The organism is Mycobacterium sp. P4_H6 (genome assembly GCF_056400845.1).
Genome location: NZ_JBFUKN010000037.1, coordinates 1 through 56,614, shown reverse-complemented (window position 1 = coordinate 56,614; position 56,614 = coordinate 1). Strand labels below are relative to the sequence as shown.

Here is a 56,614-nt window from a genome sequence, read left to right as displayed (position 1 = left end):
AAGTACCGCTTCCCCACCGCTGCCGACGATGTGCGCGCGGGCTGGGATTATCTGCGCACCGAACGCGGCTACCACCCAGAGAGCATGGTCATCGCCGGGGATTCCGCGGGAGGCCACCTCACGGTCGACATGCTGCTGCAGCCCGGCGTCCCGCATCCCGCCGCGATGGCCCTGTTCTCCCCGCTGGTCGATCTCACCTTCGGGCTGGCCCGCGCCCGCGAAGCGCTGCGCGACGATCCGGCGATCCGCGCCTCGGACGCCGCCCGCCTGATCGGGTTGTATTGCGCCGGAACCGATCCGCGTCACCACCGACTCACCCTCGACGTCGCAGGCGGCCGGCGCATGCCGCCCACCCTGATCCAGGCCGGCGGCGCGGAGATGCTGCAGGCCGACGCCCGCACCCTGGACGCGGACATCCGTGCCGCCGGCGGCACCAGCGAGTTGCAGGTCTGGCCGGATCAGGTGCACGTCTTCCAGGCACTGCCCCGGCTCACCCCCGAGGCCGTGCCGGCCATGCGCAAGGTCACTGCCTTCGTCAATGAGTCCCTGCACATCAACGAGATCGGCCGGGTTGCCGGATGAACCTCTTCGGAATCCTCGGTGGTGCCAAACGCAGCCGCAATGCCGACGCCGTCGTGACCGGCGCCGGCAGCGGTATCGGCGCCGCCTTCGCCCAGGAACTCGCCGCGCGCGGCGGCCGGGTGGTCTGCAGCGATCTCAACGAGAACGCCGCGCAGGCCACCGCCGCGGAGATCACCGCCGCGGGCGGCGAGGCGACGGCCCTGCGTTGCGATGTCTCCAAGATCGAGGATGTGCAGGCCCTGGCCGACGCCGCGCAGGCCTGGTTCGCCGGTGCTCCCACCCTGGTGATCAACAACGCCGGGGTCGGCGCCGGCGGCACCCCGATCGGCGAGGTCAGCCTGGACGACTGGAATTGGGTGCTCGGCGTGAACCTGTGGGGACCGATCCACGGTTGCCACGTGTTCACCCCCATCCTGCGTGCCGCCGAGACCGATCAGCCGCGCGGCATCATCAACGTCGCTTCGGCCGCGGCATTCGGCGCCGCACCCGGTATGGCCGCCTACAACGTGAGCAAGGCCGGCACGCTGTCGCTTTCGGAGACGTTGGCCGCAGAGCTGGCCGGCACCGGCATCAACGTCACCGCGCTGTGCCCCACCTTCGTCAAGACCAACATCCTCGATACCGACCGCATCACCGCCGGATCCAGCCAGCTGGCCGACACCCTGATGCGCTGGACCGGGTTCTCCCCGCAGAAGGTCGCGCGGATGTGCCTGGACACCAACGATCGCGGCGGCCTGTACTGCATGCCACAGCCTGACGCCCGGATCGGCTGGGGCATCAAACGTTTCACACCGACGGTCTACACCCGTGCCGTCGGTCTCACCACTCGCATCACCGCACCGTAGGAGGTCTGGACAATGGCTGTCGACATGGACGTCATGCTCGCGAAGATCAAGGATCGGCAATGGGCACTGGCCGATATCGACTGGGACGCTCCGGGAGCTGAAACCATCAGCGACGAGTTCCGGCCCAAGCTCAAGGCTTTCATGGCCGATCTGTGCTGGATCGAGAACGTCGGCGCGCGCGGGTTCGCCGCCCTGGCCAAGAAGGCCCCCACCCCGACACTGGCCGAGATCTACCGCTACTTCCACGCCGAGGAGCAGCGGCACGCCAATGCCGAACTGGCGCTGATGAAGCGGTGGGGCATGCTCGAAGACGGCGAGATGCCCGAGCCCAACGTCAACATCCGGCTTGCCATCGACTGGTTGGACACCTACGCCGACGACATGTCGCTGTCGGTGCTGGGCACCGTCATCCCGATGCTGGAGGTAGCGCTGGACGGCGCGCTGCTGAAGTTCCTGCTCGACGAGGTCGACGACCCGGTCTGCCATCAGGTCTTCGAGAAGATCAACAGCGACGAATCGCGGCATATTGCCGTCGATTTCGAGGTGCTCAACATGATCGGGCACTCGAAGGCACGCAAGCTCGCGATCGACTTCGTGGGCAGCGTCGCCTCGCCCGGCCTGATCATCGGGATGATCATCTACGTCCCGTTGCTCAACCGGATGCGCAACAACATCGTCGATATGGGCCTGGAGCCCGAGCGCCTCTACAAGGCGATGATGCGGTTCAAGGACATCGGTGGACGTGCCGAGAACACCTGGCGGGTACCGACCTACCAGATCCTCAAGCTGCATGCCCGCATGGTGGTCAATGACCGCAACCCCTATCACTGGATCGCGAATCCGATGGTGACCGCGTCGGACTATCTGCCGAAGGCGATTCTCAAGCCGATCCCGTCCTGGTTCAAGGAACTCACCTACAAGCCGGCGGCCTGACATGGCAGCGCACATTCACGACACCATCATCGTCGGCGCCGGTTTCAGCGGAATCGGCACCGCGATCAAGCTCGCCGAATCCGGCGTCGAGGACTTCGTCATCGTCGAACGCGGCGACCGGGTCGGCGGCACCTGGCGCGACAACACCTATCCCGGTGCGGCGTGCGATATCCCGTCGCTGCTCTACTCCTACTCGTTCGCCAAGAACCCGGACTGGTCGCGGGCCTACTCGCCGGCGAGCGAGATCTGCGCACACATCGAGGAGATGGTCGACGACTTCGACCTGCGCCGCCGGATCCGGTTCGGCGTCGAGGTCAACGGTCTGTCCTTCGACGAGGCGGCCGGCATCTGGAACGTCAAGACCACCGGCCGCACACCGCTGCGGGCCCGCACCGTGGTGCTGGCCTCCGGTCCGCTGACCGACCACAAGTTCCCCGACATCCGCGGGTTGGACACCTACCAGGGGCACAAGATCCACAGTGCCCGTTGGGATCACGAATACGACTTCACCGGCAAGCGGGTGGCCGTCATCGGCACCGGCGCCAGCGCCGTGCAGATCGTGCCCGAACTGGTCAAGCAGGCCGAGTTCGTGAAGGTCTTCCAGCGCACCCCGGGCTGGGTGGTGCCGCGGGTGGACATCGCCACCCCGGAGGCGGCCAAGACCCTGTTCGCCAAGCTCCCCGCCGCTCAGGGACTGGCCCGGCAGGTGCTGTACTGGGGCCACGAGGTCACCGCCACCGCGCTGGTCTGGGACACCCCATTGACCGGACTGGTGTCGCGGCTCGGAAAGGCCCATCTGCGCCGGCAGGTCAAGGATCCGTGGTTGCGCCGCCAGCTCACCCCCGATTTCACGCCGGGCTGCAAGCGCATGCTGATCTCCAGCGACTACTACCCCGCCCTGCAGAAGGACAACTGCAAGCTCATCGACTGGCCCATCGCCACCATCAGCCCGGTCGGTATCCGCACCAGCGACGGTATCGAGCACCACCTGGACGCCATCGTGTTCGCCACCGGCTATGACGTGCACCTGTCCGGTCCGCCATTCCCGGTCACCGGCCTGGACGGCCGGGTGCTGGCCGATGAATKGTCCGGGGGCGCCCAGGCCTACAAGAGCATCCAGGCTCACGGCTACCCGAACCTGTTCCTGATGACCGGCCCCAACTCCGGGCCCGGCCACAACTCGCTGCTGGTCTACTCCGAGGGGCAGATCGACTACGCGGTGAACGCGATCGGCACGATCCTGCGCGATGACCTGCGATATCTCGATGTACGTGCCGACGTCCAGCAACGCCACAATGCCGCGTTGCAGCGCCGGCTGCGCAAGACCACCTGGATGAGCGGGTGCAGCAGCTGGTACCTGACCGCGGACGGATTCAACGCGTCGATGTACCCCGGGTTCGCCACCCAGTATCTTCGACAGATGCGGGAGTTCCGGTTCGGTGACTACACGGCGGTGGCGCACGACGCACGTGTGACGGCGCTGTCGTCGGCCTGATGGCGACGAACTGATGGCTGAGATCTAGATGGGAACGCCCAAGCAGCCCCGGCAGTCGGCCGGCGCGATCTCGACGATCCTGACCGGACTGCGCCGGGCGCCCCGCCAGATCCGGCGCAGTTCCCGGGACGTCGTCGAGAACGCGGTCACCCAGCTCTTCGATGCGGCGGTGCAACCGCACGGTGCCGCCGCCTCCGGCGAGTACCGGATCGACGAGCTGGCGCAGCTGGCCGGCACCACCACCCGCAACATCCGGGTCTACCGCGATCGCGGTCTGCTGCATCCCCCGCTGCGGGTGGGCCGCATCGCCCTGTTCAACGACACCCACCTGACCCGGTTGCGGCTGATCACCTCACTGCTGGATCGCGGCTACAACATCGCCCACGTGCACGAGATGCTCTCGGCGTGGGAGCAGGGCAAGGGGGTGGGCGACCTACTCGGACTGGAATCCRCGATCGCGGGCAGCTGGGCCACCGAGAAGCCCGAACGGATGAGCGTCGCCGACGCCAAGCGGCTCATCGATGACGATCCGGGGTTCGAGCGCATGCTCGGCCTCGGTGTCATCAAGCTCGAAGATGACGAAGCGATCGTGGTGCGCCCCAAGCTGATCGAGGCGTTCAACGAGATCCGCCAGTACGGGGTGGCCACCGACAAGCTCATCGGTCTGCACGAGCAGATCGCGCCGTTGGTCGACCAGATCAGCGGACTGCTGGTGCAGGCGGGGATCGAGGAGGCGCTGCACCGCATCAACCCCGGTGCGGCGCTGCCACCCGATACCGAGATCGCCGAACTGCTCACGATGCTGGTGCGCTTCCGCACCCAGGCCGTCTCGGCGGTCTCATCGACGCTGGCGTTCTCCATCGAGACGACCATCGAGTCGGCGGTCGGTCAGATCCTCGGCGAACTCATCGACAAGGAAACCGAACCCGACGCCTGACTGACCGGCGTCACTCCCACTCGATGGTGCCGGGCGGCTTACTGGTCACGTCCAGCACGACCCGGTTGACCTCGGGCACCTCATTGGTGATGCGTGTCGAGATCCGTTCCAGGACCTCATAGGGCACCCGCGTCCAGTCGGCTGTCATGGCGTCCTCACTGGACACCGGACGCAGCACGATCGGGTGACCATAGGTACGTCCGTCGCCCTGCACGCCCACCGAGCGCACATCGGCCAGCAACACCACCGGGCACTGCCAGATCTGCTGATCCAGCCCCGCCGACGTGAGTTCCTCACGCGCGATCGAATCGGCGCGGCGCAGCGTGTCCAGCCGCGACGCAGTCACCTCGCCGACGATGCGGATGCCCAGTCCGGGCCCCGGGAAGGGTTGGCGGCCAACGATTTCCTCGGGCAGGCCGAGCTCGCGGCCGACGGCGCGCACCTCGTCCTTGAACAGCAGGCGCAGCGGCTCGACGAGCTTGAACTTGAGGTCGTCGGGCAGGCCGCCGACATTGTGGTGGCTCTTGATGTTCGCGGTGCCCGCACCGCCACCGGACTCCACGACGTCCGGGTACAGGGTGCCCTGCACCAGGAAGTCGACCTCGGGGCCGCCACCCTCCACGACATCGCGGACCGCACCCTCGAAGGCACGGATGAATTCCCGCCCGATGATCTTGCGTTTGCCCTCGGGGTTGGTGACGCCGGACAGCGCCTCCAGGAAGCGGTCGGCCACATCGACGGTGATCAGCTTGGCGCCGGTGGCCGCGACGAAGTCGCGCTGCACCTGGGCACGTTCGCCGGCGCGCAGCAGGCCGTGATCGACGAACACACAGGTCAGCCGGTCGCCGATGGCGCGTTGCACCAGCGCCGCGGCGACCGCGGAGTCCACTCCTCCGGACAGCCCGCAGATCGCCTGGCCGTCGCCGATCTGCTCGCGCACCTGCGCGATCAACTGCTCGGCGATGTTGGCGGGCGTCCAGGCCGGCCCGATGCCGGCGAACTCGTGCAGGAAGCGGCTCAGCACCTGCTGGCCGTGCGGGGAGTGCAGGACCTCGGGGTGGTACTGCACCCCGGCGAGGCGACGGGCCCGGTTCTCGAAGGCCGCCACCGGCGCACCGGAGCTGACGGCGACCACGTCGAAGCCCGCGGGGGCTTCGGTGACCGCGTCGCCGTGGCTCATCCACACCGGCTGGTTGTCGGGAAGATCCGAATGCAGCTGTCCACCAGTGACATTCATTTCGGTGCGGCCGTACTCGCTGGTGCCGGTACGGGCGACGGTGCCGCCCAGCGCCTGCGCCATGGCCTGGAACCCGTAGCAGATACCGAACACCGGGACGTCCAGGTCGAACAGCGCCGGATCCAGCCGCGGTGCCCCGTCGGCGTACACGCTGGCCGGGCCGCCGGAGAGCACGATGGCCTGGGGATCGCGGGCCTTGATCTCCTCGACCGTCGCGGTGTGCGGGATCACCTCGGAGAACACCCGCGCCTCGCGGACGCGGCGCGCGATCAGCTGGGCGTACTGCGCGCCGAAATCGATGACGAGAACGGGGCGGGTAGGGGCTGCTTCCACCCGGACAGTCTAGTCGTCAGGTGCCGAACAGCCGGTCCCCGGCGTCGCCGAGGCCGGGGACGATATAGCCGTGCTCGTCGAGCTGGCGGTCGATGGCCGCGGTGTACACCGGGATGTCGGGGTGCGCCTCGTGTAGGGCGGCCAGCCCTTCCGGGCAGCTCAGCAGGCAGACGAACTTGATGGAGCGGGGTTGGTGCTCCTTGAGCCGGTCGATGGCGGCGACCGCGGTGTGGCCGGTGGCCAGCATCGGGTCGACCACCACCACATCGCGTTCGTGCAGATCATTGGGGACCTTGAAGTAGTACTCGACCGCGATATGGGTCTTCGGGTCGCGGTAGAGCCCGATGTGTCCGACCCGCGCGCTGGGCACCAGGCTCAGCATGCCGTCGAGGATGCCGCCGCCGGCCCGCAGGATGGACACGAAAACCAGCTTCTTGCCGTCGATCACCTTGGCGGTCATGGTTTCCAGCGGCGTCTCGATCTGCTCTTCGTGCAGTGGGATGTCGCGCAGCACCTCGTAGGCCATCAACGCCGACACCTCACTGACCAGACGCCGGAAACTGTTGGTGGACACGTCTTTGCGGCGCAATGTGTTCAGCTTGTGGGTGACCAGCGGGTGCTCGATCAGGTGCACCGCAGACGGTGGGGTCATCGAAAGTCCTTTCCTCAGAAGACGGTGCCGTCGCTGATGACGGTGAGCGGTGGCAGTCCGCCGCGCAACCGCTGGGCGAGCGCCCGGCCGGCCGCCCAGCTGCCGCCTTCGAGGACGCAGGCCAGTGGCAGCTGCTCATCGGTGACCCCGAGTCGCTCCCGCACCAGGACGGCGAGCTCGTCGAGCAGGGCGACGGTGAGCGCGCGCCACTCCACCACCAGCTCGTCGGCGGGTGTCCAGCCGCGTCGGGTCCAGCCGGGATCGCGCAGGCGCAGCACACCGGTGTCCAGGAACAGCCCGCCGTTGCGGTATTCGGGCAGGCCGGTCAGCGCGTCGAGGCCGGTCACCTGCACGCCGGACCAGCCAAAGGGCTCCAGCAGCGAATAGGTCAGCCACTGCGAGAGCTTGTGGAAGGGCACCCAGCCCGCGGTGGCACCGGCGCCGGGCACCGCGTCGTGACGCCAGCAGTCACCGAGCGGCTCACCGTCGATGCCGTTGTCGGCCAGCCAGATTCGCGACATGCTCGACAGCAGTGCGGACAGGATGTCGTGGGCGGCCACCGTCGGTGCGGACGGATCGGTGACCAGCAGATCGAACAATCCGCCCGGGCGGCCCGGGGTGCCGAAGACCGTCGGCTGATCGGCCAGGGCGGCGCCGAGCCGGCGCAGCAGGTCGACCCGGCCCTCGAAGCCGACCAGTGGATTGTCCGGCCCCAGCTGGAATGCCGCCCCCAATGCGCCGGCATCCAGCCCGGTCAGGCCGGCGGCGTCGGCCTGCAGCGGATGCCCCGGATCCGAGGAGAAGGTGCCCGCCGTGAAGGCATGCCAGCTGGCCACCCCCAGCCCCTCGGAGCGGGTGAATGCCAGGCCGGTATCGGCTTCGCGGTAGCTCCAGTCGGGGCCGGCGCCGGCGTCGAGCAGCACGCTGACCACCGTCAGGTCGATCATCGCGCGGGCACGGCCCGCACCGTCGAGGTCTCCGAGCAGGCCGTCGAGTGCGGATTTGCGGTCCACGCCGCCGGCCTCGAAATGCCGCCACCGGCTGTGGAACGGGATGACCAGATCGGGAAACCGGGCCGCGGTCAGGGCCGCGACCTCGGCGGCCGCGGCCGCCATGGCGCCATCGTGGACGGTGAACCAGTCCGAGTCGCCGGCACGCGCCCGGGTCAGCAGGTGTTGCGAACGGGCCCGGATCTCGGCTGTGCTCCGCAGTGTCGCCGCGGGGGTCACACCAATCCCCGGCCCACCGTGTTCTTCAGGGCCTCGGCATCGGGGACCGGCCCCGGCGTGAAGTACCCCGCGGCCATCTTGGCGTCGATCTCCACCCGGGCGTCCGCGGGAATGAGGTCATCGGGGATGTTGACCCGCTCGCCCACCGTGATACCCGATCCGGTGATGGCGTCGTACTTCATGTTGCTCATCGACACCAACCGGTGGATACGCGTGATACCCAGCCAGTGCAGCACATCGGGCATCAATTCCTGGAAGCGCATATCCTGCACGCCGGCAACGCATTCGGTGCGCGCGAAGTACTGGTCGGCGGTGTCACCGCCGATTTGGCGCTTGCGGGCGTTGTACACCAGGAACTTGGTGACCTCGCCGAGCGCGCGGCCTTCCTTGCGGGAGTAGGCCACCAAACCCACACCGCCGCGCTGGGTTCCGGCGATGCATTCCTCGATCGCGTGGGTCAGATAGGGCCGGCAGGTGCAGATGTCGGAGCCGAACACATCCGAGCCGTTGCACTCGTCGTGCACGCGGGCGGTCAACTCCACGTCCGGATCGGCGAGATCGCTTGGGTTGCCGAAGATATAGACGGTCTGACCGCCGATCGGCGGCAGGAACACCTCCAGATCGCCGCGGGTGACGAGTTCGGGGTACATGCCGCCGGTCTCCTCGAACAGAGCCCGGCGCAGGGCCGACTCGGTGCAGCCGAACCGTGCGGCGACGCCGGGCAGGTGCCAGACCGGTTCGACGGCCACCTTGGTCACCACCGCGGCGCCGCCCGCTGTCAACACCTGGCCGTCCGGCCGCAGCCGGCCCTGCTGCATCGCCACCATGACTTCCGGCAGCATGACGTGCGCCTTGGTGATGGCGATGGTGGGCCGGATGTCCTGGCCGGCCTCGAGTTCGGCGGCGAAGACGTCGGCGACGGCGGCACCCCACGGGTCGAGGCTGACGATGGCCGCCGGATCCCGCCACTGCGGGTACGGTCCGATCACATCGGTCGGGGCGGTGTTGGTCAGATCGGCGCGGTGCTGCGGGGACAGGGCGCCGGCTGCCACTGCCAGCGCCCGGTAGACGCCGTAGGAGCCGCTGTGGGTGCCGATGACGTTGCGATGCGCCCGCGTGCCGGTGGTCCCCACCACCGGGGCCCGCTCCGCCGGAGTCGGCGCACCCCACCGGATGGCAGGCGCCGTGGCTCCCGCGCTGTGCGATGTCAGCCGGATATGACGTGCGCCGGTGCGATCCGTGCCAGTTCCCACGTCGACTCCTCTCGGGACGAACGCGCAACAACTCAGGCGACAGCTTTGTCACCTGCATCGTATCAGCGCCGCCGGTGCCCCACCGGGCATACGAATGTCGCAGTCTCAGAACATTATTCGTCCACAGGTGTCGAAACTGGCGACCCGGGGTATACGCGCGCTGCAGCCTGCCCGCAGGCTCGAAAGGAGCACAGCGTGACGAACACACAGCCCAAACCGACCACCACCGATGCCGGTATCCCGGTCTACAGCGACGAGCATTCCCTGACCATCGGCCCCGACGGCCCCATCCTGCTGCAGGATCACTACCTGATCGAGCAGATGGCCAACTTCAACCGGGAGCGGATCCCGGAGCGGCAACCGCACGCCAAGGGCGGCGGCGCGTTCGGTCATTTCGAGGTGACCCACGATGTCAGCGCCTACACCAAGGCCGCCTTCCTGCAGCCCGGAGCCAAAACCGAGACGCTCACCCGGTTCTCGACCGTGGCCGGTGAGCGCGGCAGTCCAGACACCTGGCGCGATCCGCGGGGGTTCGCCACCAAGTTCTATACCGCCGACGGCAACTTCGACATGGTCGGCAACAACACCCCGGTGTTCTTCATCCGCGACCCGATGAAATTCCAGCATTTCATCCGGTCCCAGAAACGCCGGTCCGCGAACAACCTGCGCGATCACGATATGCAGTGGGATTTCTGGACGCTGTCCCCGGAGTCCGCTCACCAGGTGACCTGGCTGATGGGTGATCGGGGAATACCGCGCACCTGGCGCCACATGAACGGCTACTCCAGCCATACCTACAGCTGGATCAACGCCGCCGGCGAGATCTTCTGGGTGAAGTACCACTTCAAGTCCGACCAGGGCATCGAATTCCTCACCCAGGACGAGGGCGATGAGATTGCGGGCACCGACGGTGACGCGCACCAGCGCGACCTGTTCGACAGCATCGAGCGCGGCGAGTTCCCGAGCTGGACGTTGAAGATGCAGATCATGCCGTTCGAGGACGCCAAGAATTACCGGTTCAACCCGTTCGACCTGACGAAGGTGTGGCCGCACGGCGACTACCCGCTCATCGATGTCGGCAGGCTGACCCTCGACCGCAACGTCACCGACTATCACACCGAGATGGAGCAGGCCGCGTTCGAACCGAACAATGCGGTCCCGGGTACCGGGTTGAGCCCGGACAAAATGCTGCTGGCACGGGACTTCTCCTACTCCGACGCGCACCGCGCCCGGCTCGGGGTGAACTACCGCCAGATCCCGGTGAACACCCCGAAGACCGAGGTGAACAGCTACTCGAAGGACGGGGCGATGCGGGTCAACAACGTCTCGGATCCGGTGTACGCACCGAACTCCTACGGCGGGCCGAAGGCCGACCCGGCGCGCACCGGTGAGCCGCTGTGGCACGCCGACGGGGACATGGTGCGGTCGGCGTATTCGCTGCACGCCGAGGACGACGACTGGGGTCAGGCGGGCACGTTGGTACGCGAGGTGCTCGATGACGCGGCGCGCGACCGGCTGGTCACCAACATCGCCGGCCACCTCTCCAAGGGGGTGTCCGATGCCGTGCTGCAGCGGGCCTTCGAGTACTGGCGCAATGTGGACAAGGAGCTCGGCGACAGGATTGAAGCCGAGGTCACCTAGCGACGCGACGGTGCGTCCGGATCGCGATTTCTGCCGTTTTCGCGATCTGGGCGCACCGTCGGCGCGCTACCGAGTTCAGCCCGCCTGCGGCGAGCGGGACAGCCCCGAATTGACCGGTTCGATGGGCAGCCTGCGCAGTGCGGCGGGCGCTTCGGCGGGCACCACCGGGCGTACCGGCGCGATCGGGTCCAGCCGGCGGTAGGGCTCGCCCTGGGCCGGACGCAGGTCCGCCTCACCCTTGTTCGGCCACAGCGCCGCGGCCCGCTCCGCCTGCGCCGTGATCGACAGCGACGGGTTCACCCCGAGGTTGGCCGAAATCGCAGCTCCGTCAGCCACATACAGCGTCGGGTAGCGGTACACCCGCTGGTAGGCGTCGATGACGCCGGTCTGCACGCTGTCCCCGATGGCCGCGCCACCCAGGAAGTGCGCGGTGAGCGGGATGTTGAACAGTTCGCCCCAGGTGCCGCCGGCCACGCCGTCGATCTTCTCGGCGATGCGGCGGGTGACCTCGTTGCCCGCCGGGATCCAGGACGGGTTGGGCAGGCCGTGGCCCTGCTTGCTGTCCAGCATCCGGTAGCCGAACCAGGTCTTGCGGGTGAAGGTGGTGATCGAGTTGTCCAGGTGCTGCATGACGAGCGCGATCATCGTCCGCTCACTCCACCGGCGCGGGTTGAGCAGTCGTAGCGTTCCGCGCCGGTCGGCCTTGGCGGTCTGGACCAGTTGCTTCCAGCGCGGCACGTCGGTGCCTTCGGGCCCGGTGCCGTCGGTCATCAGGGTCTGCAGCAGACCCATCGCGTTGGATCCCTTGCCGTAGCGGCACGGTTCGACGTGGGTGTCGCTGGTCGGGTGGATCGACGAGGTGATCGCGACGCCCTGGGTGAGGTTGAGGTCATCCCCGACGGTGAGCCGTCCCGCGCCGACGATGGACTCGGAGTTGGTGCGGGTCAACACGCCGAGGCGGTCGGACAGACCGGGCAGCTTGCCCTTGTCCCGCATCCGGAACAGCAGCTTCTGGGTCCCGTAGGTGCCGGCGGCCAGGATCAGGTGGTTGGCCGTGAAGGTCTTCTTGCGGCGGCGCAGTTTCCCGCCGGTGCGCACCGTGTGCACTTCCCACACACCGTCGGGACGCTGCGCGAACTCCCGGACCGAGGTGAGCGGATGCACGTGTGCACCAGCTGATTCCGCAAGACCGAGGTAGTTCTTCAACAGGGTGTTCTTGGCGCCGTGCCGGCAGCCCGTCATGCACTCGCCGCATTCGATGCAGCCGGTGCGCGCCGGGCCCGCCCCGCCGAAGTACGGATCGGGGACGGTCTTGCCGGGCGTCTTCTGGCCGTCTTCGCCGAAGAACACGCCGACCGGCGTGGGCACGAAGGTGTGCCCCACGCCCATGTCGTCGGCGACCTCTTTCATGATCCGGTCGGCATCGGTGAACGTGGGGTTGGTGACGACACCGAGCATGCGCTTGGCCTGGTCGTAGTGCGGCATGAGCTCTTCGCGCCAGTCGGTGATGTCCTTCCACTGCGCGTCGGCGAAGAACGGCTCCGGCGGCACATAGAGGGTGTTGGCGTAGTTCAGCGAGCCGCCGCCGACCCCGGCGCCGGCCAGGATCATGCAATTGCGCAGCAGATGGATGCGCTGGATGCCGTACATCCCGAACTGCGGGGCCCAGAGGAACTTGCGCAGGTTCCAGGAGGTCTTCGCGAAGTCCTCGTCGGCAAACCTTCGGCCGGCCTCCAGCACCCCTACGCGGTAGCCCTTTTCGGTGAGCCGCAGGGCGCTGACGCTGCCGCCGAATCCCGAGCCGATGATCAAGACGTCATAGTCAGGCTGCATCAGAACAGTATGGCCCTACCGGCAGGTAACTTTCTAGACAGGAGGGCCTAACTTGTAAAGATCAGCTGATCACGACCCGACGGTCAGGCCGACCTTCTGGAATTCCTTGAGGTCGCAGTAGCCGGCCTTGGCCATCGAACGGCGCAGGCCACCCACCAGGTTCAGCGAGCCGAACGGGTCGTCCGACGGGCCGTTGAGCACCTGCTCCAGCGCCGGGCGTTCCCCGAGCGCCACCTGCAGCAGGGCGCCGCGCGGCAACGACGGGTGCGCCGCAGCCGAGGGCCAGAACCAGCCATCGCCCTGGGCCTCGGCGGCCACCGACAGCGGGGGGCCGAGCACCACGGCGTCGGCGCCGCAGGCGATCGCCTTGGCCAGGTCGCCGGAGGTCTGGATGTCGCCGTCGGCGAGCACGTGTACGTACCGGCCGCCGGTTTCGTCGAGGTATTCGCGCCGGGCCGCGGCCGCGTCGGCGATGGCGGTGGCCATCGGGACGCTGATGCCCAGCACCTCATCGGAGGTCGTCACCCCGGAGGTGGAGCCGTAGCCGACGATGACGCCGGCCGCCCCGGTGCGCATCAGGTGCAGGGCGGTGCGGTGATCGAGCACACCGCCGGCCACCACGGGCACGTCCAACTCGGAGATGAAGGTCTTCAGGTTCAGCGGTTCACCGTCGTTGGCGACCCGCTCAGCGGAGATCAGCGTGCCCTGGATGACCAGCAGGTCGATCCCGGCGGCCACCAGTGCCGGGGTGAGCGCGGCGGCGTTCTGGGGGCTCACCCGCACCGCGGTGGTGACGCCGGCTTCCCGGATGCGCGCGACGGCGGCACCCAGCAGTTCGGGGTCCAGCGGCGCGGCGTGCAGCTGCTGGAGCAGCCGGATCGGCGCCGACTCGTCCTCCGACGTGGCCGCGGTATCGATGACCTGGGCGATTTTGGCTTCGACGTCGGCGTGCCTGCCGATCAGTCCCTCACCGTTGAGCACACCGAGTCCGCCGAGCCTGCCCATCTCGATCGCGAACTCCACCGACACCAGCGCGTCGGTCGGATGCGCGAGCACCGGGATCTCGAAGCGGTAGGCGTCCAGCTGCCAGGCCGTCGAGACGTCCTTCGACGACCGGGTCCGGCGGGCCGGGACGATGTTGATGTCATCGAGCTCATAGGTCCGGCGAGCTGTTCTGCCCATGCCGATTTCAACCATGTCACGCATGTGTGATGCAGCCCCTTTCGGGCTTTAACGGGCGTAGTAGTTCGGGGCTTCGACGGTCATCGCGACGTCGTGCGGGTGGCTTTCCTTCAGGCCCGCGGCGGTGATCTGCACGAACTGCGCCTGCTGCAGATGCTCGATGGTGTCCGAGCCGGTGTAACCCATGGCCGCGCGCAGACCGCCGGTCAGCTGGTGGATCACGGTGGACAGCGGCCCGCGGAACGGCACCCGGCCCTCGATGCCCTCGGGCACCAGCTTGTCCTCGGAGAGCACATCGTCCTGGAAGTAGCGGTCCTTGGAGTAGCTCTTGGCGGCGCCGCGGCCCTGCATGGCACCCAGCGATCCCATGCCGCGGTAGCTCTTGAACTGCTTGCCGTTGACGAAGATCAGCTCGCCGGGCGACTCGGCGGTGCCTGCCAGCAGCGAGCCGAGCATGGCGGTCGAGGCGCCGGCGGCCAGCGCCTTGGCGATATCGCCGGAGTACTGCAGGCCACCATCGGCGATCACCGGGACGCCCTTGCGCGAACAGGCGGCGACGGCCTCCAGGATGGCGGTGATCTGCGGGGCGCCGACACCGGCGACGACGCGGGTGGTGCAGATGGAACCGGGGCCCACACCGACCTTGACGGCGTCGGCTCCGGCGTCGACCAGCGCTGCGGCGGCCGCCCGGGTGGCGACGTTGCCGCCGACCACGTCGACGCGATCGCCGACGGCCGCCTTCAGGCGGCTGACCATGTCGAGCACCAGCCGGTTGTGGGCATGTGCGGTGTCGACGATGAGGACGTCGACGCCGGCGTCGGCCAGCGTCATCGCCCGGGTCCAGGCGTCATCGCCGATACCGACGGCGGCACCGACCAGCAGGCGTCCGTCGCTGTCCTTGGTGGACAACGGGAACTGCTCGGTCTTCACGAAGTCCTTGACGGTGATCAGCCCGGTGAGCTTGCCGTGACCATCGACGATGGGCAGCTTCTCGATCTTGTGCCTGCGCAGCAGGCCCAGCGCGGCCTCGGCCGAGACGCCGGCCTGCGCGGTGATCAGCGGGGCCTTGGTCATCACCTCGGAGACCGGCCGGGACTGGTCCACCTCGAAGCGCATGTCGCGGTTGGTGATGATGCCCACCAGCGCGCCGGCCGCGTCCACCACGGGCAGACCGGAGATCCGGAACCGCGCGCACATGGCGTCGACCTCGGCCAGCGTGTTCTCCGGCGAGCAGGTCACCGGGTCGGTGACCATCCCGGCCTCGGACCGCTTCACGGTCTCGACCTGACCGGCCTGCTCGGCCACCGACAAGTTGCGGTGCAGCACGCCCATGCCGCCGGCACGGGCCATCGCGATGGCCATCCGCGACTCGGTGACGGTGTCCATCGCCGAACTGACCAGCGGCACCCGCAGCCGGATCCGTTTGGTGAGCTGGCTGGACGTGTCGACGTTGGCGGGCACCACGTCCGACGCGGCCGGCAACAGCAGGACATCGTCGAAGGTCAGCCCGAGCATCGCGATCTTGGTGGGATCATCACCGCCGGTGGGAACCGGGATGGCGAGCGGGACGCTGCTTTCAGCGATCGACATGGGTGGAGCCTCCACTAGCAACAGTCGCGAATCTAAGAGGCCATTCTATCGGCACTGACCTCGACGCTCGCCGCCACGCCGCCGGGCGGGGTCCCGTTATCCAGATGTGGGCGGCACGCGGGGTGAACCGGTGGCGCGAAACCAGCGGGGCTGCGTAGGCTAGATCCGTGCGAGATGACCTCCCGCCTGGCCTGCCACCCGACCCCTTCGCCGATGACCCGTCCGATCCCTCGGCGGCTCTCGACGCGATCGAGCCTGGCCTGCCACTCGATGCGCAGGAACGCAGTGCCGTGGAAGCGGACCTGGCTGACCTGGCGGTATACGAGGCGTTGCTGGCGCACCGGGGAATTCGCGGGCTGGTGGTGTGCTGCGACGAATGCCAGCAGGACCACTATCACGACTGGGACATGCTGCGCGCGAACCTGCTGCAGCTGTTGGTCGACGGTACGGTCCGCCCGCATGAGCCGGCCTACGATCCCGAGCCCGATGCCTACGTGACCTGGGATTACTGCCGCGGCTACGCCGACGCCTCGCTCAATGAGGCCGCCACGGAGCCCGACGGCTACCGCTGAACCGCGTTTATTCTCCGCTTGACGGCAGTGTCGTCGTGGTGACGACGGTCGGTGCCGGCTCGTCCTCGGTCAGCACCGGTTCTTCGACGGCCGGCTGTTCCACCACCGGCGCCTCCTGCACGACCGGCGCCTGAACGCTCGGCGACGCGGCCGGTGCCGAGGACGGCGGCACAGCGGCACGCGGCGGCGGAGCCACTGATGTCGACTGCGTCACCGTCGTGGTGGTGGTCGTGGTCGTTGTGGTCGGCGCGGTGGTGGTGGTCACCGTTGTGGTGGTGGTCGTCGGTGCCGTGGTCGTGGTGCTGCTCGACGGGGCCGTCGTGGTGGTCGCCGGCGCAGTGGTCGTCGTCGTCTCGGTGGTCGAGGTCGGCGATGTCGACGTCGGCGATGCCGAGGTCTCGGTGGCCGGACTGGTCGACGTGGTGGTCTCCGCGCCGGAGGTCTCGGATGTCGTGGTGGTCTCGGACGTGGTGGTCTCCGAGGATCCCGTCGTCGAGAGCACCTCGGGCCCCGGGGTGGTGGTGACCGTGACGGGGTCCTCGATCACCGGCACCGGCAGCAGCGTCAGCGGCGAGGCAGGCAGCTCCGGCAGCGGCTCACCCGCGGGGGGTAGCGTCGCGGCGGGATTCTGCTCAACGACCTTGTAGGTCAACGCATTCCACTGCTGAATCAGGTCCTGCTTCTGCTCGACCTGATCAACGCTCTGCACGGTCGCCGACAGGGCGGCCAGTTTGTCCTGCGCCTGACCCCACTGACCCTGATCCACGAGCTGCTGCACCTGGGCGAGTTCGGTCTGAGCGGCCAGCACCACCGCGTCATCGCGGGTGGCCTTCTCGTCGCCGAAGAGCATGCTGCGTACGCCGTAGAGCCCGTCACCGGGTGCGGCCGCGAAGACCGCCGTGCCGAAGCCGCCGAGGCAGAGCACGGCCGCGGCGGCCGATCCGACGACCGCCAGCGACAGCCGGTTGGGCCGCCGCGACGGGCCGGCGGTGGYGTCGACCAATGCAGCGGTGGCCTCGGCGGGGGTGACGACATGTTCCATCGGAACCTGGCGGACCTCGTCGCGCCAGCCCGAGAGCAGGAACGCGAGGTCGGCGTCGCCGCGGTCGGTGGAGAACACCGGCTGTTCGGAGGCCAGCGCGTCCAGGAACTTGTCCGCGCGGTTGATGTCGTTGAGGGAGGGGTCACCGCCGTTGGCGGTCCAGCGACCGAAATCAGGCATGTTCACCTCCCGTTGTGATCTCCGACTTGAGTCGAGCCAGTGCTCGGTGCTGGGCGACCCGCACCGCGCCTGGGGTACTTCCGACCGCTTCCGCGGTTTCCTCTGCACTCATCCCGACGACGACGCGCAGGATGAGAATCTCGCGCTGTTTGTCCGGAAGGATCGACAGCAGTCGTTCCATCCGGGCCGACGCGTCGGCGTCGATGGCCAGCTGTTCAGGGCCGGCCTCGCCGGAGAACCGCTCCGGCACGTTGTCGGTGGGCTCGGCACGGTTGCGCGCCGACGCCCGGTGGGCATCGGCAAGCTTGTGCGCAGCAATGCCGTACACGAAGGCCAGGAACGGACGTCCCTGATCCTTGTAGCGCGGCAACGCCGTGATGGCGGCCAAGCACACCTCCTGCGCAATGTCGTCTGCGGACAGACCACTTCGTTCAGCTGACCCGATCCGTGCCCGGCAGTACCGGACGATGATCGGGCGGATGGTCTCCAAGACCACCCGGAGAGCTTCGCGATCCCCCGCCACAGCATCGGCGACGACAGCATCGAGACGTTCTCCCGAAATTGTCATCGTGGTTGATCTCTCCAGCGTTACGGATGGGGCTTGCGCGGACGTTTGCGTCAGATAAACACTAACGATCGAGATGGGGTGAATCGGCTCAGCGACGCGACCACACGCCGCCTCCGCGTCGCACTGTATCGGCGGCGGCGTCGCGGATCGCCGCGACCTGCGGGGCAGAATGCGTGGTACTGCCAATATCTGCGAGCAGGCAGCCCAGCGCCCAGCGCAGCGGAATCAGGCCGAACCGTTCCGTCTCAGCGAACGCCGCGTCGGCGACCTCGCGGGCAGCAGCCAGCCGACCCGCACAACACAGGGCGGCCGACAGCACCACCTGAGATTTGACGGTGTGGCGTGCCGAGCCGAGCGTGTCGGCCGATTCGACGGCACGTTCGGYGTGCGCGACGGCTGCGGCGCCGTCACCGCCGGCCATCGCGAGTTCCGCGGCCACCCAGCCCAGCCGGACCGGCAGCCGCGGCGGGGCCGCGGAGTCGAGCAGTTCGCCCGCCCGCTGYAGCAGCCGGCCCGACGCCGCCAGTCGCCCCACCCCGAGGGCGTCGGCGGCGAGACCCACGAGCGCGTCGACGCCGGCTTCGGGATCTCCGGCGAGCACCCAGGCCCGCCCGTCCCAGCCGCGCGCCAGATCGTGGCCGCCGAGCTGGCGCAGAAACGAGGCCCGGGTGCTGTGGGCCAGCGAGAGGGTCGGGCCGCGCTGCGATGCGCGGATGATCTGGTCGAGTTCGTGCAGCGCGCTGCCGTAGTGCCCCTGACCACCGGCGGCGACGGCCCGGAGCCAGCGCTCACGCGGGGTGTCGGCGGTCGGCAGGGGCCAGAGCTGCGGTTGGGTGCCGAATGCGGCTTCGGCCAGGAGGGCGGTCACGGTGGATTTCGGGCTGGCCATCGCACCGGACGCTATCAATCGCGGGGTGTCGGCCTGAAAAAAGTGACCAATTCGACCTTGGTTAACAATTGATGGTCGGGACGTTACCAACAGGTCAACGGGCTGCCGATCGGCAAAGTTGCCGAATTGACGCGAGCAGGGGAAATGCACTTCTACGAGCACCCGCGACCGGACATAAACCACCTGTCGCGTTGCCCGCACATGAACACGATGAACGTGACGTAAATTCACACCCTGCGGATATGCCTTTTCCCGGTGAGCCTGGGTATTGACGGTATTTCGGTAGCCCTTCTACGTTGTGTGCACGAGATGTCATCGGCGACATGTGCTCGGTTCAGTTCCGCGACTCACGCACTTCACGCGTTTCGCGAAATGGGTGCGACGAGAGGGGTTTTCACATGCCACAGCCGCAGCAACTGCCCGGACCCAACGCCGACATCTGGGATTGGCAAATGGCGGGTCATTGCCGGGGAGTCGATTCGTCGATGTTCTTCCATCCCGATGGCGAACGCGGCCGCGCTCGGGCCCAGCGCGAGATGCGCGCCAAGGAGCTGTGCCGGGCCTGCCCGGTGATCACCCAGTGCCGCTCACACGCCCTGTCGGTCGGCGAGCCCTACGGCATCTGGGGCGGTCTGTCCGAGTCCGAACGCGAACTGCTGCTCAAGCGCGGGATGCGCCGCAGCGCCTGACCTCCAACTCTGCGCGAGCAGTCGCGAATGGCCTCTCAGACACCCGTCGGAGGGGCCATCCGTGACCGCTCGTGTAACTCCGGCACCCCCGGCGCCGATCAACTCTTGTGAACTCTTTCAGGCTCGTGGGCGCCACCGCGCTGGCAGCCGGCGCCCTTTTGAGCGCCGCACCGGCCCACGCCGCGCCGCTGCCCGGCTTCTGCGGGCCGGATGTTGTCGTCGACGGTGTCTGCAGCACGAGGTTGACCTCGGTGACGACCGACGTCGTCAACGGGACGATCACCGGGACACCGGTCGGCGGTGACGAGCCGATCACCCTCGCCGGACAGGGTGACGCGTACCTGAAGTCCGACGGATTCGGCGATACCCCGCCCGAGGCCGTCCAGAACTGGGACACCACGATCGAGCAGGTGAGCGGCCTGGACGTCTCCCCCGCCGATCCCAACTGGTACGGCAACGCCAAGGCCAGGGTGTTCCTGCCGAGAACCCTCAACGACCTGGCCACCCATTTCCCGCCGGACAGCCTGCGCGTCCGGTTCACCGCCGACGAGGCACAACCGGGCGTGTTCCAGCTGGTGTCCATTCAGCCGACGCTGCCCTGGGGGCCCGACGGCCCGCCCAGTCCGTAGACACGGACAGCGGTCGACTTACCTTTCAGCCCATGCGATCCCCGGTCGAGTAGGTCGGTGACAGGTGTATCCATGGCGCGAATTACCTTTTGTGTCAGCAGGATCGAATCGCCGGTGACTTTTGTCAGCTGTTCGACGCGCGCAGCGACGTTGACGGTGTCGCCGATCAACGCGAATTCCAGATGCCCGGAACAGCCGACGGTTCCGGCGATCACCTCACCGGTGTTGATACCGATCCCGATCCGCAGCGCGCCATCGAACCGTGCGGCGACCAGATCCTGAATCCTCAGCGCGCAACTCACCGCGGCATCCGCATGGCCGTCGAGGTCGTTCGGGGCGCCGAACACGATCATCGCTCCGTCGCCCAGAAACTTGTTGACATGGCCACCCGCGCCCACAACGGTCGGCACCACGATCTCGAACAGGGCATTGAGCCGGGCCACCGTGTCTTCGGCGGTGTTGGCCTCGGCGAACGGGGTGAAGTCACGGATATCGAGGAACAGCACGGTCACTTCACGACGCTCACCGCTGAACACGTCATCGCCCTGTGCCAGCAGCCGCGCGGCCAGGACCGGATCGACGTAGGTACCGAATGCGACCTGAAGCCGTTGCCGCTCTTTCAGTCCCGCCTGCATGCGATTGAATGACGCTGCCAGCGCGCCGAGGTCGTCGTCTTGAACCACCGGCAGGCGCTGACCGTAGTCTCCGGACGCGACGCGTTGCGTTCCCTTCCCCAGATCGCGGATGGGTTCCAGCAGTGGCGAATAGGACGCCCACAACGCCGGCCCGACGACGAGCACCATTGCAGCGCCGAGCAAGACCGCAAGCGCCGGGCCGTGTGTGCCGACGTCGAGGAGGTCACCCAACAGCGCACCGAGAACCGCGAACGCAAAACCCACCGCCAACATGGTCGCGTTGGTCCACGTCGCGAAGGTCACCCGGGAACGCGGGAACCGGTCGCCGATATCGGTACCCGCGATGATGGCCACCCGGGCCGGTCGCAACGCTCCCTCCACGTAGCTGTGCACCGTGATCAGCTGGCCTGCGGTGCCGGCGATGGCTCCCAGCGCCGCGTACTGGATGAGCCGCGACTCGCTCGCTCCGGCGATCGCCGCGACGCCGACGAACAGCGCCCCGGCCCACACGGCGGTGCCGATCACCGCCCGCGCGATCAGGCCGCGCCCGTACCGGTAGCTGGCGTGCAGTGCGGTCACCCGATCGACGTCGGCGCCCGCGGCCCACCGCTCGACGAGGCGTGCCGGTTCGTTGCCGGGACGGATCACGGCCAACAGGTACACCGGTACCGCGACCACGGTCAGCGCCGCCGCCGCCAGGTAGCGATCCGACTGTTCGAACGCGACGATGCACAACGACCAGGCCAGATAGACCGGCAGCGCGAGCGGCAACGTGACCACCCAACACGCCCACGAATACCTGGCGCCGTACCGGTCCCAGGTCCATCGCCAGATGCGATCCATGCCGAACAACGAAACACCCCCGGCGACCGGGCCGAGGGTGTTTTTGACGCAGCGCACTTCCCCGGCGCTTCCCACAGGTCTCAGTGAGTGAGATCACACCTTGTTGGCCGTCCACCCCGAGGGCCACCGTGTGCTGTCTACTCCATCGGCAGGAAGAAGTACTCCATGAAGGATGCGTCCGGACCAGTCAGGTATTGGTCACGCCTGGGCACGCTGCTCGGCATTGCCCTGGTCTCGTCGGCCATGCTCATCGGCGCCGCGATCCCGGCCGCGGCGGCCGAGCTGATGCGGGTGACGTTCGTGCGCCACGGCCAGTCCGCGGGTAACGCCTCCGGGCTGATCGACACCTCCACCCCCGGCCCCGTCCTGACTCCGACGGGACAGACCCAGTCCGAGGCCGTGGTGGGCAAGCTCGGCGTGAACAACTACGACGGCGTCTACGCCTCGACCATGCAGCGCACCCAGCTCACCGCCACGCCGCTCTCGAAGTACCTGCACCTGCCGATCCGGGTGCTGCCCGGCGTCCACGAGATCGAGGCCGGCATCTTCGAGGGCACTCCGGAGAGCGAGGCCGCCAACGGCTACGGCCGGTATCCGCTGGCATGGGCGCTGCAGGGCAACCGCGACCTGCGCATCCCCGGTTCCATCGACGGCAACGAGTTCGACGCACGCATGGACGGTTCGCTGCAGGAGATCTTCGACAACGGCGACCGCAATGCCGTGGTGTTCTCCCACGGCGGGGCGATCATGTTCTGGACCATGATGAACGCGACCAACCTCACGATGGAACAGAAGCTCGACCTGCTGCGCTACGCGCCGCTGAGCAACACGAATTACGTTGTCATCGAAGGTAATCCGGTAGACGGATGGAAGCTGGTGGACTGGAACGGCCAGAAGTTCGCCCCCGACGCCACGCTGGCCGCCGAGGTGCGTCTGCAGCTGCGCACCCTGCAGCGCCAGCTGTCCGGTGCCGTCACCCAGGTGATGGCGTCGTTCGCGACGTTGAACCCGGCAAAGGTGCTCGCCGCGATCGCCGACAGCTTCTCGGACACCGTGGTCTCGATCGCCAAGTTCGCCGGCGCGGTGAACAACAAGCTGGCCACCGAGTGGGCCAAGAAGACCGAGCCGAGCGTCACGGTGCAGAGCGTCGCGACGGCGTCCATCGAGGAAAGCGCCCCTACGGTGGAGGACGAGACAACCACCGCAGCACGTCAGGCACCGAAAACGGCTGCTGCGGTGAGCAACTCCGTCACCGAAGGTTCCGCCCCCAAGGCAGCGGTCGCCATCGCGGAGACGGTGACCGAGGAGACCGCGACCGTCGTCGAATCGGAGACCCCCACCGAGGCCGTCGCTTCGGAGACCCCGGAGGCCTCGGAGGCCGAAGCGGTCGAGGTGCCCACGACGGCCAAGCCGGCCAAGGCCCCGCGGACGGCCAAGTCGGCATTGAGCGGTGCGACCACCGCCAAGAAGGCTGCCGCGGGTAGCCCGCGGGCCAAGGCAGGCGCGAGCAGCGCCGGCTGAGCACACCGAGAAGAGATTCCCTGTCATCGACTTCGATGGCAGGGAATCTCTGTGTGGCAAGGACACGCCTCGATACAGTGAGACCGTGCCGCGGGGTGACAGTACGACCAGCCCTCCGGCATCGATGGTGGCGCGGGTGGCGCTGATCGTGAACGCGTTCGACCGGGCCGGCACGGTGCTCCGTCTGGACCAGGTCGTCGACCGCACCGGACTTCCGCGCTCCTCGACGCACCGCATCCTCAACCAGCTGCACGATGCCGGCCTGTTGCAGCACACCCCGGACGGATACTCCTTGGCCGCATCCGCGCTGCCGGCTGCGGGCGCCATCGACCATTCGCAGCTCCGCAGCGTCGCCTCGCCGGTGCTGGAACGACTGCACGCCGACACCGCGCTCGTCGTGCACCTCGGAGTGCTGGCCGCCGCCGACGTGGTCTATCTCGACAAGGTGGCCGGTGGCGGTGGTGCCGCGGTGCCCACCCGGGTGGGTGGCCGGACCCCCGCGCACGCCAGCGCACTGGGCAAGACGATGCTCGCGCGCCTGCGCGCCGAAGACGTCGACAAGACCCTGGACAAGCAGCTGCGCAAGTGCACCCCGTCGACGATCGCCGACCTGCCCACCCTGCACCAGGAACTGGCCAGGATCCGGTCGAGGCGCGGAATCGCCTACGACGACCAGGAACTCGCGGTCGGCCTGTCCAGCGTCGCCGCCCCGATCACCATGTCGGGCACCGAGGTCGCCGGACTGTCGCTCACCGGGGCGGTGCCCGCGCAGCATCTGGCCCGGGTCGCGCCGTTTCTGTCCCGTTCCGCCAACGGCATCTCCGAGCGGCTGGGCAGCGCCGCCACCGAGCACAGCGATATGGAGGCCGTCACCGACGACATGTTGTCGCGGGTGCTGCGCACGCTGGCCTCCGACGCGTGGGTCTGAGCGGCGCTCACCACATCAGATCGTCGACGGCGATGCCCACCGAGTGCCGGCCCACCACCGTCAGGACCTGCTCGACATTGCTGGCCACGTGCATGCGCGCGGTCTGGACGTCCCGCCAGATCCTCTCCAGCAGTGACTCATCCGCGCCGGGGCCGGGGTCGTCGATGACCGCACCGACGGCGCGCAGCGCACGATCGGATGCCATCACCTGATCGCGCCTGGTCCGCAGCATCAACTCGGCATCCGGATATCGTTCGGCGCGAACGCAATCGAGCTGCTCGGCCACATTGCGCCGGATCTGCATCATCGACAGTTCGATGTCCGCACGACCCGGCGTGGCGGGTGTCCCCTCACTGTCGAGTATGCGTTGGGCCGCACCGAGCAACGGCATCGTCCCGGCCAGGGTATAGAGCGTCGGCTGGGGCAGCCGCTGTAATGCTGGCACTGCAGGATCGGCCACCATGTCGAGCCAGCTGAACGCCCGGTACTCCGGGACGAAGACATCGGTGACGATGACGTCGTCGGCGCCGATTCCGCGCAGCCCCAATCCATTCCACGTCGGTTGTACCGTGTAGTCGCTGCGCGGGATCAGTACCGCCATGAAGTCCTGCGCCGCGCCGTCGGCGCCCACCTTCAGCGCGGCCACACTCAGCCAGGACGCGTAGGGCGCTCCCGTGCACCGGGCCCAGCGGCCGCTGAGCCGGTAGCCGCCGGGTACCCGTTCCAGCCGTCCGGTGGGTGCATAGGACGAGCACAGCAGGGTCCGCGGATCGTCATCCCAGAGCTCTTGCAGCACCCGCGCGTCGCGGACCGACAATCCCCAGTTGTTCACCGCCAACCAGCCCGCCAGCCAGCCCGTCGACATGCACGCCGAGGACAGCTCGCGGGTGGCCGTCAGGTAGATGTCGGGGTCGGCATCCAGGCCACCGAAGTCCGGGGGTTGCAGCAGTGCAAAGTATCCGGCGTCGTGCAGCCTGGCGATCACCACACGGTCGACCGCACCCGTGCGGTCGACATCGGCGGCGGCCGCGGCGACCTCGGGCAGCAGGTCACGGACCGAGCTAAGGACAGACTGCGACGTACTCTCCCTCGCCCTCGGGTTCGGCGTGCAACGATCGTGTGTATATCAGTCCCCGACAGCGCTGGAGGTGGATATGCCGCAATCGGCCGTCCACGATGGCGTCGACGGTTCGCACGCATACCGCTTGATGCAGCCGCCGGCGCACGACGGCCTCGGGCTTTCCCGAGACGAATTCATCGGGGCGGTGGGTGACATCGCGGCCACCGATGGATCGCTCGGCTGGCTGGCAGGCAGCTACGGCGTCGCCGCGGTGGCGCTGTCGCCCGAGGCGGTTGACAGGGTGTGGGGTACCCGTCCGGACGCGCTGGTGGCCATCGCCCACCACGGGTCGGCCATGGTGAAGAGAGGCCGGCTGACCGGGCGCTGGGGGTCGGTCGTCGGCGCGGAACGCGCCGATTGGTTTCTCCTCAGCTGCGACGGCCGGCTGCTGTTGGTTCCGAGGACCCACGTCGACGTCGACGCCCACCTCCGACCCGCCGACCTTTCCGGTGCGGGGATCGGCGACGTGACGGTCACCGACGTTGCGATCGACGACCGCGACACCGCCGTGGCCGACCCTGTGATGACCGCGGCAACGGCGGCCTCCGTCGTGGTCGGTTCCGCCCTGGGCGGATGGCGCCGGCACGTCGAGCAGGTGCGCGCCCGGCTGGCGATTTCCTACGGCGGTGACGAGATCACCGATGAGGCCGCCGCCCAGATCGCCCGTACCGCATCAGACCTCGATGCGTCGCGACTGCAGATTTCGACCGCGGGTTTGTCCGGGATGGCGCCGTACGCACAGGCCATCGCCAGAGCGCGTGCCGCGGCGGACCGCCTGATGGCGAGCAGCCGGCACGCACTCGATGCGTCAGACCCGGTGACGGCCGCCTGGCGTGATGTGCACGCGGGCTGCCGGCTGGCCGCCGCGTTGATGTGATTCGGCACCTCCGCGCCGGCGACGGTCCGGAACTGAGACCCCATCAACGGGCAGGTCAGTGACCTCGACGCCGCCAGCGCAGACTCGAATCGGTGCTCCAACGGGGTGGACCCACGATCGGTCCCTTAGATCCATTGACGGATCCGTAAACCGGCCGCAAGATTGAGCCCTGCTGTGAGGTAGGCGCCGTTGATCTTCGTCGATGGCTGTGGGCAGACGGCGTTACCGCGAGGAGACTGGGATGGTTACGCGTATCCACCTGGTTGCGGGCGCCTGCCTTCTGTCCGCCGGACTCGTGCTGGGCAGCATCAACGGCGCGGTCGCACTGGCGGAGTCCGCCGACCCGTCATCGTCGGATGCGGGCCAGAGCGCCGGCCGCGACGGCGAGGCCGACCAGACCTCGTCGACCGAGGTACACACCGAGGCGCAAGCTGCCGGCAGCGACGACCCGAACGATGACGCTTCCACCCCGTCGGCTGACGATCACGAGGACAGTCAGACTCGCTCGCTCATCTCCGCTTTCGCCGATCTATCGGATGGCGCGACCGCCGCTGACACAGAACCAGCCGAGACAACAGAGGACGCGAGCGCCGATCCGGTCGTCGATATGCCAGCTGCCACCGACGTCGGGAGCGGCCAGGAGACGACCGTGGCCGAGACCCACAGCTCGGAGTCCGCCGAACCCGCATCATCAGTGACTGCGCAGAACGCGATCGAATCGACGTCGCACGTCTCGATCGACAGCGAGCCGGACCCCGCGATACAGCTCGATCCGACGCCGCCTCCCGACGCCGTGGCCGCCCCCGCCCCGCCGGCAGCCGCGGCCACGACGCCGCCGGCCCCGGTTCCATCGATCGCGGCCATGAACATCGGCGAAGCCGTGGCCTATCTCGTGCAGGCGCTGGCGACCGCGGCGCTCGACGTCGTCAACGCCATCTTTCAGTTGGTCGCGGACCTGCGTGCCACGCTGGGCATCCCAACGGCGGGCGAAGGGCAGCAGGGCCACGCCTATCCGTCGAGCGCAGTCCTGCTGCACGATTCGATAGCGGCACTCCTGAAGAAAATCCTGTCGCATTCGTGGTCGCCGACGATGGCATCCTCGGCTCTGGACCGTGCCCTCGCGGCCGGTGTCGGGCTGATGTCATGGATGACGCTGCTGCAACCCGCCACCGCGGCATTCACCGACCCGCGGTCCGACTGCGCGCAGCCCGGCCCGATTCGGGGAGTGATCACCGCCATGGCAGCGATGTCGCTGTGGGCGCTGCTCGCTGCCGCAATACCCGGACTCGGCGGCCTGTTGGCATTCGCGGCGACCGGCATGCGGATCGGCTACCGCCAGGCACATGCGCGAATGGCTCTGCGCACAACGGCATTGGCACGATTCGTCCGCGCCGGACCGATCGGGATCGTACGTGAGGGCGCTTCGGTTTCCCTCCACTCGCGTACCGCTCCCGGCGACCATCCGCGCTGGGGTCAGCACCTCGAACTCGCCTCCTGAGACAGCTGACATCGCCTGGTCGATCGCGTTGCACGGCTGCAGCGGACTTTCGCCATATTCTGCTCGTCGAGCACGCACCGGAGTCACTTGTCAGAGGTCGAAGACCAGCAGAGTACTTGTGGCGGTCGCAACCGGTTTGTCAGTGTCATCGACCACGACCCCCTCGGCGAAGCCAACTCTCGATCCGGACTTCACCACGGTCCCAGTGGCAGTCAGCATGCTCGTGTCGGCACTTACCGGCCTGAGGTAGTTGATCTTGATCTCGACTGACGTGTAACCCCTGCCCCGCGGGAGCGTGCTGTGAAAGGCGCAGCCCACCACAACGTCGAGCAGGGTGCAGAGCAAACCGCCGTGGACTGTGCCGAGCCCGTTGTACGCCGACTCGTCGGGGGTGTAGGTGACCACCACGCGACCGACTTCCACTGCGACGAAGCGGAAAGACCACTGGCTCTCCATCGGCGGAGTCGGCAAGTCACCGTCGATGATCGCCCGAATGGCGTCGATACCCGCCATCGACAGGATTCTGTCTGTCGCCGGACCGGCTTCGTACCACGTCACGGTGCGTGTGCGCGGCTGGCCCCAGTCATCACGAGCGTGCGGTTCGGCTGATTCAGCGTCCATCGCGACCTGCTTCCCCAGCCGAGTGCCGAGGAGCCTACCCGGCAGACCACGGCGTGTCAGGCCGTTCAGTCCGATGCTCGCGACTGCAGAATCGCGCACGTCGCCGCCGAACGACGAGAAAAACGAAAACACCCCCGGCCCAACAGGACCGGGGGTGTCTCGTGGTGATATCTAGTGAGCGTGGCCGTGATGGCCGTGGCCGTGATCCTCTTCCTCGACCGGCTTCTCGACGACAGCCGTCTCGGTGGTGAGAATCATGCGTGCCACCGACGCGGCGTTCAGAACCGCCGAACGGGTGACCTTGACCGGGTCCACGATGCCCTCGGCGAGCAGATCGCCGTAGGTCAGGGTGGCGGCATTGAAGCCCTGCCCGTTGGGCAGCTCGCCGACCTTGTTCACCACGACAGCGCCATCGAGCCCGGCGTTGGTGGCGATCCAGAACAGCGGTGCCGACAGCGCCGAGGAGAACACCTCGAGGCCGAGCAGCTCGTCGCCGGTCAGCGATCCGCGCAGCGCGTCCAGTTCCTTGCGGGCCTGCACGAGCGCCGCGCCACCACCGGTGACGATGCCCTCTTCGACCGCAGCCTTGGCCGCCGCGACGGCGTCCTCGACGGCTTCCTTGCGCTTCTTTAGGTCGGTCTCGGTGGCCGCGCCGACCTTGATGACCGCGACGCCGCCGGACAGCTTGGCGAGGCGCTCTTCGAGCTTCTCGCGGTCCCAATCCGAATCGGTGGCCTCGATCTCCGAGCGCAGCTGCGACTTGCGGCCTTCGATGGCCTCCTGGGTGCCCGCGCCGTCGACGATGACGGTGCTGTCCTTGGACACCACCACCCGTCGCGCCGAGCCCAGCACATCGAGTCCGGCCTCGCGCAGCACCAGACCCACATCCGGGTTCACCACCTGTGCGGCGGTGACAACCGCCAGGTCGTCCAGGAACGCCTTGCGACGATCACCGAAGAACGGCGCCTTCACGGCGACGGCCTTGAGCGTCTTGCGGATGGCGTTGACGACCAGCGTCGACAGCGCTTCACCCTCGACGTCCTCGGCGATGATCAGCAGCGGCTTGCCCGACTCGGCGACCTTCTCCAGCAGTGGCAGCAGGTCCGGCAGGGAGCTGATCTTGTCGCGGTGCAGCAGCACCAGGGCGTCCTCGAGCACCGCTTCCTGMGAATCGAAGTCGGTGATGAAGTACGCCGAGGTGAAGCCCTTGTCGAAGCCGACACCCTCGGTGACCTCGAGCGCGGTCTCCAGCGTCGAGGACTCCTCGACCGTGACGACGCCGTCTGCGCCGACCTGGGTCATGGCCTCGCCGACCAGATCGCCGACGACCTCGTCGCGAGAGGACACGGTGGCGACCTGAGCGATGGCCTTCTTGTCGCTGACCGGCGTGGCGGCGGCCAGCAGCGCCTCCGACACGGTGTCGGCGGCCTTGCTGATGCCCGCGCCCAGGGCGATCGGGTTGGCACCGGCCGCAACGTTGCGCAGGCCGGCCTTCACGATGGCCTGGGCGAGCACGGTGGCGGTGGTGGTGCCGTCACCGGCAACGTCGTTGGTCTTGGTGGCCACCGACTTGACCAGCTGGGCACCCAGGTTCTCGAACGGGTCTTCCAGGTCGATCTCGCGGGCGATGGTGACACCGTCATTGGTCACCACGGGTCCGCCGAAGGCCTTGGCCAGCACCACGTGGCGGCCACGCGGGCCGAGCGTGACGCGGACGGCATCGGCGAGCTTGTCGACGCCGGCCTCCAGGGCGCGACGCGCAGTTTCATTGAATTCGATCTGCTTGCTCATAAATGTCCTTTGATGTGCCGAACCCCCGGTGCACCGGGGGCAATGCATACCGCCCCGGACGTCACCCGCTCAAACGCGGGGACATCCGGGGCGGTACACGGGTGCTTACTTGTTGACGACAGCCAGCACGTCACGCGCGGAGAGGATCAGGTACTCCTCGCCGCCGTACTTGATCTCGGTGCCGCCGTACTTGCTGTAGATGACGGTGTCACCTTCGGCAACGTCCAGGGGGATCCGCTTCTCGCCATCCTCGTCCCAGCGGCCGGGGCCAACTGCGACGACGGTGCCTTCCTGCGGCTTTTCCTTGGCGGTGTCGGGGATGACCAGACCGGATGCGGTCGTGGTCTCGGCCTCGTTGGCCTGTACGAGGATCTTGTCCTCGAGTGGCTTGATGTTGACTGCCACGATGGGAGCCCTCCACTTTGTTGGGTATAGGAGTCCGGATCGGATCCGGGTCCTCAATGGTTTTCAGGTGTTCGGCATGCGTCCGTACCTACGCTCCGTCGTCGCGGGTGCCGGTGCTGCGGTGGGTCGCTTGCCACCTAGCACTCTATACATGAGAGTGCTAGCACTCAAGGTTGGGTTGTGCAGGAGGATCGTCCGCGGCTGCCAGCACGACGAGCCCGTATGCGACGGCGAAGCGGTGACCCAACCCACCGCTGACGTTCCCGCGTCCCACCGTGACGTCGCGACCGAACCGCTCGGCCAGTGCCCGGACGAGTTCGTCATCGCCCGCTCCCCCGCCGACGAGCAGCACCGCGGTCGCACCGGGGGCCACCTGCTGCACACCGCGGGTCACATTGCCGCCGATCACCAGGCGCTTGGCCGCCAGCCGCCAGCTACGCCACTCCGCACCGGTGAGCGCGGACGTGAACGGCAGCAGCCCGCTGGGCGCGGTCGTCAGAAGCCAGCCCGTGCAGCGGCCGTCGATCGGGGTGTCCAGGAACCGGCGCCGGCCGTGTTCGTCCTCGACCAGTTGCACCGTGACCGCGGTGACCGCTTCCGTGCGTTTGGCGTACTCAGCGGCGCTCGTCGAGATGTCCAGCGCCGCCGCCGTCGCCGTCGTGAGAAGTTGCCCGGCGCCCGGCAGCACCACCCGGTCACGGTCGACCACGACGTCGACGGTGCCGCCTCCGACGTCCACCACCACGACATCCGCCGGCAGACCCGGGGTGGTGAGTGCACCTGCCCGCGCCGCCTCGGCCTCGGAGTCGATGCGCGTGACGGGCACGCCCAGTGCCTCGGCGAGCACGTCGGCATCCGCGGGCGGTCCGCCGTCGCCGCCCATCACCGCCATCACCAGACTGTCGACGGAAACCGCTCCGCGGCGCGAATTCGCTTGTGCGGCAATTTCAGCCAAGTTGACTACATGTGCTGTCCCGGAAGGCAGTTCGGGTGCCGGCGCCGGCTCGGCCGCGGTGGGCGAGCTGCGCAGTATCACCACGGCACACACACTGTCGAACAACTGATCGGCGACGACACGGGCGTCGGTGCGCTCGTCGTCGCCCAGACCGAACACATCGGCCAGCCAGAACGCATCGGTGAGCTGATGCAGCGGCGACACACCCTCCCGCACTTCGACGGCCACCAGCTCGGCCGACAGCACCACCTCCACATCGACGTCATCGACGACCGGCACGGCGGTCGCCAGCCGGTTGGACACCAGCACGGCCTCGTCATTGGCGGTGAGGACAGCAGCGACGGTGCGGCCTGCCGCGACAGCGGCGTTCACCATCTCGGCCACCGCGGCGTAGCCGTGTTCGGTTCCCGCGCAGGCGATGACGGGGCGGTCCGGGTCAGCTCCGCCGAGACGTTCGACCGGCACCGGAACCCCGAATCCCGCGGCGTCACCGGCCGTGGTCGCCGCCGACCGGGTGACGATGGCGAGTCGGCCGGTGCGCTGCGCCTGCACCAGGACACGCTCGACGCTGGAGTGCACGGGACGGGTCGGCGCGAAGGCCGCCCGCTCGATGGTCAGTCCGTGCTTGTCCGCCAGCCGCCGGACCAGTTGCGCGGCCCCATGGACCGCCCGCACGGAGCCCTTGCCGCCCCGCGTCGGGGTGCGCGCATTCGCCAGGACTTCCAGATCACGGCACAACACCACCTCGGTGGTCGCATTGCCGATGTCCACACCGGCCCACACGGTCATCGCAGCAGGCCGCGCCGCCGATACACGACCGCAGCCTCGCGTACCAGCGCGGCGCAGGTGGGGGCCTCGTGCGCGTCGAGACGCCCGGCCAACTCCTCCAGGTCGTCGAACGTCGAACGACCGGGACGCAGCGCTTCGTAGGCCGCCAGCATGTCCTCGGCGCTCAGCGCCGTCATCTCGGCGGCGCGACGCAGGTTCAGGCCCAGCTGGAGCGACCCGCTGCGCTCGGCGTTCTCCGCCTGCTTCAGCAGGGTCTCGCGACTGATGCGGATGTCGTCCAGGACGAGGTCGCCGTTACAGGCGGCCTCGACGGTGACCTCGGTGACGCTACGTCCCGAGTGCGAAAGCGTGCTCATCGCGTGAACTCCATGTCCATGTGCTGGGGGCGTTCGTTGCCATGCAGGGACTGGCATTCGGCCCGCTCGATGGCAACCATCGACACGACCCGTGTGTGATAGCGCGCCGTGATCGCCTCGTCGCTGTAGGCGTTGCGCATGGGCGATGGTGTGGTGCCCTTGGCGTGCCGGCCGGCGTTGATCCCGATGATGCGGTACATCTCCGGGGTGATGAGCGGTGCCACACTGAGCAGTTCCAGGTTGGCCAACGGCGGCAGGTCACGTCGGTGGATCAACGTGGTGCCCTTGGCCTGTAGGCCCACCCCGATGCCGGACCCGGACAGCCCGGCGGCCGATTTGCCGATCGCGCCGAGATCGATGCTGTCGGCGATCCGGACCAGCCGTGGCACACACTTCTCCTCCTCCAGGCCGGCCAGGATCTGCTCGAGGGCGTCATAGACCGTCATCCCCGACAGCGTGCGAAACAGCTTGGCGCCGAACGCGGGTGACAGCCCGACGACGACCTCGCGCGGGTCCGTGCCCACGTGGGACGGACCGAGTACCCTCAGCCGTTCCGGCTCGGCGAACCTCGCCTGCTCGCGGACGAGGTCCGTCACCGAACGGGCCTGGCGCACCGCGTCGATCTGGGCCTGCCGCTCGGGGGTGGGCCGGTACCCGGTTCCGGGACCGCGATAGTCATTCGGATCCTCCAGCGCGGACAGCACGTTCATCTCCTCGTCGAAGATGGCGGCCGTCTGCAGGTAGTCGCCGATCACGCGGGCCCGCGACATGCCCAGCACCCGGTCGGCCAGGTCGGTGAATCCGGTCTCGGCGAGCGCGGTGACGACGTCGAGTACCGTCAGCCCCGACTGGTCGATCATCCGGGCGGCGCTGAGGATCTTCACGCCGTCGTTCTCGGGCAGATCCTTCGAACCCGCCGCCCCGACAACGGCTTCCACGTGGTCGTCGTCGAAGTCGGCCAACCCCAGGTACTCGAACACCGCGCGGGTGGCCTCGGCGGCCTGTCGGCGCATCGCCTCCAGCGTCGTCGGATCACAGGACCGCAGCCCGCCGTCGACCCCCCAGTCCCGCTGCATCACCAGGTAGTCGTCCAGGTCGTCGGCATTGAAGTTGGACGGCCCGAACATGTTGTCGTAGGAGACCACCGAACCGAAGCCGGAGAAGATGAAGTCCGATCCCGACAGCAACGTCGGCAGCGTGCGACTGGTGCGGCGCATGGTCGACTCGCTCATCAACGAGTCGTTCCCGCTGCAGGATTCGAGCCCACGCAACATGACCATCAGGTTCTCGGCATGGAGTTCCTTGACGCCGCCGGGCACCGAGGCGGTGATCGCCGCCCCGTCGACCCCGCCATTCTGCACCCCCTGGGCGCCGATGCCCTTGGCCAGCGCGACACAGCGGGCCTCCAGGTAGTTCATCGACTTGCCCTCGGCGGCGCCCATCAGCACCTCCGACCCGGCGCCGCTGGACAGCCGCATCTTGATGCCGCGCGACGCATAGGACGATGTCAGGAACGCCTTGGACCACGGGGTGTCGTCGCCGTCGGTGAAGACCTGCTCGGTGCCGTAGACCGATACCGTCTCGGCGTACGAGACCAGCCCGCGCACACCGAGTTCCAGCTCGCGCGCCTCCTCGACCGAGCACTGCGTCAACGCCCCCGGTGCCGGCACCTGCGAACCGATCAGCAACCCGATCGCCACCGCGGGCGCGTCGTCGAGCACCGGCACGGTCGCCTCGAGCTCCCGGAAGCCGTACACGACGGCGGTGGCGGCGTCGGCCGCGATGAGCAGCGGGTCGTCGAGGCGGTTGGTGACGTGCGCCTGGTTGGCCGGGGTGCGCCGCGCCCGCATCTTCATCATCGCCATCTGGATCTCGACGGGGTGCAGGCTCGCCACCACCCGGGCCATCTTGGCCGGGGTCAGCCCCGAGCACACCTTCAGCACGTCCGCGCGCGGCACGTTCGAGTCGACGATGAGCCGAGCCACGTCGACCTCCGACATCGCCATCGACTCATGCGCCTGGGTGTGATCGACGGCGTAACGCACCACGAACTCGTCGATGGTGTCAAAATCCGCGGCCGGGGTGGAGTCCATCTCCAGCACCGTGCCGTCGTCGTCCACCACCCAGGACGGTTCCGGGTCGTGCGGGGAGAGATGGGAGATCATGCCCAGCGCGGGGTTCGGTTCGGCGAAGCCGTCGAGGTTGACGCGTTGCTCGTCGAGCAGACGAATGCGGCCGAGCCGGCGATCCGGTTCGGGTTCGGGGCTGTTCACGGGTGGCCTCTCTACATCGCGGGTGGACATCTCGTCGCGTGGACACAGCATCAGCCCGGGCGGTGCAACGGACAACGGTATGCCGCGACCTTCCAACAACATGTGTGAGAACGACACATCTTCGCCCGCCGATGGTGTGAGCCGATTACAACAAGATGTTGGAAAGTGACGCAGACCTCTGGCAGACGTCCCGACCGTCTCGCAGACTTTCCCCGAACTCGGAGCCGACGAACCATGGCTCCGCGCCCAGAGGAGGTTCACCATGTCCGAAACTGTCAACACGGGCGACACGCGCAGCGGCGCAAAGCCACCGGATACCCGCGGCCACCTGCGCGGCAACCTGGGCGTGCCGGCGATCGTGCTGATGGTGGTGGCCGCGGCGGCACCGCTGTCGACCGTCGGCGGCAACGTCCCGATCGCCATGGCGCTCGGCGACTCCACCGGCATCCCGGTGGCGTTCCTGGTGGCCGGCGTGATCTTCCTGCTGTTCGCCGCGAGCTTCGTGGCCATGTCGAAGTACGTCAGCGACACCGGCGCCTTCTACGCCTACATCCAGAAGGGCCTCGGCAAAGCCGTCGGTACCGGTGCGGCGGTGCTGGCGCTGCCCGCCTACATGGCGACGCTGCTGGCGGTCGCCGCCTACGACGGCGTCATCCTGTCCAGTCTGCTGGAGATCGTCGGCGGTCCGGCCGTGCCGTGGTGGGTGCTGACCGGTCTGGTGCTGCTGATCATCGCGTTCCTCGGCTACCGCGACATCGATCTCAGCGCGAAGGTGCTGGGCGTCTTCCTGGTTTCGGAGGTCGCCATCCTCGTGGTGCTCGACTTCGTCATCGTGGTGCAGGGCGGCGACAAGGGCATCACCGGCGACTCATTCACCCCGTCCGGCATCTCGGGCGCCTTCGGCATCGCGCTGCTCTACGCCCTGTGGGGTTTCGTCGGCGTGGAGGCCACGGCCGTGTTCCGGGACGAGGCAAGGGATCCCGACCGGACCGTCCCGCGCGCCACGTACTGGGCCGTGGGCATCGTGGCCAGCTTCTACGCCTTCTCCAGCTGGGCTCTCGTCGAGGGCAACGGCGGCAACGACGCCATCCAGGTCGCCAAGGACGACCCGGACAACTTCATGGTCAACACCGCCGAGAAGTACCTCGGCATCCTCGGCAAGGACCTCACCACCCTGTTCTGGTTCGTCAGCGTGTTCGCGTGCGCGCTCGCCTTCCACAACATCTGCGCGCGGTACACCTTCGTGCTGGGCCGGGACAACGTGCTGCCGAAGAAGTTGGGCGAGGTGCACCCCAAACTGGGTTCGCCGGCCAACGCCTCGGTCCTGATCACCGTGCTGTCGATCGTGCTCATGGGGACGTTCGCCGCGATCGGCCTCGACCCGGTGCTGCAGATCTTCGGTCCGCTGGGCGGGCTGGGCATCTGGGGGCTGTCGATCCTGTGGCTGCTGACCACGATCTCGGTCGGGCTCTTCTTCAAGCGGCGCGGCGGGCCGGCCAACATCATCGTGCTGGCCGTCGTGGCGACGATCGTCCTGGCGCTGGCGGTGGCGTTGATCATCGCGAACCTGACGCTGGTCGTCGGCGGCTCCACCACGCTGGCCATCATCTTCGGCATCGCGCCGGTGGTGTTCCTGGCGATCGGCGCCGCCTTGAGCGGCCGGGCACCGGACGACCTGTCGGCCCCCGCACCCTGATCGCGAAGAGCGCCCTCGGCACCTCGCGGGTCGCTGATACCGTCGCATTGCGGCGGTGTCGGCGACCCGCCGGGTTCGAGAGGAAACGGGCGACATGTCTCAGCGCGCGCCACTGACGGTGGCGACGGCCCTGACGGTCCCGCCGCTGGATCAGGGGTCGGTGCTCGGCGGGCACCGCGGGCTGAACCGCGAGGTGCTGTGGGTGGACATCATGCACGCGCCCGCCGAAGACTTCGTCCGGCCCGGTGACTTCGTCCTGACCACCGGTACCGACATCCGCCAGCCCGGCGTCCGCGAGTTCCTCACCTTCCTGATGTCGTCGCCCGCGGCCGGGGTGGCGCTGGGTGGGCCACCCGATATCGACACCCGCGAACTGCTGTCGACGCTGGTCCCGCTGGCCGATCGGCATGAATTTCCGCTGGTGATGCTGCCGTGGGAGGTGCCCTTCGCCGATATCCAGCGCCAGCTGCTCCCACTGGTCAGCGCCGCCCCCGACGACCCGCCGATCCAGATGGTCATCGGCCGGCGAGAGGACGACGACCCGCACTGGGCCGAGCACGCGCACGCGTTTGCCGCAACGCTGGCACGGTTGGCACTCGGCGCTGGTATCACCCCGAAGATATCGATCACCGAAGACCTGGTGATGAGTCACTTCTCGGCGCCGCTGTCCGCGTCGGCCGGCTCCGAACTGGTCGAATCGGCCTGGCAGTCCAGCGGTCTCCCGGAAAGCCTCATCAGCTGGGTGCTGCTGCCGCCGGGGCACGGCCACTCCGTCACCGTGGCCGCAGCCGCGGTACCCGACGGCCCCGTCGGTCCCCGGCAGTTCGCCGAGGTGCTGCGCCAGCACCCCCGGAGCATGGCGACCATCCTGAAAACGCTGCAGCCACTGGTGGATTACGACAAGACTCGCCGCGGTCAGCTGGTGCACACCCTGGAGATCCTGCTCAACGAGGCCACCAACACCAGCGCGGCCGCGCGAGCGCTGTACCTCAATCGGCATTCGTTGCTGTACCGGATCAAGCTGATCGAGGAGTTCACCGGGCTGTCGCTGAAGAACCCCGCCGACCGCTTCCAGCTGGAGGTCAGTGTGCGCGTGCACCAGATCAACGAGGCGCGCAACGACTGCGCGCTACCGCAGTGAGCCCTGCTCCTCGCGAGCGAACGTGTCGGCCTGGCGACCCAGCACGGCGCCGACACCGTCGAGGTCACCGGCGTCGATGAGTTCGGCGTCCCGGCAAAGCAATCCGAGAACGTCGTACGTCACGCCACCTGTCCCTTGACCACCGGCAGCCCCGGATCACTGGCCGCATCCAGCCCCGATGCCGGCGCCCCCGCGGCGATGAGGTGCGCCGCGAACGACGCGATCATCGCGCCGTTGTCAGTACACAGCCGGGGCCGAGGCACCCGCAGCGTCAACCCGGCCGCCGCGCAACGCTGCTCGGCGAGTTCCCGCACCCGCGAGTTGGCGGCCACCCCGCCGGCGATCAGCAGGGTCGACACCCCGAGATCGGTCGCGGCGCGCACCGCCTTGGCGGTCAGCACGTCGGCGACGGCCTCCTGGAACCCGGCGGCCACATCGGCGCGCGGTGCGTCCGGGTGTTTCTCCAGATGACGGGCGACGGCGGTCTTGAGGCCGGAGAAGCTGAAGACATACGGCGCATCGCGGGGCCCGGTCATCCCGCGCGGGAACACGATCGCGTCGCGGTCCCCGGTGCGGGCCAGGTCGTCCAGCGGCTTACCGCCGGGGTAACCGAGACCGAGCAGCCGGGCGACCTTGTCATAGGCCTCCCCCGCCGCGTCATCGACGGTGCTGCCCAGTTCGATGATCGGCTCACCGAGTGAGCGCACGTGCAGCAGGTTGGTGTGCCCGCCCGAGACGAGCAGCCCGACACATTCGGGCAGCGGGCCGTGGTCGTACACATCGGCGGCCAGGTGCCCGCCGAGATGGTTGACCGCGTAGAACGGCACCTCCCAGGCGGCCGAATACGCCTTGGCGGCAGCGACTCCCACCAGCAGGGCACCGGCCAGCCCCGGGCCGATGGTGGCGGCGACGACATCGGGCCGCGCGATGCCGGCGATGTCCAGGGCGCGGCGCATGGTCGGACCGAGTGCCTCCAGGTGGGCGCGGGACGCGATCTCGGGCACCACACCACCGAAGCGCGCATGCTCATCGACGCTGGAGGCCACCTCGTCGGCCAGCAGGGTGACGGTCCCGTCGTCGTCGAGCCGTGCGATACCGACTCCGGTTTCGTCACAGGAACTTTCGATGGCCAGGATGATCATGCCGGGTCTCGCTTCATGGTGTAGGCGTCGGCGCCGCTGACCTTGTAGTACCGCTTGCGCACGCCCACCGTGGCGAAACCGACGCTCTTGTACAGGTTGATGGCCGCCTCGTTGTCGGTGCGGACCTCCAGGAAAACCTCACCGCGGGCGGCGAAATTCAGCAGGTCATCGAGTAGCCGGCGCCCGATACCGCGGCCCTGATACGCCGGGTCGACGCCGATGGTGTGCACCTCGTACTCGTACGGTGGGATCCGGCCCAGCCGCGAGATGCCGGCGTAGCCGATCAGCCGGCCCTCATCGCGGGCCGCCACATAGTGGTTGTGCTTGCCGTCCAGGGCGTGCAAAAACGCCGCCGGCGGCCAGGGGTCGTCGCCGGCGAACAACTGGGATTCCAACTCGGCGCAACGGGCCGCGTCAGCCCGGGTCAGCGCGTCGATGGGCGTTTGGTCAGGACCGGTCACGCCAGACCTCGTTCGGCCAGTGTCTTGGCATCCGGGCGGCGCAGATACAGCGGCACCAGAGGATCCGGCTCTGCAGTCCAATCCGGGACGGCAGCAACGAGTTCTGCCGCCGTCGGATACTCCGGTCCGATCACGGGAAGACCGAACGTTGCGGCAAGCGCGGGAGATCCGGCCACCCATTGCACGCCCTCTGAGTTCACCTCTGCCGGGGCGTTGACCTCCGGGCCGGAGACCCGCACCCCGTCGCGGTAGCGCGCCCAGTACACCTCGCGACGGCGCGCATCCGTGACCACGAGGACCTCACCACGAGTGGCGCCGCCGATCGCGTCGAGCGTGCACACCCCGTGCACCGGGATGCCCAGCGCCTGCCCGTAGGCGGCGGCGGTCGCCATCCCGACCCGCAGCCCGGTGAACGGGCCGGGCCCGCAGCCCACCACGACGGCATTCAGGTCTGCCATCGTCTTCCCACAGTCAGCAAGTGCGGCAACCACATTCGGTGTCAGGCGCTCGGCGTGGGCGCGGGCGTCGACGATGGTCCGCTCGGCGAGGGTGGAGATCGCATCATCGACCTCGACGATCCCCGCGGTGACCGCCGGGGTGGCGGTGTCGAGGGCCAACACAATCATGAACTGCTCCATTGCCATGTCGCGGTGCGCATCTCGGAGTCGGCGGCGCGGTCGAGGTGAATGTCCAGATGGTGCTCCGAGAGCCGCTCGGCCAGGCCCTCGCCCCACTCCACCACAACGACGGCGTCGTCGAGGTCGGTGTCGAGGTCCAGCGAGTCGAGTTCGCCGAGCAGGTCGCCGCCGTGATCGAGCAACCGGTAGATGTCCACGTGCACCAGGGCCGGCGCTCCGGCACGGCGGGCGGGATGCACCCGCGCCAGCACGTAGGTGGGCGAGGTGACCGGCCCTTCGACGTCCATGGCCACCGCGATCCCCTTGGTGAACATGGTCTTACCGGCACCGAGCGGGCCGGACAGCACCACCACGTCACCGGCGCGCAGCTCGCCACCGAGGCGGGCACCGAGCGCGACGGTGTCCTGTGGGGTGGGCAGCTCCGCGGAGCCGCCGGTGCGCTCAGCCATGGATGCGGGCACGTTCCTTGAGCCTGCGGGTGAGCGCGACCAGCTTGGACGGAGTGGCCCGCTCCACCAGTCGCACCAGCGCGTCGTCGATCAGGTCCGGCTGCTCCAACTGGACGAGATGGCCTGCCCCCTGGGCGATCACCAACTCGGACTTCGGTAACGCCACCGCCATGTCCTGCGAGTACTCCAGCGGCGTGAGCAGGTCACGGTCACCGCAGGCGATCAGGGTCGGCACCTTGGAAAGGGCAGTGAGCCCCTCGGTTTCGTCGTGCACCTCCAACGCGTGCAGGAAACCGACCAGGGTGTGCACCTTGGTGTCGTGCATCATGCTCTCGCTGAAGGCGACCACGCTGGGGCTGATGCTCTCGTCGCCGTAGGAGGCCGCGCGCAGCACCGGCCCGATGATCGAGCGGGCCACCCCCCGGCCGCGGTGCACCAGCCCGGGTGCATACCGGACCACGAACCGGGCCGCCTCCAGCGCCGGGTTGCGCAGGATCTCGCCCAGCGGGGAGCGTGAAATACCCTCAGCGGCAGAGGAGATCAGCGCCGCACCGACGATCCGGGTGGGATAGCGCTGCGGGTACTGCCGGGCGTGCGACAACACCGTCATCCCGCCCATGGAGTGCCCGACGAGCACCACCGGGCCGCGCGGCGCCATCACCGCGAGCACCGACTCCAGATCCTGGCCGAGTTGGGGCACGGTGAAGGTGTCCGGTGACGCGTCCCCGGACAGGCCGTGCCCGCGCTGGTCGTAGAACACCATCCGGACCTGATCGCCCCATTGCTGGGCCAGCCGGTCACGCTGAAAGTAGAAGGCACCCATCCGCAGACAGAACCCGTGCGCGAAGACCACCGTCAGCGGGGCGTTCTCCGGCCCGCATTCGCGGACCGCCAGGGGCACCCCGTCGTTGGCGGTGACGACCACGCTGCGGTCATCGTGCAGGAGCTCGAAATCCTCACCCGCGTACGGATCGTCCGTGCTGACCCGGCGGGCGAGTGAACGCGCCACCGAGACCCCGGCCACCGACCCGACGGCGGTCAGGCCGGCCACCCCGGCCAGCCAGCGGGCCACGGCCCAATCGTCTATTGCCACGTTCTCAGCCCGTCTCGCCGCGGTAGACGCGGGTGATCCGGCCCCGCGGGGCGGTGACCACCTCGTAGTTGATCGTGCCGATCAGGTCGGCCCAGTCCTGGGTGGTCGGTTCGCCGGAATCGCCGGGGCCGAACAGGATCGCCTGGTCGCCGACGCTGACGTCGACCGGCCCGGGTCCGAGGTCGACCAGGAACTGGTCCATACAGACGCGGCCGACCCCGGGACGGCGGCGGCCGTTGATGGACACCTCGAGGCGGTTGCTCAGCGTGCGGAAGATCCCGTCCGCGTAGCCGAGTGGGATGAGCGCCAGCGTGGTGTCGCGATCGGCGATCCAGGTGTGCCCGTAGGACACTCCGTCGCCGGCCTTGATCGGCCGCACCATCGCCACCGGTGCCGTGAGCGTCATCGCCGGGCGCAGACCCATGTTCCCGAGCGCGGGAATCGGGGTCTGGCCGTAGATCGCGATACCGGGACGGATCAGGTCGTAGACGAGGTCGGGCCGGGTCATGGCGCCGGGTGAGCTGCACAGGTGCGCGATCTCGAACTGCACGCCGGCGGCGTCGGCCTGGGCGCGCATGGCATCGAAGCGCTGCGCCTGCAGATCCGTGGCGGCCGGGTTGGCCGGGTCATCGCTGTTGGCGAGGTGGCTCATGATCCCGCGGGTGCGGACCGTGCCCTCGGTGACCGCGTGCGCCAGGGCGGTGAGCACCTCGGCCAGATCGGCGGCGGCCACCCCGTTGCGGCTCATCCCGGTGTCGACCTTCAGGGTCGTGACGGCCGTGGTCCCGGTGCGCCGGGCCGCATCGATCAGGTCGTTGAGCTGCGCCAGCGAGGACACCGCGATCTGCACATCGGCGGTCAGCGCCGGCCCGAAGTCCGTGCCCGGCGTGTGCAGCCACGCCAGTACCGGGGCGGTGATGCCGTCCCTGCGCAGGGCCAGTGCCTCATCCAGGGTGGCCACACCCAGTTCGGCGGCGCCGGCGGCCAACGCGGTGCGCGCGACCGGGGTGGCGCCGTGGCCGTACCCGTCGGCCTTGACCACCACCATGACCGCCGCGGAGCCCGCGTGTTCGCGCAGGACGCGCACGTTGTGCGCGATGGCGCCGAGATCCACCTCGGCCGTGGGGCCGGGCGGCGCGGTCAGGTCGGTGGGGTGCATTGACTCGATTTTGTCATGCCGGTGCCACGGACCCGTCCCCGACGAGTCGTCGATCAGTGCGCGAAGGGCTGCACCGAGTCGAAGTGGCCGCCCGGTTTGAGCTGGTCGAGATGCTCGAGCGCGGTGACGGTGTCATCCCGTAAGGCCCGGGCCAGATCGGCCGAGAATCCTTCCCGGACCACCACCCGCAGCACCGTCACGTCCTCGGCGCCCTCGGGCATCGTGTAGGCGGGTACCTGCCAGCCGGAGGCGCGCAGGGCCTGGGAAACGTCGAATTCGGTGTAGCCGGGATCACCCTTGAGCCGGAAGCTGACCACCGGGATGGCCGAGCCATCGGAGATCAGCTCGAAGTGTTCGCTGTCGCGCAGCTGGTCGCCGAACCACCGCGCGGTATCGGACAGACAGTGCATGACCTGGGAGTACCCGGCCCGGCCCAGTCGCAGGAAGTTGTAGTACTGCCCGATGACCTGGTTGCCCGGCCGGGAGAAGTTGAGCGTGAAGGTCGGCATGTCGCCGCCGAGGTAGTTGACCCGGAACACCAGGTCCTCGGGCAGGTGCTCGGCGCTGCGCCACACCACGAACCCGATGCCCGGGTAGGTCAACCCGTATTTGTGGCCGCTGACATTGATCGACACCACCCGCGGCAGCCGGAAATCCCACTGCAGATCCGGATGCAGGAACGGGACGACGAATCCGCCGCTGGCCGCGTCCACATGCACCGGGACATCCACGCCGCCGTCGGCCGCGAGCTTGTCCAGGGCGGCACAGATCTCCGCGATCGGTTCCAGTTCCCCGGTGAAGGTGGTGCCCAGGATGCCGACGACGCCGATGGTGTCCTCGTCGACGGCGTCGAGCACCTGATCGGGGGTGATGACGTAGCGGCCCTCGGCCATCGGCAGGTACTTCGGTTCGACGTCGAAGTAGCGGCAGAACTTCTCCCACACCACCTGGACGTTGGAACCCATCACCAGGTTGGGGGTGCGCTGGCGCCAGTCTTTGCCTACCTTGGCACGCCACCGCCATTTCAGCGCCAGCCCGGCCAGCATGACCGCCTCGCTGGATCCGATGGTGGACACCCCGATGGCGGTGGCGGCGTCATCATCGAGCAGGGTCTCGGCGTGGAACAGGTCGGCCACCATGGCCACGCAGCGCGCCTCGATGGCCGCGGTCGCCGGGTATTCGTCCTTGTCGATCATGTTCTTGTCGAAGGTCTCGGCCATCAGCTTCTCGGCCTCGGGGTCCATCCACGTCGTGACGAAGGTGGCGAGGTTCAGCCGTGAGCTGCCGTCGAGCATCAGCTCGTCGTGGATGTAGCGGTAGGCCGCCTGCGGGTCCATCGATTCGCCCGGCAACCGCAGCGCCGGCACCGGGTCCGTCGACAGGCGTCCGGTGTAGGCGGGGGCGATGTGCGGCGGACGGGGATGGTGCCTGCGGCTCATGTGGTTATCCCTTTTCGTTCATCGATGCGATGGCGGAGCGCAGGTGGGCGAGGATGCCTCCTGCTGAAGTCGGGGCGGCATGCGGACCGGGGTCGGCGGCGGCCAGTGCGGCCGCCCGGGCATGCACGAAGGCAGCCATCGCGGCGGCCTCGGCGGCGGGGACGCCGGCCGCCAGCAGAGACCCGATGACACCGGACAAGATGTCACCGGATCCGGCGGTGGCGGCCCAGGATTGCCCGGCGGGGTTGAGATAGGTGGCTTCGGGTCCGGCAACGACGGTGACGTTGCCCTTGAGCAGCACGGTGGCACCGAGGGTTTGGGCCAGGGTGCGGGCGGCACCGACCCGGTCGGGGCCCACGTCGGCGCCGGCCAGCCGTTTGTACTCCCCCGCGTGCGGGGTCAGCACCGTCGGCGCGGACCGGCCGGCGACCAGGTCGGGCGCGGCGGCCAGCAGTGTCAGGGCGTCGGCGTCGACGATCACCGGGAGGTCCGAGGACAGCGCGAACCGCAGTGTGGCAGCGGCATTCTCGTCGGTCCCGAGGCCTGGTCCGACCACCCAGGCCTGCACCCGGCCCACCGATTCGGTGTCCGGGGTGGCGATGACTTCGGGCCAGTGGTTCACCACGTCATGTGCGGCGCTGCCGGCGTAGCGGACCATGCCCGAGGTGGCGGCCACCGCCGCTCCGGTGCTGAGGATGGCGGCCCCGGGATAGGTCGCCGATCCGGCCAGCACCCCGGTGACCCCCTGGGTGTACTTGTCGTCGTGCGGTCCGGGGATGGGCCAGTGGGCCGCGACATCGGCGGCCTCGAGCCCCAGGAGGCCGGCCGGCGGCAGGTCCAGCCCGATGTCGATGAGTTCGACCCGCCCGCAATCGGCCAGTGCGTGTACGGGTTTCAGCCCGCCGAAGGTGACGGTGACGGCCGCCCGCACATGCGGGCCGTTCTCGGCGCCGGTGTGGACGTCGATGCCGCTGGGAATGTCGACGGCGACGACGGGTGCGGTGTTTCCTTCGAAGACCGCCGCGGCATCGGGACGCAGCCCGCCACGGCCAGAGATGCCGACGACACCGTCGATGACCAGATCCGTTGCCGCCGGGACGTTCTGCACGACCCGGCCACCGGCTTTTCCGAACGCGGCCAGCGCCGCGGCATGGGTGCGCTCCGGTGCGAGCAGCACCGCGGTGGCGTGCACGCCGCGCCGGCGCAGAAAGGTCGCCGCCCACAGGGCGTCACCGCCGTTGTCTCCGGAGCCGACCACCGCGCAGATACGCCGTCCGGCGACGGCGCCGAGTTCGCGGGCGATGACGGTGGCGAGACCGTAGGCGGCCCGGCGCATCAGCGCACCTTCTGGTTGTGACGCCAGCAGGGGGGCTTCGGCGGCACGGATCGCGTCGGCGGTGTGGTAGTGCCGCATGAGCTCCCGTTCCGATTCGATGTGCGCGCGCGCCAACAGGTTACGCGTTCCCGCAGATCCATGGGGTCGATCGCTGGTGACAGTATCGGACTAACCGTCTTGCACGGCTTGACAGGTTAGCCTTTCCGGAGTTGACTTTCCCTAACTGCCGAACAGGTCAAGAGAGTTTAGACATGGTCACGCACCACCGCTACGCCGAGATCGCCGGACGACAGCTGTTCTACCGCGAAGCCGGACAATCCGGCGCTCCCGCCGTGGTGCTGTTGCACGGCACCCCGGCCAGTTCGCACATGTACCGCAATCTCATCCCGGCGCTCGCCGACCGCTACCGCGTCATCGCCCCCGACTATCCCGGCTTCGGCCACTCCGAGGTGCCCGCGGTCAGCGCGTTCGATTACACCTTCGACACGCTCGCCGACCACGTCGACGCCCTGCTCGACCATCTCGGCGTGGACCGCTACGCCATCTACGTCCAGGACTACGGCGCCCCGGTGGGCTGGCGGCTCGCCTTACGCCATCCGGAGCGGGTCGCTGCGGTCATCACCCAGAACGGCAACGCCTACGTCGAGGGTTTCGTGGGCGACGCGATGGAACCGCTGTTCGCCTACGGCCGGGACCGTTCGGAGGCCAACGCGGCCGTGCTCCGTGAACTACTCACCCTCGACGGACTCAAATGGCAGTACACCCACGGGGTTTCGGACCCGGGCGTGGTGGATCCCGATGCCTGGGTGAACGCGCACACCGCGGTGGCCTCATCCGAAGACCGCATCGCCGCCCAGCTGGAGTTGTTCGCCGACTACCTGAGCAATGTCGAGCTGTATCCCACCGTGCACGAGTATTTCCGGGCCAGCGGAGTGCCGCTGCTGGCCGTCTGGGGCCGCAACGACCAGATCTTCGGTCCCGCCGGCGCGCTCGCGTTCGGTCGTGACCTGCCCAGGGCCGATATCAACCTGCTCGACGGCGGCCACTTCCTCCTGGAGAGCCGCCTGAACGACGTGGTGGCACTGATCCGGCCGTTCCTAGAGCGGCACCTGTTAGCGGTCCACGTCGCCGAAGAACCGGTGTGAGCGCTCGGCGATCCGTTCCGGGAATTCGCCACTGACCGCATGCGAGGCGTCCGGCCAGAGTTCGACCTCACCCGTGGTCAGCAGCCGGCGGGCACGGGCGGCCGCCCGTGCGGGGTGGTGAATCACGCTGCGGCCGGCGATGATCGCCAGCACCGGCACCGGCAGCGAGCGCAGTTCGTCATCGCCGAATATCCGCGGCGCCGGCTGGCGTACGACGAATCCCGTTGACGCGGCGTCCAACAGTTCGGCCTCGGGCAGCGTCTCGTTGACCGGGGCGCCGCCCGCCAGCCAGCTCATCACGCGGCGGCGCAAACCGGCCGGGAACCTCGGCACCACGAGTGCGATCGACGCGGCCATCGCTTTCGCGGGGATGCGCCCGAAGGTCATCGCGGGGTCCAACAGCATGATCGAGGCAATTCGGTCCGGCCTGCGTATCGCGGCATTGGTGGCCAGCCACCCGCCCATCGACACCCCGAGCAGATGGACCCGCGCCAGTCCCAGTCCCGTGATCGCCTCATCCAGCCAGCGGGCCTGGTCTCCGGCATCGGCGATGGTCGCGGACTGCACCGAGAGCCCGGCATCGCCGAGCAGGTCGAGGCTGAACACGGTTCGCTGCGCGACCAGTGCGGCGAGACTGGTGCGCCACATCGGGCTGCCCGAGCTGCGGCCGGGCAGCAACAGCGCCGGGGTCGCGCCACCCGGGCCGTCGTGGCGGTAGACGCGGACGGTGCCGAGGCTGGTGGGCACATCGAGCTGGGCGTCGAACACGGGTGCGGCGGCGCGATACGCGTTCAGGTAGCGCGTGAAAGCATCCCGGCTGACGAAATGTCCGATGCGTTGCCGGGACGCGATGTTCACTGCGGGTGCGACGAGTTCGATACCGGCCAGGCTAGTGCGCCGGCAGGCGTCAGGGCTCGACAGTGACCTTGATGGCCTCGCCCTTCTTGACGATGTCGAAGGCGTCGAGCACGTTCTCCAGCGGGATACGGCGGGTGATGAGGTCCTTGACCGGAACCTGCCCGGTGGAGATGTACTGCAGGGCACGCTTGTTGTGCTCGGGCGCAGATCCGTTGGCACCGTGGATGTGCAGCTGGCGGTAGTGCACCACGTTGGAGTCGCACGTGATCGTCGGGTCGGTCTTGGGCAGCCCGCCGAAGAAGGAGATCCGCCCGTTGCGGGCGGCCATCGCGATGGCCTGCTCCTGGGCGATGTTGGCTGCGGTGGCGGTGATGACGATATCCGCGCCCCGGCCGCCGGTGAGTTCCATGACCTTCTCCACCACGTCCACATCGGCGGCGTTGATGACGCCGTCGGGGTTGACGGCGTCGGCGGACATCTTGAGCCGGGCGTCATTGACGTCGACGAGGTAGATCGGGCCACACTTGTGCACACCACGCGCGATGCGGATGTGCATGCAGCCGATGGGGCCGGCACCGAAGACCACGACGGTGTCGCCCTCCTCGATGCCCAGCAGTTCCTGGGCGTTGATCGCGCAGGCGAACGGTTCCGCGGCCGAGGCCTCGTCGAAACCGACGTTGTCCGGAATCTTGTTCAGGCCGTCGACCTTGAGCACCTGCTTGGGCACGATCATGAACTCCGCGAAGCCACCGTCGTACTGGTAGCCCATCGAGGTCTGGTTCTGGCAGACCGCCATCCAACCCTTCCGGCACTCATGACACTCGCCGCACGGCACCGCCGCGATCACCTGGACGCGGTCGCCCACCGACCAGTCACTGCCGAAGGTGGCGTTGACGTCCGCACCCACCTCGACGACCTCACCCGCGATCTCGTGGCCGATGGTGCGCGGAGGGGTCAGGTTCTGATGCCCGTTGTGGAAGATCTTGACGTCGGTGCCGCAGGTGGAGCAGTTGCGTACCCGCAGTTTCACCTCGTCGGGGCCGCATTGTGGCTCCGGGACATCCTCCAGCCGGACATCCTCGGGGGCGTAGAAACGCAGGGCTTTCATGGGCGGTCCTTTCGGTCGTCGGCCGGTTCCCGGGAGCTGTCGCCCGACCTCGCTGTCCGAACTGTAACGCCAATACGGTCACAAAACCACAGAATTGGCTGCCCGTTTTTGCCCGAATTGCTTGCAATGTTGCCCATCTATGCGTTTTACTGGGCTTACTTGTGACCGGCATCACCCACGTGCCGGCAGAACCGGAGGTCATCGGATGTCCACTGTCGAAGCGTCCCCGCAGACCGGCATACGGGTGCGCGTGCAGAAGTTCGGCACCGCGCTGTCGAACATGGTCATGCCCAATATCGGCGCGTTCATCGCGTGGGGCCTGATCACCGCACTGTTCATCGAGCAGGGCTGGCTGCAGGCCATCTTCTCGGGCCTCAAGGATCCCGACGGATGGGTCGCCAAGATCGGCGGCTGGGGCGCCTACGACGGTGCCGGGATCGTCGGGCCGATGATCACCTACCTGCTGCCGGTGCTGATCGGCTATACCGGCGGCCGGATGATCCACGGCAACCGCGGCGCGGTGGTCGGGGCGATCGCCACCATGGGCGTGGTCGCCGGCGCCGACGTGCCGATGTTCATGGGCGCCATGATCATGGGCCCGCTCGGCGGCTGGGCCATGAAGAAGTTGGACGCCCTGTGGGAGGGCAAGATCCGGCCGGGCTTCGAGATGCTGGTCGACAACTTCTCTGCAGGCATCCTCGGCATGATCCTGGCGATCTTCGGGTTCTTCGGGATCGGCCCCATCGTGTCCTCGTTCACCCGGGCCGCAGGCAATGCCGTCGACTTCCTGGTCAACAACGACCTGCTGCCGCTCACCTCGATCCTCATCGAGCCCGCGAAGGTGCTGTTCCTCAACAACGCCATCAACCACGGCGTGCTGACGCCGCTGGGCACCACCCAGGCGCTGGAGACCGGCAAGTCCATCCTGTTCCTGCTGGAGACCAACCCCGGTCCGGGACTGGGAATCCTGTTGGCGTTCACGCTGTTCGGCAAGGGCGCCGCCCGCGCGTCGGCCCCCGGCGCGGCGATCATCCAGTTCTTCGGCGGCATCCACGAGATCTACTTCCCCTACGTGCTGATGAAGCCCAAGCTGATCATCGCCACCATCCTCGGCGGCATGACGGGCGTGTTCATCAACGTGCTGTTCGGCTCGGGCCTGCGGGCGCCGGCCGCGCCGGGCTCGATCATCGCGATCTACGCCCAGACCGCGAGCGGCAGCTTCCTCGGCGTGACGCTGTCGGTGCTCGGCGCCACCGCGGTGTCGTTCGCCGTCGCCGCCTTCCTGCTCAAGACCGACAAGGCTGTCGAAGAACCCGACCTGGCCGCCGCTACCGCGTCCATGGAGTCGATGAAGGGGAAGAAGTCCAGCGTCGCCTCGGCATTGGTGGGCGCGGGCAGCGGACCGATCAAGACCATCGTGTTCGCCTGTGACGCCGGCATGGGATCGTCGGCGATGGGGGCATCGGTGCTGCGCAAGAAGATTCAGCAGGCCGGCTTCGGCGACGTCAAGGTGACGAACGCGGCGATCTCGAACCTGACCGACACATTCGATCTGGTCGTCAGCCATCGTGACCTGACCGCCCGGGCCACCCAGAAGACCGGGTCGGCGGTGCACGTGTCGGTCGACGACTTCATGAGCAGCCCTCGCTACGACGAAATCGTGGAGCGGCTGAAGCAGGCCAACGGCGGCGGCTCGACACCGGCCCCGGCCGCTCCGGCTGCCGAGGAGCCCGCGACTGGCAATGCTGACGTACTGCCGGTGTCCTCGATCGTGCTGAACGGCACGGGCGACAGCGCCACGCAGGCCATCGAGGAGGCGGGTGCCCTGCTGGTGGCCGCCGGAGCGGTCGAACCGTCCTACATCGGCGCCATGCACGAGCGGGAGAAGTCGGTGTCCACCTACATGGGCAACGGTCTGGCCATTCCGCACGGCACCAACGAGGCCAAGACGGCGATCCGCCGCACCGGGATCTCCTTCGTCCGCTACCCCGAACCCATCGACTGGAACGGCAAGCCCGCGGAGTTCGTCGTCGGAATCGCCGGTGCCGGAAACGATCACATGGCGCTGCTGACCCGGATCGCCCACGTGTTCCTGGACAAGGATCGCGTCGCCGAGCTGCGCGCGGCGACGACGGCCGAGGAAATCCAGGCCGTGTTGAACGCCGGGGCATGACACCGACCAGAATGTGACCGTGGATTCGGACAGCCGCCAGCGCCAGATCGTCGAGTTCGCCCGCCATCGGGGGCGCGTCGAGGTACCCGCCCTGGCCGAGGAGCTTCAGGTAGCGACGGAAACCATCCGCCGCGACCTGAAGGTGCTGGCGGGCCGGCGTCTGCTCAAGCGGGTCCACGGCGGGGCGATCCCACTGGAGACGGTGGCGTTCGAGTCCGGGGTCGAGTACCGCAGTCAGGTCGATCTGGCGCAGAAACACCGGATCGCCGGGGCGGCGGCCGATGAGCTGCACGGCGCCGAGACCGTCTACCTCGATGAAGGTTTCACCCCACGACTGATCGCCGAACTGCTCGCCGACCAGGACCTGACCGTGGTCACCGCATCACTGCTGGCCGCCGAGGCGCTGGCGCACAGCAGCACCGTCACCGTCCTGCTGCTGGGTGGACGGATGCGGGGCAGAACGCTTGCGACGGTGGACGAATGGGCGCTCGAACGGCTGCGCTCACTGGTGATCGACGTGGCATTCCTGGGCACCAACGGCATCGACCTGGAGCACGGCCTCACCACCCCGGACCCGGCGGTGGCGGCGGTGAAGCACACCGCGGTGCGGGTGGCCACCCGACGTGTGCTGGTTGCCGCGCACTCGAAGTTCGGCCAGACCAGTTTCTGCCGGTTCGCCGAGGTGTCCGATTTCCAGACCATCGTTACCGGCACCGAGTTCCCGGTCGCGCGGGCACACCGTTATGAGGCGCTGGGCCCCAACGTCATTCGGGTGTGACCGCCGGTCAGAACGGCGGTGGGTTGGCTTCGATATCGGCTCGGTTCAGTGCCCGCTCGTGCGCTATTCGGTAGGCGAGGTTCTGCGCACGGGTGCGGCGTCGCCGGGGTGCCGCCAGTGCACGGTGAGGGCTCGGCGGCGGCACGACGATCGATCCCCATTCCCCCGTGGGAACCGCGAGCTGCGGGAAGAACAGCCCGCCGTCGGGTTTGGTCGTGTACACCCGTCCACTGGGCGCGGTGAGGGTGACGGTGCCGTCGGGGTGTTGCTTGTCGGTCCAGCCGCCCGGGCCGCAGTGGAAAGTCTTGATCAGGTGGTGAATCCGGCAATACAACTTGGTGTTCGACGGGTGCGTGGGTCCGTAGGGCCACGGCACCGTGTGGTCCACATCGCAGCGCTCGACGAGCGCATTGCAGCCGGGCCAGCGGCAGGTCACGTCGCGGCAGCGTACGAAGTCGGCCAGCTTCCTCGACGGGTGATAGCCGGGTTCGGATCCCAGCTCATCCGCATCGGGCACGGGCCGGACTTCAGCGTGCGGCAACATCTCCTGCACCTGTTCGGAGGCGACCACGCCGTACCCGGGTAGCACTGCGGGGCGGTCGGATGCACCCGTGACGGTGCCCTGTTCGGCGAGGACGTGGATGACGATGTGGCCCTTGGGCGCTTCGTTGCCGGTGGCCGGACATCCCTCGCGCCCACATAGGCACGGAATACTCTTTGCACCGAGGGTGAGGGGCTCGCCCGCATCGGCGCGGCGCTCATCGATGGTGCGGGGGTCATCTGGGCACACGGTGCGCGCCAAGGCATCGAGGCCCTGATCGAAGACTGCGCCCTTGGCGGCATCGACGCGGCCGTGGATCTCGACCATGCCGTCGCCGATCGGTTCGACTGTGATCCCACGCTGCTGCCGCGCCTGCCGTGCCCGCCGTACGGCCTCGGGGTCCACGTCGACGATCATCCAGTCGACCAGCTCGGCGATCCGCTCATCGGACAACGCATTCCACGACGGCGCCGCCTCGGCCAATTGCGCGTCGATGACCGCCATGACGTCGGGGTCGGTGATCAGGGCGGTGCGGTGCAGGATGACCCGCAGGACGCGAAGGTCCACGGTGCCGGTGGCGAAGTTGTCGGCGAATCTCGGCAGCCGGGTGAGCAGGTCGCGACCCTGGGTGATCAGGGTGCAGGCCCGGCCGCGGCTGATCCCGAGCTCGGCACCCAGCTCGGCGGCCACCAATTCCCAGTCATCGACGATGAGATCCTCGAACGCGTGACCCAGCTCGGCCATCCTGGCCAGCGCGAACTTTCCGGCCTCGATCACCTTGAGAGCCACGCCCCGGCGTTCGGCGCGCAGATGTTCACGCGCAGAATCCAGATGCGTCGCCACTCCCGAGCCATCGAACATGTGTGCGATTCTACCGCGCGGGTGTGACACGTTCGGGCTGAACTTTCCGACCGTCGCAGCGCGTGCGGACTCGCGGCCGGTATGCGCACCACGACCGCGAGTCCGCCGAAGATCAGATCTTGCTCGGCACCGGAACCTGATCCACCGACACCAGATCCCCCGGGCGCGGCCGCGACGGCGCCGTCCGGCCGTGGGTGGCGTAGATGACCAGCCCGACGAACGCCAGACCGCCCACCAGATTGCCGAGCACCGTGGGAATTTCGTTCCACAGCAGATAGTCGCCGATGGTGAAGTCACCACCGAGCATGAGCCCGGACGGGAACAGGAACATGTTCACGATCGAATGCTCGAAACCGAGGTAGAAGAACACCATGATCGGCATCCACATGGCGATCACCTTGCCGGGCAGGCTGTCGGACATCATGGCGCCGACGACGCCCATCGAGACCATCCAGTTGCACATCACGCCGCGGAGGAACAGTGTCAGCATTCCCGCGGCGCCGTGGTCGGCGTAGCCCACCGTGCGGCCTTCACCGATCTGACCGATCGCCTGTCCCACGGCGTCGGGTTCGACGCTGAACCCGTAGGTGAAATAGACCGCCATGAACACCGCGACGGTCAGCGCACCGGCGAAGTTGCCGATGAACACCAGCCCCCAGTTGCGCAGCATGGGCTTGAGCGTGACACCCGGACGCTTGTCCAGCCACGCCAGCGGCACCAGCGTGAAAACCGCTGTCAGCAGGTCGAATCCGAGCAGATGCAACATGCAGAAGCCGACCGGGAAGAGCACCGCACCCAACAGCGGCTCACCGGTGCGCGTCGAGATCGTCACCGCGAAGGCTGCGGCGAGTGCGAGGATCGCACCGGCCATGAACGCGCGGATCAAGGTGTCCCGGGTGGACATGAACACCTTGGACTCGCCGGCATCGATGATCCGGACGGCGAGTTCGGCGGGTTTRACATACGACATGGGCTGATTCCTTTCGGTCGGATTCACCACTGGTACGGCAGGAATTTGCCGTCGATGGTCACGACGACGCGGTCTCCCCCGGGATCCGCGCGCCGCTCGAAGGAGACGTTGCAGTTGATCGCGCTCATGATGCCGTCGCCGAACTCTTCGTGGATCAGTGCTTTGAAGGCCGGGCCGTAGACGTTGATGAGTTCCACGAAGCGGTAGATCGTCGGGTCGGTCTGCAGCGCCGGGTCGGCCGTCCGGTAGGGCTGTCGCTGCAGTGCGGCAACGGTTTCCGGGCTGAGGTCGAGCAGTTCGCCGGCAGCGGTGGCCTCTTTGGCGGGCATCGGGTGGCTGCCCAGCAGGGCCGCCACCGTCCACACCAGCGGCCGATCGATGTGCTCGGCGAGTTTCTGCCAGCTGATCCCGGTGTCGACACGACGTTGTTCGATCTCGGTGATGACGGGCGAGGCGGGGTCGTAGACCATGTGCGGGTTCCTTCCATGAAACGTGGCGGTGGGGTTGTGGTGGCTCAATACCACCGCGTCGGCGGCATCGTGCCCATGGCAGAAGACGCAGGGAATCCGGCATTTTGCGCAGCCCGGCAGCGTCTGCCCATCGTTTAACCGCGCCGTAACGAACGGAGAAACAACTCGAAACGCCCTGCGCCTAGCCTCGGCTCATCATCGGAAGCCAGGTGGGAGCATGGTCAACCAGACGAACCTCAGCGTGACCCCGCTCGACGCCGGGACGTTGTCGGCGGCGATCGATGTCGCGCCGACCCCGCTGTGGGTGATCGGCCCGGACGGCACTGTGGCGCTGGCGAATCAGGCAGCGCTGAGCATGCTCGGCTACCGATCCGGCGATGACGTGATCGGCGCACCCAGCCACGACACCCTGCACGAGTGGCACCCCGACGGTTCGCGGTACCCGTCGCATTCCTGCCCGATCCTCGACGGTTGCGGCTCACCCGGGGTCACGGCACACGAATGGTTCATCACCCGGTCCGGGCAGCCCGTGCCGGTCACCTGGTCGGCGAAACCACTGGGGTCCGACGGCACCCGACTTCTCGCGTTCGCCGATGCCACCGAACGGCTGGCGGCCCAACCGCACGGCGGCGTCATCGCCGAATCCGTGCCGTCCCGCACGGAATTGCGGGCGCGACTGCTCGAGCATGTCCGCACGCGCTTCCGTGACCCGGATTTCACGGCGGCCAGACTGGCCGCCGAGTTCCACCTCTCATTGCGCTCTGTCCAGCAGGTGTTGGCCGAGGACGGTCGCTCGCCGGCAACGGAGATCCGCCGTCAGCGACTGGAACTCGCGAGCGAACTGATTGCCCAGGGCTCCTCGGTGAGTCACGCAGCGCGCACCAGCGGCTTCGCCGACCCGGGTACCTTCAACCGCGCTTTCCGCCGCCACTTCGGCGTCCCGCCCAGCGAATGGGCCAGACGGACCGGCTGAAACGGTTACTCGACAGTGACCGACTTGGCCAGGTTGCGGGGCTTGTCCACGTCGTAGCCACGCGCCTGCGCGACGCCGGCGGCAAACACCTGCATGGGGATCGTCGACAGCAGCGGCTGGAAAAGCGTTGACACCGCCGGTATCTCGATCAGGTGATCGGCGTACGGGGCCACCGTGTCGTCGCCCTCCTCGGCGATGACGATGGTGATCGCACCGCGGGCCTGGATCTCGCGGATGTTGCTCAGCAGCTTGGCATGCAGGGTGGCCGCGCTCTTGGGCGAGGGCATCACCACGATGACCGGCAGGTCATCCTCGATCAGCGCGATCGGGCCGTGCTTGAGCTCACCGGCAGCGAACCCCTCGGCGTGCATATAGGCGAGTTCCTTGAGTTTGAGCGCACCCTCCAGCGCCACCGGGTAGCCGACATGGCGACCCAGGAACAGCACGGCGGAGGCCTGGGCGAACCGCTGCGCCAGCGCCGTCACCGGCTCCATGCAGGTCAGCACCCGCGCAACCTGATCCGGCATGGCCTCGAGGTCGTGGTACTCGCGGGCCACCTCGTCGGCGTACTTGGTGCCGCGGGCCTGCGCCAGCGCCAGCCCGACCAGATAGTTGGCGGTCAGCTGCGCCAAAAATGTCTTGGTCGAGGCCACCCCGATCTCCGGACCGGCGCGGGTGTAGAGCACCGCGTCGGCCTCGCGCGGGATCTGGCTGCCGTTGGTGTTGCAGATGGCCAGCACCTTGGCCTTCTGCTCCTTGGCGTGCCGCACGGCCTCCAGGGTGTCCGCGGTCTCGCCGGACTGCGAGATCGCGATCACCAGGGTGCTTCGGTCCAGAACCGGATCGCGGTAACGGAATTCGCTGGCGAGCTCCACCTCGACGGGCAGCCGAGTCCAGTGCTCGATCGCGTACTTGGCCAGCATGCCGGAGTGATAGGCGGTACCGCAGGCGACGATGAAGATCTTGTCGACCTCACGCAGTTCCTGGTCGGAGAGCCGCTGCTCGTCGAGCACGATCCGGCCGTCCACGAAATGGCCGAGCAGGGTGTCGGCCACGGCCGCGGGCTGCTCGGCGATCTCCTTGAGCATGAAGTACTCGTAGCCACCCTTTTCGGCGGCCGAGAGGTCCCAGTCGATATGGAACGGGCGAGCATTCGCGTCGTCACGGTCGCCGGCGAAGTTGTAGATCCGGTACCCGTCGGCGGTGATGACCACCGCCTGGTCCTGGCCGAGTTCGACTGCGTCACGGGTGTATTCGATG

The 56,614-nt window shown here is 68.1% G+C and carries 52 protein-coding genes and 1 pseudogene; 19 read left to right on the top strand and 34 right to left on the bottom strand.

Features of this window, described 5'->3' with window-relative positions; all coding sequences use genetic code 11:
* From AC1DTF_RS16975 to AC1DTF_RS16955, 5 genes are all read left to right on the top strand, one after another.
* Window positions 1-582: alpha/beta hydrolase fold domain-containing protein (locus tag AC1DTF_RS16975; protein WP_477474901.1), on the top strand; the 582-nt coding region annotated here is incomplete at its 5' end.
* The gene (locus tag AC1DTF_RS16970) at window positions 579-1,427 is read left to right on the top strand and encodes an SDR family NAD(P)-dependent oxidoreductase (RefSeq protein WP_477474900.1); all 849 of its coding nucleotides are present in this window, start codon (window positions 579-581) and stop codon (window positions 1,425-1,427) included. The genes AC1DTF_RS16975 and AC1DTF_RS16970, both read left to right, overlap by 4 nt.
* 12 nt (window positions 1,428-1,439) lie before the next feature.
* Entirely contained in the window at window positions 1,440-2,360 is a 921-nt protein-coding gene (locus tag AC1DTF_RS16965; RefSeq protein ID WP_057166909.1) for a hypothetical protein, read from the top strand.
* A gap of 1 nt (window position 2,361) precedes the next feature.
* Window positions 2,362-3,855 carry a flavin-containing monooxygenase gene (locus AC1DTF_RS16960; protein WP_477474899.1) on the top strand — a complete coding sequence of 498 codons (1,494 nt, stop codon included), beginning with the start codon at window positions 2,362-2,364 and terminating at the stop codon, window positions 3,853-3,855.
* Between the two features lie 28 nt (window positions 3,856-3,883).
* Window positions 3,884-4,792 (top strand): MerR family transcriptional regulator, encoded by a 909-nt coding sequence (locus AC1DTF_RS16955; protein WP_477474898.1) that lies wholly within the window; start codon window positions 3,884-3,886, stop codon window positions 4,790-4,792.
* A gap of 10 nt (window positions 4,793-4,802) precedes the next feature.
* On the opposite strand, the gene guaA is transcribed toward AC1DTF_RS16955, so the two are convergent.
* From guaA to AC1DTF_RS16935, 4 genes are read right to left on the bottom strand one after another with little or no spacing between them, the layout of a single operon-like run.
* Window positions 4,803-6,362 (bottom strand): glutamine-hydrolyzing GMP synthase, encoded by a 1,560-nt coding sequence (gene guaA, locus AC1DTF_RS16950; protein WP_477474897.1) that lies wholly within the window; start codon window positions 6,360-6,362, stop codon window positions 4,803-4,805.
* A gap of 16 nt (window positions 6,363-6,378) precedes the next feature.
* Window positions 6,379-7,014, bottom strand: a complete 636-nt coding sequence (upp, locus tag AC1DTF_RS16945; protein ID WP_057166913.1) for a uracil phosphoribosyltransferase — start codon at window positions 7,012-7,014, stop codon at window positions 6,379-6,381.
* Between the two features lie 14 nt (window positions 7,015-7,028).
* Entirely contained in the window at window positions 7,029-8,243 is a 1,215-nt protein-coding gene (locus tag AC1DTF_RS16940; RefSeq protein WP_477474896.1) for a URC4/urg3 family protein, read from the bottom strand.
* Window positions 8,240-9,496, bottom strand: coding sequence for a GTP cyclohydrolase II (locus tag AC1DTF_RS16935; protein ID WP_057166915.1), 1,257 nt, complete (start codon window positions 9,494-9,496; stop codon window positions 8,240-8,242). The genes AC1DTF_RS16940 and AC1DTF_RS16935 overlap by 4 nt, the downstream gene beginning before the upstream one ends.
* A 195-nt stretch (window positions 9,497-9,691) precedes the next feature.
* Here AC1DTF_RS16935 and AC1DTF_RS16930 point away from each other — a divergent pair, with 195 nt between their 5' ends.
* The gene (locus AC1DTF_RS16930; RefSeq protein WP_477474895.1) at window positions 9,692-11,137 is read left to right on the top strand and encodes a catalase; all 1,446 of its coding nucleotides are present in this window, start codon (window positions 9,692-9,694) and stop codon (window positions 11,135-11,137) included.
* Between the two features lie 75 nt (window positions 11,138-11,212).
* Here AC1DTF_RS16930 and AC1DTF_RS16925 read toward each other — a convergent pair whose 3' ends face one another.
* From AC1DTF_RS16925 to guaB, 3 genes are all read right to left on the bottom strand, one after another.
* Window positions 11,213-12,970, bottom strand: a complete 1,758-nt coding sequence (locus AC1DTF_RS16925; protein ID WP_477474894.1) for an FAD-dependent oxidoreductase — start codon at window positions 12,968-12,970, stop codon at window positions 11,213-11,215.
* 69 nt (window positions 12,971-13,039) lie between these two features.
* Window positions 13,040-14,167 (bottom strand): GuaB3 family IMP dehydrogenase-related protein, encoded by a 1,128-nt coding sequence (locus tag AC1DTF_RS16920; protein ID WP_477474904.1) that lies wholly within the window; start codon window positions 14,165-14,167, stop codon window positions 13,040-13,042.
* A gap of 33 nt (window positions 14,168-14,200) precedes the next feature.
* Window positions 14,201-15,742, bottom strand: a complete 1,542-nt coding sequence (gene guaB / locus AC1DTF_RS16915; protein WP_057166919.1) for an IMP dehydrogenase — start codon at window positions 15,740-15,742, stop codon at window positions 14,201-14,203.
* Between the two features lie 167 nt (window positions 15,743-15,909).
* Here guaB and AC1DTF_RS16910 point away from each other — a divergent pair, with 167 nt between their 5' ends.
* Entirely contained in the window at window positions 15,910-16,314 is a 405-nt protein-coding gene (locus AC1DTF_RS16910) for a DUF5319 domain-containing protein (protein ID WP_057166920.1), read from the top strand.
* Between the two features lie 7 nt (window positions 16,315-16,321).
* Here the strand turns inward: AC1DTF_RS16910 and AC1DTF_RS16905 are convergent, their stop codons facing one another.
* The 3 genes from AC1DTF_RS16905 to AC1DTF_RS16895 form a co-directional block, all read right to left on the bottom strand.
* The gene (locus AC1DTF_RS16905) at window positions 16,322-17,536 is read right to left on the bottom strand and encodes an anti-sigma-D factor RsdA (RefSeq protein WP_477474893.1); all 1,215 of its coding nucleotides are present in this window, start codon (window positions 17,534-17,536) and stop codon (window positions 16,322-16,324) included.
* On the bottom strand, window positions 17,529-18,104 hold the full coding sequence (locus tag AC1DTF_RS16900) for a sigma-70 family RNA polymerase sigma factor (protein WP_057166922.1): 576 nt from the start codon (window positions 18,102-18,104) through the stop codon (window positions 17,529-17,531). The genes AC1DTF_RS16905 and AC1DTF_RS16900 overlap by 8 nt, the downstream gene beginning before the upstream one ends.
* 88 nt (window positions 18,105-18,192) lie before the next feature.
* Entirely contained in the window at window positions 18,193-18,993 is an 801-nt protein-coding gene (locus tag AC1DTF_RS16895; protein WP_477474892.1) for a hypothetical protein, read from the bottom strand.
* 398 nt (window positions 18,994-19,391) lie between these two features.
* On the opposite strand from AC1DTF_RS16895, the gene AC1DTF_RS16890 reads away from it, so the two are divergent.
* Together AC1DTF_RS16890 and AC1DTF_RS16885 are read left to right on the top strand one after the other, a co-directional pair.
* Window positions 19,392-19,682 (top strand): WhiB family transcriptional regulator, encoded by a 291-nt coding sequence (locus AC1DTF_RS16890; protein ID WP_057166924.1) that lies wholly within the window; start codon window positions 19,392-19,394, stop codon window positions 19,680-19,682.
* A gap of 107 nt (window positions 19,683-19,789) precedes the next feature.
* The gene (locus AC1DTF_RS16885) at window positions 19,790-20,311 is read left to right on the top strand and encodes a hypothetical protein (RefSeq protein WP_477474891.1); all 522 of its coding nucleotides are present in this window, start codon (window positions 19,790-19,792) and stop codon (window positions 20,309-20,311) included.
* Here the strand turns inward: AC1DTF_RS16885 and AC1DTF_RS16880 are convergent.
* A complete protein-coding gene (locus AC1DTF_RS16880; RefSeq protein ID WP_477474890.1) occupies window positions 20,266-21,789 on the bottom strand; it encodes an adenylate/guanylate cyclase domain-containing protein in 1,524 nt (507 codons plus the stop codon). The genes AC1DTF_RS16885 and AC1DTF_RS16880 overlap by 46 nt on opposite strands.
* Window positions 21,790-21,954: 165 nt before the next feature.
* Between AC1DTF_RS16880 and AC1DTF_RS16875 the strand changes: the two genes are divergently transcribed.
* Together AC1DTF_RS16875 and AC1DTF_RS16870 are read left to right on the top strand one after the other, a co-directional pair.
* The gene (locus AC1DTF_RS16875) at window positions 21,955-23,310 is read left to right on the top strand and encodes a histidine phosphatase family protein (RefSeq protein WP_477474889.1); all 1,356 of its coding nucleotides are present in this window, start codon (window positions 21,955-21,957) and stop codon (window positions 23,308-23,310) included.
* Window positions 23,311-23,395: 85 nt separating this feature from the next.
* Complete coding sequence (locus AC1DTF_RS16870) at window positions 23,396-24,238, top strand: IclR family transcriptional regulator (RefSeq protein WP_477474888.1); 843 nt, start codon at window positions 23,396-23,398, stop codon at window positions 24,236-24,238.
* Between the two features lie 7 nt (window positions 24,239-24,245).
* Here the strand turns inward: AC1DTF_RS16870 and AC1DTF_RS16865 are convergent, their stop codons facing one another.
* Together AC1DTF_RS16865 and AC1DTF_RS16860 are read right to left on the bottom strand one after the other, a co-directional pair.
* On the bottom strand, window positions 24,246-24,542 hold the full coding sequence (locus tag AC1DTF_RS16865) for a hypothetical protein (protein WP_477474903.1): 297 nt from the start codon (window positions 24,540-24,542) through the stop codon (window positions 24,246-24,248).
* Between the two features lie 552 nt (window positions 24,543-25,094).
* A pseudogene (locus AC1DTF_RS16860) lies at window positions 25,095-25,301 on the bottom strand (acyl-CoA dehydrogenase family protein); the annotation flags it as partial.
* 91 nt (window positions 25,302-25,392) lie between these two features.
* Between AC1DTF_RS16860 and AC1DTF_RS16855 the strand changes: the two are divergent.
* Window positions 25,393-26,235 (top strand): acyl-CoA dehydrogenase family protein, encoded by an 843-nt coding sequence (locus AC1DTF_RS16855; protein ID WP_477474887.1) that lies wholly within the window; start codon window positions 25,393-25,395, stop codon window positions 26,233-26,235.
* A gap of 241 nt (window positions 26,236-26,476) precedes the next feature.
* Window positions 26,477-27,733 carry an eL24 family ribosomal protein gene (locus AC1DTF_RS16850; protein ID WP_477474886.1) on the top strand — a complete coding sequence of 419 codons (1,257 nt, stop codon included), beginning with the start codon at window positions 26,477-26,479 and terminating at the stop codon, window positions 27,731-27,733.
* Window positions 27,734-27,823: 90 nt separating this feature from the next.
* Here the strand turns inward: AC1DTF_RS16850 and AC1DTF_RS16845 are convergent, their stop codons facing one another.
* From AC1DTF_RS16845 to AC1DTF_RS16820, 6 genes are all read right to left on the bottom strand, one after another.
* Window positions 27,824-28,246, bottom strand: a complete 423-nt coding sequence (locus AC1DTF_RS16845; RefSeq protein WP_477474885.1) for a PaaI family thioesterase — start codon at window positions 28,244-28,246, stop codon at window positions 27,824-27,826.
* 279 nt (window positions 28,247-28,525) lie between these two features.
* On the bottom strand, window positions 28,526-30,145 hold the full coding sequence (groL, locus tag AC1DTF_RS16840) for a chaperonin GroEL (RefSeq protein WP_057166931.1): 1,620 nt from the start codon (window positions 30,143-30,145) through the stop codon (window positions 28,526-28,528).
* Between the two features lie 105 nt (window positions 30,146-30,250).
* Window positions 30,251-30,553 (bottom strand): co-chaperone GroES, encoded by a 303-nt coding sequence (groES, locus tag AC1DTF_RS16835; RefSeq protein ID WP_036421278.1) that lies wholly within the window; start codon window positions 30,551-30,553, stop codon window positions 30,251-30,253.
* Window positions 30,554-30,710: 157 nt separating this feature from the next.
* Window positions 30,711-32,294 (bottom strand): diol dehydratase reactivase ATPase-like domain-containing protein, encoded by a 1,584-nt coding sequence (locus tag AC1DTF_RS16830; RefSeq protein ID WP_477474884.1) that lies wholly within the window; start codon window positions 32,292-32,294, stop codon window positions 30,711-30,713.
* On the bottom strand, window positions 32,291-32,650 hold the full coding sequence (locus AC1DTF_RS16825) for a diol dehydratase small subunit (protein WP_057166933.1): 360 nt from the start codon (window positions 32,648-32,650) through the stop codon (window positions 32,291-32,293). The genes AC1DTF_RS16830 and AC1DTF_RS16825 overlap by 4 nt, the downstream gene beginning before the upstream one ends.
* On the bottom strand, window positions 32,647-34,953 hold the full coding sequence (locus AC1DTF_RS16820) for a propanediol/glycerol family dehydratase large subunit (RefSeq protein ID WP_477474902.1): 2,307 nt from the start codon (window positions 34,951-34,953) through the stop codon (window positions 32,647-32,649). Before AC1DTF_RS16820 ends, AC1DTF_RS16825 begins: the two co-directional genes overlap by 4 nt.
* Before the next feature lie 232 nt (window positions 34,954-35,185).
* Here AC1DTF_RS16820 and AC1DTF_RS16815 point away from each other — a divergent pair, with 232 nt between their 5' ends.
* Both AC1DTF_RS16815 and AC1DTF_RS16810 read left to right on the top strand, forming a co-directional pair.
* A complete protein-coding gene (locus AC1DTF_RS16815) occupies window positions 35,186-36,619 on the top strand; it encodes an APC family permease (RefSeq protein ID WP_477474883.1) in 1,434 nt (477 codons plus the stop codon).
* Window positions 36,620-36,713: 94 nt separating this feature from the next.
* Window positions 36,714-37,760, top strand: coding sequence for a PucR family transcriptional regulator (locus AC1DTF_RS16810; RefSeq protein ID WP_477474882.1), 1,047 nt, complete (start codon window positions 36,714-36,716; stop codon window positions 37,758-37,760).
* Here AC1DTF_RS16810 and AC1DTF_RS16805 read toward each other — a convergent pair.
* Genes AC1DTF_RS16805 through AC1DTF_RS16765 form a run of 9 tightly spaced genes read right to left on the bottom strand, consistent with a single transcriptional unit; the run spans window position 37,749 to window position 45,555 of the window.
* On the bottom strand, window positions 37,749-37,883 hold the full coding sequence (locus AC1DTF_RS16805) for a hypothetical protein (RefSeq protein WP_268766287.1): 135 nt from the start codon (window positions 37,881-37,883) through the stop codon (window positions 37,749-37,751). The two genes, AC1DTF_RS16810 and AC1DTF_RS16805, sit on opposite strands and share 12 nt — an antisense overlap.
* A complete protein-coding gene (gene tsaD / locus AC1DTF_RS16800) occupies window positions 37,880-38,902 on the bottom strand; it encodes a tRNA (adenosine(37)-N6)-threonylcarbamoyltransferase complex transferase subunit TsaD (RefSeq protein ID WP_477474881.1) in 1,023 nt (340 codons plus the stop codon). Before tsaD ends, AC1DTF_RS16805 begins: the two co-directional genes overlap by 4 nt.
* Window positions 38,899-39,363, bottom strand: coding sequence for a ribosomal protein S18-alanine N-acetyltransferase (gene rimI, locus AC1DTF_RS16795; RefSeq protein WP_477474880.1), 465 nt, complete (start codon window positions 39,361-39,363; stop codon window positions 38,899-38,901). Before rimI ends, tsaD begins: the two co-directional genes overlap by 4 nt.
* Entirely contained in the window at window positions 39,360-39,989 is a 630-nt protein-coding gene (gene tsaB, locus AC1DTF_RS16790) for a tRNA (adenosine(37)-N6)-threonylcarbamoyltransferase complex dimerization subunit type 1 TsaB (protein ID WP_477474879.1), read from the bottom strand. The genes rimI and tsaB overlap by 4 nt, the downstream gene beginning before the upstream one ends.
* Entirely contained in the window at window positions 39,986-40,450 is a 465-nt protein-coding gene (gene tsaE, locus AC1DTF_RS16785; protein ID WP_477474878.1) for a tRNA (adenosine(37)-N6)-threonylcarbamoyltransferase complex ATPase subunit type 1 TsaE, read from the bottom strand. Before tsaE ends, tsaB begins: the two co-directional genes overlap by 4 nt.
* A complete protein-coding gene (locus AC1DTF_RS16780) occupies window positions 40,443-41,543 on the bottom strand; it encodes an alpha/beta fold hydrolase (RefSeq protein ID WP_477474877.1) in 1,101 nt (366 codons plus the stop codon). Before AC1DTF_RS16780 ends, tsaE begins: the two co-directional genes overlap by 8 nt.
* A gap of 4 nt (window positions 41,544-41,547) precedes the next feature.
* On the bottom strand, window positions 41,548-42,702 hold the full coding sequence (alr, locus tag AC1DTF_RS16775; protein WP_477474876.1) for an alanine racemase: 1,155 nt from the start codon (window positions 42,700-42,702) through the stop codon (window positions 41,548-41,550).
* A 53-nt stretch (window positions 42,703-42,755) separates the two neighbouring features.
* Window positions 42,756-44,141 (bottom strand): glutamate decarboxylase, encoded by a 1,386-nt coding sequence (gene gad / locus AC1DTF_RS16770; RefSeq protein WP_477474875.1) that lies wholly within the window; start codon window positions 44,139-44,141, stop codon window positions 42,756-42,758.
* A 4-nt stretch (window positions 44,142-44,145) separates the two neighbouring features.
* Entirely contained in the window at window positions 44,146-45,555 is a 1,410-nt protein-coding gene (locus tag AC1DTF_RS16765; protein ID WP_477474874.1) for an NAD(P)H-hydrate dehydratase, read from the bottom strand.
* A 173-nt stretch (window positions 45,556-45,728) separates the two neighbouring features.
* On the opposite strand from AC1DTF_RS16765, the gene AC1DTF_RS16760 reads away from it, so the two are divergent.
* A complete protein-coding gene (locus AC1DTF_RS16760; RefSeq protein ID WP_477474873.1) occupies window positions 45,729-46,622 on the top strand; it encodes an alpha/beta fold hydrolase in 894 nt (297 codons plus the stop codon).
* Here the strand turns inward: AC1DTF_RS16760 and AC1DTF_RS16755 are convergent.
* On the bottom strand, window positions 46,590-47,480 hold the full coding sequence (locus AC1DTF_RS16755; RefSeq protein ID WP_477474872.1) for an alpha/beta fold hydrolase: 891 nt from the start codon (window positions 47,478-47,480) through the stop codon (window positions 46,590-46,592). The genes AC1DTF_RS16760 and AC1DTF_RS16755 overlap by 33 nt on opposite strands.
* Before the next feature lie 49 nt (window positions 47,481-47,529).
* Entirely contained in the window at window positions 47,530-48,588 is a 1,059-nt protein-coding gene (locus AC1DTF_RS16750) for a zinc-dependent dehydrogenase (protein ID WP_477474871.1), read from the bottom strand.
* 205 nt (window positions 48,589-48,793) lie between these two features.
* On the opposite strand from AC1DTF_RS16750, the gene AC1DTF_RS16745 reads away from it, so the two are divergent.
* Together AC1DTF_RS16745 and AC1DTF_RS16740 are read left to right on the top strand one after the other, a co-directional pair.
* A complete protein-coding gene (locus tag AC1DTF_RS16745) occupies window positions 48,794-50,761 on the top strand; it encodes a PTS mannitol transporter subunit IICBA (protein ID WP_057166944.1) in 1,968 nt (655 codons plus the stop codon).
* 19 nt (window positions 50,762-50,780) lie between these two features.
* Window positions 50,781-51,539, top strand: a complete 759-nt coding sequence (locus AC1DTF_RS16740; RefSeq protein WP_477474870.1) for a DeoR/GlpR family DNA-binding transcription regulator — start codon at window positions 50,781-50,783, stop codon at window positions 51,537-51,539.
* 7 nt (window positions 51,540-51,546) lie between these two features.
* Here the strand turns inward: AC1DTF_RS16740 and AC1DTF_RS16735 are convergent, their stop codons facing one another.
* From AC1DTF_RS16735 to cynS, 3 genes are all read right to left on the bottom strand, one after another.
* Window positions 51,547-52,941, bottom strand: a complete 1,395-nt coding sequence (locus tag AC1DTF_RS16735) for an HNH endonuclease signature motif containing protein (RefSeq protein WP_477474869.1) — start codon at window positions 52,939-52,941, stop codon at window positions 51,547-51,549.
* 112 nt (window positions 52,942-53,053) lie between these two features.
* A complete protein-coding gene (locus tag AC1DTF_RS16730; RefSeq protein ID WP_477474868.1) occupies window positions 53,054-53,911 on the bottom strand; it encodes a formate/nitrite transporter family protein in 858 nt (285 codons plus the stop codon).
* Between the two features lie 23 nt (window positions 53,912-53,934).
* Window positions 53,935-54,381: a cyanase gene (gene cynS, locus AC1DTF_RS16725; protein ID WP_057167131.1), complete on the bottom strand. Its 447-nt coding sequence runs from the start codon at window positions 54,379-54,381 to the stop codon at window positions 53,935-53,937.
* A gap of 217 nt (window positions 54,382-54,598) precedes the next feature.
* Here cynS and AC1DTF_RS16720 point away from each other — a divergent pair, with 217 nt between their 5' ends.
* Window positions 54,599-55,354 (top strand): helix-turn-helix transcriptional regulator, encoded by a 756-nt coding sequence (locus AC1DTF_RS16720; RefSeq protein WP_477474867.1) that lies wholly within the window; start codon window positions 54,599-54,601, stop codon window positions 55,352-55,354.
* Between the two features lie 5 nt (window positions 55,355-55,359).
* Here AC1DTF_RS16720 and glmS read toward each other — a convergent pair.
* Window positions 55,360-56,614, bottom strand: a 1,255-nt coding sequence (gene glmS, locus AC1DTF_RS16715; protein ID WP_477474866.1) for a glutamine--fructose-6-phosphate transaminase (isomerizing), incomplete at its 5' end; no start/stop codon positions are given.

Excerpts from the sequence above, each read along its gene's own strand:
- AC1DTF_RS16970 (WP_477474900.1), top strand. The coding sequence starts at position 579 with ATGAACCTCTTCGGAATCCTCGGTGGTGCCAAACGCAGCCGCAATGCC.
- AC1DTF_RS16965 (WP_057166909.1), top strand. The coding sequence starts at position 1,440 with ATGGCTGTCGACATGGACGTCATGCTCGCGAAGATCAAGGATCGGCAA.
- upp (WP_057166913.1), bottom strand. The coding sequence starts at position 7,014 with ATGACCCCACCGTCTGCGGTGCACCTGATCGAGCACCCGCTGGTCACC.
- AC1DTF_RS16925 (WP_477474894.1), bottom strand. The coding sequence starts at position 12,970 with ATGCAGCCTGACTATGACGTCTTGATCATCGGCTCGGGATTCGGCGGC.
- AC1DTF_RS16920 (WP_477474904.1), bottom strand. The coding sequence starts at position 14,167 with ATGGTTGAAATCGGCATGGGCAGAACAGCTCGCCGGACCTATGAGCTC.
- guaB (WP_057166919.1), bottom strand. The coding sequence starts at position 15,742 with ATGTCGATCGCTGAAAGCAGCGTCCCGCTCGCCATCCCGGTTCCCACC.
- AC1DTF_RS16900 (WP_057166922.1), bottom strand. The coding sequence starts at position 18,104 with ATGACAATTTCGGGAGAACGTCTCGATGCTGTCGTCGCCGATGCTGTG.
- AC1DTF_RS16890 (WP_057166924.1), top strand. The coding sequence starts at position 19,392 with ATGCCACAGCCGCAGCAACTGCCCGGACCCAACGCCGACATCTGGGAT.
- AC1DTF_RS16880 (WP_477474890.1), bottom strand. The coding sequence starts at position 21,789 with ATGGATCGCATCTGGCGATGGACCTGGGACCGGTACGGCGCCAGGTAT.
- AC1DTF_RS16875 (WP_477474889.1), top strand. The coding sequence starts at position 21,955 with ATGAAGGATGCGTCCGGACCAGTCAGGTATTGGTCACGCCTGGGCACG.
- AC1DTF_RS16865 (WP_477474903.1), bottom strand. The coding sequence starts at position 24,542 with ATGCAGATCCGGCGCAATGTGGCCGAGCAGCTCGATTGCGTTCGCGCC.
- AC1DTF_RS16855 (WP_477474887.1), top strand. The coding sequence starts at position 25,393 with ATGCCGCAATCGGCCGTCCACGATGGCGTCGACGGTTCGCACGCATAC.
- AC1DTF_RS16850 (WP_477474886.1), top strand. The coding sequence starts at position 26,477 with ATGGTTACGCGTATCCACCTGGTTGCGGGCGCCTGCCTTCTGTCCGCC.
- AC1DTF_RS16845 (WP_477474885.1), bottom strand. The coding sequence starts at position 28,246 with ATGGCGGGTATCGACGCCATTCGGGCGATCATCGACGGTGACTTGCCG.
- AC1DTF_RS16830 (WP_477474884.1), bottom strand. The coding sequence starts at position 32,294 with ATGACCGTGTGGGCCGGTGTGGACATCGGCAATGCGACCACCGAGGTG.
- AC1DTF_RS16825 (WP_057166933.1), bottom strand. The coding sequence starts at position 32,650 with ATGAGCACGCTTTCGCACTCGGGACGTAGCGTCACCGAGGTCACCGTC.
- AC1DTF_RS16820 (WP_477474902.1), bottom strand. The coding sequence starts at position 34,953 with ATGTCCACCCGCGATGTAGAGAGGCCACCCGTGAACAGCCCCGAACCC.
- AC1DTF_RS16815 (WP_477474883.1), top strand. The coding sequence starts at position 35,186 with ATGTCCGAAACTGTCAACACGGGCGACACGCGCAGCGGCGCAAAGCCA.
- AC1DTF_RS16810 (WP_477474882.1), top strand. The coding sequence starts at position 36,714 with ATGTCTCAGCGCGCGCCACTGACGGTGGCGACGGCCCTGACGGTCCCG.
- tsaD (WP_477474881.1), bottom strand. The coding sequence starts at position 38,902 with ATGATCATCCTGGCCATCGAAAGTTCCTGTGACGAAACCGGAGTCGGT.
- tsaB (WP_477474879.1), bottom strand. The coding sequence starts at position 39,989 with ATGATTGTGTTGGCCCTCGACACCGCCACCCCGGCGGTCACCGCGGGG.
- tsaE (WP_477474878.1), bottom strand. The coding sequence starts at position 40,450 with ATGGCTGAGCGCACCGGCGGCTCCGCGGAGCTGCCCACCCCACAGGAC.
- alr (WP_477474876.1), bottom strand. The coding sequence starts at position 42,702 with ATGCACCCCACCGACCTGACCGCGCCGCCCGGCCCCACGGCCGAGGTG.
- gad (WP_477474875.1), bottom strand. The coding sequence starts at position 44,141 with ATGAGCCGCAGGCACCATCCCCGTCCGCCGCACATCGCCCCCGCCTAC.
- AC1DTF_RS16765 (WP_477474874.1), bottom strand. The coding sequence starts at position 45,555 with ATGCGGCACTACCACACCGCCGACGCGATCCGTGCCGCCGAAGCCCCC.
- AC1DTF_RS16760 (WP_477474873.1), top strand. The coding sequence starts at position 45,729 with ATGGTCACGCACCACCGCTACGCCGAGATCGCCGGACGACAGCTGTTC.
- AC1DTF_RS16750 (WP_477474871.1), bottom strand. The coding sequence starts at position 48,588 with ATGAAAGCCCTGCGTTTCTACGCCCCCGAGGATGTCCGGCTGGAGGAT.
- AC1DTF_RS16745 (WP_057166944.1), top strand. The coding sequence starts at position 48,794 with ATGTCCACTGTCGAAGCGTCCCCGCAGACCGGCATACGGGTGCGCGTG.
- AC1DTF_RS16735 (WP_477474869.1), bottom strand. The coding sequence starts at position 52,941 with ATGTTCGATGGCTCGGGAGTGGCGACGCATCTGGATTCTGCGCGTGAA.
- cynS (WP_057167131.1), bottom strand. The coding sequence starts at position 54,381 with ATGGTCTACGACCCCGCCTCGCCCGTCATCACCGAGATCGAACAACGT.
- AC1DTF_RS16720 (WP_477474867.1), top strand. The coding sequence starts at position 54,599 with ATGGTCAACCAGACGAACCTCAGCGTGACCCCGCTCGACGCCGGGACG.